The following is a 57671-nucleotide window of genomic DNA, read 5'->3' on the forward strand; positions in this document are numbered from 1 at the left end:
GGGGGAAATTTAAATGATCAACCAATTAAAACAAACCTTTTTCCAAGTATTCACGATTACATCACTATGGGTGACCTTGCTTATGACTCTCTTTCTGAAGGACCAGACAATCAGCATGCTGTATCTGTGGAATGTTGCAGGTATCTCTGTGATATCGGCCGGAATATTTGGAGTAATGTATAGTGCGCTTTGGAACTACTACTCTCTTAAGCCGGTGTGGAACATTCTTATCTCTTCTGTTCTTAATATGCTGGGTGGACTTGCCGCTGTCTGGTTGTTCTCCAACGAGATGTTTGAGCTGATCCTGCCTTGGGTGCCGGGAATGGTTGTATTATCTGTAGTTCTACATACAATTGCATTTTATTACTACGCCAAAATGGAAAGCAGGAAGACGGCGGAAGAATTGAACAAGATTCTGAAGTAGAATTCATTGTAGTACGTTGAAGTGGCTGCCTCCCAGAGGCAGTCCCTTTTTGTTTGAGAGGAAGCTCGCCGAAAGAAAATATATAAGGGATGTGATAGGTTTATGCCTTTTCACTCGTATTAGATAATAGGTACCGGGAACAAAGTGAGGGAGGGCAGCTTTTCTTGAATACAATATCTGAGGACGACCTTGTAGAGCGAATCAAGAACCGCGATGAGAGAGCGATTGCTTCTATTATACAAACTTATGGAGGGCTGCTATCGGCCATTATCAGGCGCTATGTCCACTACAATCAGCAGGAGTACGAGGAATGCCTGGACGATGTGCTGCTGGCGGCGTGGCAGAATATTAGCTCTTTTGACCCTGAGAAGAATACGTTCAAGCAGTGGATTGCGGCGATTGCCAAATACCGTGCTATAGATTATCAGCGCAAAATAATAAGAAACCAGAGCCAAATCACCCATACTGAAATAACGGATGATTTATTTAAAGCAGAGCCGGTGATGCCTCATCAGGATGTGGATGAAGTGCTGCGTCACCTATCTCAAGTAGAACGGGAGATTTTCGTGAAATATTACTTGGAGGGCGTACCTTCCCGCGAAATGGCAACCGAGATGAAAGTACAAGAATCCTGGATCCATAACAAGCTTTCGCGCGGACGGAAGAAGCTGAGACAGCTGTTCATTCCAAATAAAGAGGTGTAGTAGATGTCCTTATATGATGAGTTAAATAATGTACGGATCGATGTATCGGCGTATGAGGAAGAGATGCTGACCGAGATGGAGCGGAAAAGATGGGAAAAGCGCGTGCTCCGCAAGCTTCCTAAGCGTAAGTCTCATTCTATGATCAAGTGGGCCGGACTGGCAGGCGCCATTGTCTTAACAGCAAGTCTAGTAATCCCGATTGGTGGTACAGCGCTGGCCAAAATGCCACTAATCTACCGATTAATCGAGAGCTTCATCCAAGTGGATAACCCGCCCGATTTATCCAATTACAAGACCGCCGTCGGTGAGACGGCCGAGAATGCCTATGGCAGGATGACCTTGAACGAGGTGTTGGTCGATACGGATCGCGTATTGATTAGTGCCACATTGGAGCCTGCTAAAAGTTTGAACATGGATGAGGTGTCAACCTTGTCTCCCAGCATCTTGGTTAACGGAGAGGAGGCTCCCCATCCTTTTTCTAGCCAATCATTTGGAGAAGAGAACAATGGGACCTACACAATAACCGGGGATGTTCCACTAAATACCTTGCCTCATACTCCCAAGGGTAATCAACTTCAGATTAAGATTTCCTATACAATAGACAACAAAAGGGTTGTTCTAGATAAACCCTGGGTGTTCGATGTCCGTGTCTCCACCAAGCAGATGCAGAAGGATACGGTTATCTATGAAATCAATAAGCCTCTTCCTCTCAAGCATGGAGGGACGGTTACAATTACTAAGGTCGTGAGTTCCCCTGTCTCGACCATACTCTATTACGATGTGAGCCAAGCTCAGCTCGGAACCTTTTGGATCAGACTAGTATCCAAGGGAGGAAAGATAAAATTAATTCAAGGTTACGAATCCATATTTAGCGGAGAACGCACGTATCAGCGTTATGGCCCCCTGGATTTTAAGAAAGACACCTATTGGATCGTGGCCGAAGACAAGAACGGCAAGGAAATCAGTCCGCGTGTTCCAATTAAATAAGATCAAAGTGAACCCGCTCATGCCCAAAGTGATCGTTAACATAATATTGATTGAACGATCAATTGATGAGGTTTTATAGTATAAAGATCCACAATCCAGGTGATTGTGGATCTTTATACTTTCTACCACCCAGCTGGGTGGACTTTCTCAAGGGCTCCTTTTTAGAATGATCAACTTATGTTATTATGTACTTACGTAATAAAGTTATAACTTTATATAAGTTGTATTACTTGTTATTTCCAGAACATACTATTGGAGGAGATAATCAATGAATGGTGTGATTAAAATGAATGAGAATAATCCGAAAAGGGTTCGCATTGCTCGAAAAGTCGGAAAAATGGGAAATAGCCTCGGAATCAGCCTACCTAAGAAGCTAGCAGACAAATTGAATATTGTGCATGGGGACGAGATCGAATTCATTGAGAATGATCAAGGGGATATTTTAATTAAAAAGGTTCGACAAATAAAGCTCCCCGAGAATGTTAGACCCGAAGTGCTTGAAGCTTTTTACGATGTTTTCGAAGAGGATCAAGGGATACTTACTGATCTGAGGGATCGCTGGCTATGATAACTTTTCTGTCGATAGAAGAGGTGGTCTCCGCACATCACTTTATGATGAAGAGAATGAATGACGAAGCGCAAGCAGGGGTGAAGGATTATTCATTACTCGCCTCTGCGGTACATAGACCCCAGCAAAGTCTGTTTGGAGAAGATGCGTATCCCTCCTTGTTCGATAAGGGGGCAGCCTTATTGGAATTTCTAGTCAAAAATCATTGTTTTCACAATGGGAATAAACGAACAGCTTATTTGGTAACCAAGTCATTTTTAATGGTGAACGGCTGGCATTTACGCCTCGAACGTACGTATGCGGTAGAGTTTGTTGTCGATATTGCAAAAGGGATGTACTCATTGAATGCTATAAGCGAAATTTTAAAAGAACATTCTGAGAAAAAGGATAATTAGATATCTCACTTAGTGAATACATACCTTCAAATCCTGGAACAAGATTACTTTAAGGAGAACTAATATGGCCAAACGCCTCATGATCTCTATTGCAGCAGCGTTTATACTTTTACTCGTGCTGGACTATTCCAATAGGGTGTTATTTCGTTCCAGCTCCTTAAGCCGCAATTGAATGAACTTCATATGACGATCTCACCCGCTACAAATCATCAGCAAGCGTTCAATGAGTTGAAGAATCAGGTCAAAGATCCACCACCCCATGAGCTTATTGTGCTGCAGGACGCCAGAGAGCTCGGTGATTCTTCAGGATACACCTATGTAACCCTGACCCTGACAGTAAGAAATACGGATTATATTACGATGAAGAATCTGTATCTCGATCTTGAGCCGGTCGCAGCTAATAAAGATCAGATCATTCTGTATTTCAGAGATCCGCAATATATTGAAATACCTCCCTTTCAGGCATCCTCGGTCGCCCTCACAGCGCTGGTTAAGACAAATAATTCAAGTAACAATGAGATCAATCGAATATTGAATCACAGCCATGTACATATCAAGTGGGGCAGCGATAACAACACAACAATAGACTTGCCCTGGTCAAGCTAGCACCTGCGATTATGAAAGGAGTAAGGTTATGGAGATTCTAAGCTGGGCTATTGGCGTGATTCTATTTATATTAAGCGCGCTTCATATCTATTGGATATTTGGAGGGCGGTGGGGAACGACCGCCGCGATTCCCAGCAGTGGAGGGAAGCCGCTGTTTCGTCCATCCGCAATGAGTACGGGCGTGGTAGCCCTCCTGCTGGCTCTGGCGGCCTGGCTGGTGCTGGAGCTAGGGGCGATTAAGCCTGTCTTGTTCTCCGGGGCTTTGCTGCGGATCGGAGGATGGCTGCTGGGAGCGGTGTTCATCCTGCGGTCCATCGGGGATTTCCGCTGGGTCGGCTTCTTCAAGAAGACGAAAGGGACTGTCTTTGCCCGCATGGATAGCCTTTTCTTTTCCCCGCTGTGCTTGATTCTGGGTGTGTCTATTCTATTGATTGCGGTATGGCGGTAACCGGTGTTCTTCTGAGTAAAATCCGCTTACAAGCGACCTTACCAGGCAGCACAGTCCGCACTATATTTGGTACGTATAGTCCTCTGGCAGCACTCTCCTCAGGAACTGACGGGTACGCTCTTCCTTAGGCTGCGTGAAGATTTCTTTAGGCGTTCCTTGCTCCACGACGGTCCCGCCATCCATGAAGATCACACGGCTCGCGACATCTCTGGCAAAAGACATCTCGTGCGTCACCACGAGCATCGTCGTCCCTTCAGAGGCAATTTGCTTCATTACCGTCAACACTTCCCCGACCCATTCAGGGTCCAGGGCGGAAGTCGGCTCATCGAACAGAATGATGTCTGGATTCAGGGCAACCGCTCTTGCAATCCCCACCCGCTGCTGCTGTCCGCCGGACAGCTGGCTGGGGTAAGCGTTGTATTTGTCCGACAGGCCGACTTTGTCCAGTGCAGCCCTGCCGATCTCGCTCGCCTGCGCCTTCGGGATCTTCCTGCCTGTAATCAGCCCCTCCGTTACATTCTCAAGAGCCGTCTTGTTATTGAACAAATTATAGTTCTGGAACACGAAGGCCACTCTCTGCCTGATGCCATGGATCTGTCTCTTGGTCGCGGTCTTCAGATTGACATCTGTATCCCCGAACAAGGCATGGCCCTTGTCGGCCCGCTCCAGGAAATTAATGCACCGGAGCAGGGTCGTCTTACCCGACCCGCTGGGACCCAGGATGACGACAACGTCACCCTTGTCGATGGTCAGGTCGATGCCCTTCAATATTTCAAGATTGCCAAATGATTTGTGAATATCTCTAATCTCCAACATGAACCCATGCCCCCTCGCTTATTGTTAGGCAGATGCTATTTTGTAGGTGCGAAGCCTCTTCTCATACCACTTAAATCCGTATTCTACGAGACTGCAAATGATCAGATACACCAGGAAGATATCGATATACGCCTCCACGTAATTGTAGCCAACATTGGCGGCCACTTTGGCCTTGAGCGTAATCTCCGGCAGCGACATCGCATAACCAAGCGAGGTGGCCTTGATCAGGTTGGTGGTCGCTGTGCATATATTAGGCAGTGCCGCAACCAACGCCTGCGGAATAATAATTCTGCGGTAGGCCTGAGCGCCGGTTAACCCAGCCGACAGGGCCGCCTCCAGCTGCCCCTTGGATACCGTGCCCAGCGCGGACCGGAACACTTCGATCAGCGTGGCTGTGGTATATAAGGAGAAGACGATGAAGGCGTACCAGATCGGATTGATCTCATAGACATTGGCCTGGATATGGAATTTCTCGAATAGAGCGGTTAGCAGCAAGGGGACGCTGCTGTATACAATGAAGATTTGAACAATGATCGGCGTTCCCCTTATGAATGAGACATAGACCTGGGCGATCCGCCTCAACACTCTAATTTGATAGATTCGCGTCAAAGCCCCGAAGAAACCTAGTGGGATTGCGACGAGTAAAGCCACGAGCGTAATGATGAAGGCGACCGGTGCGCCGGATAATGCCACGAAAAAGGTTTTGAACAAAAATTCATAATTAAAGCTTTCCGACATGCTGCCGCCCCCTTATGCGGTGTTTAAGGCTTGCTTTCCTTTGCTGAATGCCTTCTCTAATCGTAAAAAGACCTGTTCGATCACAATCGATAATACCCAGTAGATGATGGATAATGCCAGATAGGTCTCCAGCGCATGGGCGTTATAGTTGCCCGCAATGATCAGACTGGCTTTGCCGATGATGTCAATCAGTCCAATCGTATAGGCGAGCGCGCCCTCTTTGATGAGGGCGATTAAGCTGTTGCCGAAGTTAGGCAGGGCCACGACGAAGGACTGGGGAACGATGATTCTCCAAAGGGCCTGCACGGGACTTAGTCCCACGCTCACGGCGGCCTCGAACTGCCCCCGGTCGATGGCCTCATACGAGGTCCGAATGACCTCCGACATTGCTGCCGCGAATTGCAGCGAGAAGGTGATCACCACGAACACGGATTTATCAATGTCGTTCAGATCGATGCCAAATGAACCGGCAAGTGCCGGAATCCCATAGTAAGTCAGGAACAGCAGCACGATGGAAGGCGTGCATCTGAGCGTGGTCGTATAGACGCTGGCGGCTCTGCGTGCAATTCCGCTCCTGCTCATCTTGGCCGCCGCAATGATCATCCCGAGCAGGGTCCCGAACAGGACAGACAGACTGGTAACGATAAAGGTTACTTTCAGAAAAGGAATCAGCATCGGTATCGCGTCCAGCATGTATTTCACATCAAAATATTTGTCCATGGGCCACCTCTATTTATCTCTTAACCGTATCCAGCACCTCAAATAAATCGCGTCCATAGAACTGCTTGCTCAGTTCGTTCGGTTTCTTCGCTTCCTTCAGCTTCTTGATGGCTTGATCATAAGCGTCCGCGAACGCCTGCTCTTTCTTATTGAAGAGAGGCCACGTCTTGATGACGGCGAATTCGTTATAGACGACATCGTTCGCAAATTTATGATAAGGACCATCCTCGGCAATAACCTGCTTCTGGAAAGGACCTTCAATCATAACGCCTCCGTCAACGCGGCCTTCATTGACCCATTGAACCACATCGACGCCGAACGTATCGCCCGCTTTCAGCTTGATTTTATTATTCGGATTAGCCTGATTGTATTCATCAATAATGGTGTACTGGGCATTGTTCGCGGCAATAGGGGCCAACGTGAGTCCCGCGGTAGCGAAGTCCGCCAGGGTCTTCACCTGCTCATTCTTCTTCTTGAGGACAAGACCAGCGCTGCTGAGGCCAAGGAATTCTTTAGGGAAAATAAACTTCTTCGTTCTCTCCTGGGTCCAGAACGCATTCTTGACTCCAACCTGGTACTTCCCTTGCTCAACGCCGAGCAGCAGGTCATCGCTTGTGGTTCCGATGAACTCGAATTTGTAATCAGGAAGCAGTTCATCTACTGCTTTCATCAATTCGACATCGTAGCCTGTCGGATTCCCTTGATCATCCAACCAGGAGATGGGCTTGGAAGCCTGGTCATAGGCGACCTTGATAGTTCTTACTTTCCCCCCGCCGCTGCCATCCACGGCTGCGGTTGTGGCACTTGAACCGCATCCGGACAACACCAGGATGAATACCAAACTGAGAATGAGAACACTAACTATTTTTTTATTGTGTACCATATGAATCCCCCTCACCAAATTCTGGATCTAAAATTATTCAAATATTAACGCCATTATTCCTACCTGTAAAGTATGTATTTAAATTTACAGGTGCTTAATGGCATGGCATAATAACTCCTTGACAATGCTGCTCAAGAGAAATAACATCTAATTCATAAAATCTATCGGATTTATCGGCTAATAGACAAAGTTAATAAGGGGGGCGAACCTATGTTGAATTTATTCATAAGAACAGACTCTCAGCGTGAATGGCTAGAGAAGCTGCATCAGAAGGAAGCCGCGTTTAAGGAGAGAGCGGACCGGATTGACAAGCTGGGTATTTTCCCTGAGGACAATATTCAAGAACTAATCGAGCTGGGTTATACACGATCCACCCTTCCCGCTTCCTATGGGGGTTACGGGCTGCGGGTATATGATATGATTCTTCTCCAGGAGACGCTGGCGAGCTTCGATGCCTCCACCGCGTTATCTCTTGGTTGGCACCTGTCGGTTGTGGGGGAATTATTCGAGAAGGGGCTCTGGACACAGGATAAGCTGGAATTTATCGCGAAGGAAGTTCAGAAGGGGGCCTTGCTTAACCGCGCAGCCAGTGAGGCACAGACAGGAAGTCCGACAAGAGGCGGCCGCCCGGGAACAACCGCGGTGAAGGAAGGCGACAGCTGGGTGATCTCAGGACGTAAAATTTTCACGACCTTGTCGCCGGTTCTATCTTATTTCATCGTATCTGCCTGGATCGAGGAGGAGCAGACGATCGGACAGTTCCTGCTGCACAGAGATCTGGAAGGGCTGCGTATTGAGGAGACCTGGGATACGATCTCGCTCCGGGGAACGGGGAGTCATGATCTTGTTCTTGAGCGGGTCACCGTTGGCGCGGATCAGCTTGTCGAACTTGGCAGCAAGCCTGCAGGCCCGGGAGGGCAGCTGAATGCTTGGCTGCTTCATATTCCGGCGTGCTATCTGGGCATTGCCCAGGCGGCCCGGGACTATGCTCTGAATTTCGCTAACGAGTATACGCCGAACAGCATCAGCGGACCGATCAGCCAGCTTCCGAACGTTCAGCATCTGCTTGGAGAGATTGAGCTGGAGTTAATGAAAGCAAGGCATTTCTTATATAGCGTGGCCGCGGCTTATGACGATGAATCGCGTAGAGGTTATCTGAGTACGGAGCTTGGCGCGGCCAAGCATATCGTTACCAATTCGGCGATCTCCATCGTGGATAAGGCGATGCGGGTTGTTGGTATTCGCAGCCTGCAGAATGATAATCCTCTCCAGCGCTACTACCGGGATGTAAGAGCCGGGCTGCATAACCCGCCTATGGACGATGCCACGCTGAACAAAATCGCATTATCCGCCATCGAGCAGGCGAAGAGATAAGCTTGGGGGTTGGTATATTAAACGCAGTTAGAAAAATAACATGGGGGAGGCGTAATGGAGGGGAAGCTTGGAACTGTAGGAGCGAAAGCGCCCGCCTACAAGCTTTCTGAAAGAAAGCTACATCGGAAGCAGATGCTTTGTCTCCGGATTTGGACCACTGCGGAATAGATTTAGAAATCTGGAGGCGGGCAGCGGCCGAAAGTCCAAGCATTCCCCGTAGTTACGACCGTACCCATAATGTTATATATTTTAATTAAGATTAATGTAAGAGTGGGGACAGATGCAGGAAAGGGAGATTCCATATACTGATCATAAGAAGAGCAAGCTGACAACTTAGTGAGAACTTCTTTATTTTACCGAAGGGGGATCACTTGGCAATGAAATGGATTTGGCTTGGCATCCTGTTTATGGTCAGTGGCTTTATCGCTGATACGGTATTTCACAGCATCTACGGATTCCCGGAGCATCTGGGTATTCCGCTGGTGCATTACCCGATGCTGATTGGGGCTTGCATGGGAGGGATCGCCGCTTACCGTCTGTATAAGAGAGGGGAGACAACCCTTAACAAGCGATGGTTCATCCTGATGCTGATGCTCGCTGTGGTCAGCTGCGCCGGATGGCTGCTTGATAATCTTATCTACCACACCAGGGATATTTATGAAGGGGGACCGATTCAGGAAGTCTTTCATACTATGGAAAGCCTGGGCGCGCTGTTGTTTTTTGCGGTGAGTTTAGTCATCTCCCTTCTCTTGACGATCAGGAGAAAGACAGCGGGTGGCTTAAGAGAAAGCGAATCCCACTCTAGGCTTTGAACATCATAAGGGGTTCTGCAGGAACCCTCAAAGGGGCTGTCCCCAATGGGGTCGCAAGGATTTGGAAGCCTGGGGGTACCTCTAAACAGTATAAATGGCGTCACGGATCTCATATCTGTGGCGCCATTTCCCGTTGTTAATTCACTACAGCTCTCTTCAGCAGATTATGCCGGCGAAAGCCACCTTACCTCGCAGAACGAGCCTTCCCGCATTTGAGAGGATAACTCCTTCCGTAAGCTTCCCCGTAAGCGACAATCCGCTTGATCAACGACTGGTCAGGCAGCAGGGTGAAGGGGCAAGGGTCAGGCCGGGTGTTGACTTCGAGAATCCACGGTTTCAGCTTGGAATCCACCGCAATATCCAGTCCCAGCTCGTTCATGAAAGGATACCGTTTGGCCATCTTCGCCGAAGTTAGCAGGGCCATGCGATCCATCCGCCGGAGCAGTCTCTTTGCCTTACGCTTGCCCGCCGGGCGGCGCAGCAGATCTAAAGGGTCATAGATCGTGCCTCCTTGGCTGCCGTTCGTCACGGCTTTGCGGGGATGGGCGAGCCTTGCGGCTATTCCGGTGGGCTCCCAGATGCGGTCAGGTCTGCGCTGAATCATTACGCGGAAGTCATAAGGCCTTCCCTTATGGCGAAGCGCATGAATCCCCTTCTGAATCAGGTACCGTCTATGCCGGGTAATCGTCCGAAGACGAGCGGCGAGTGTTCTGAATGAACGGCATTTTACAGGCCGGATACCTTGATGATAGGTGTAATAGCCTTTGTGGGCTTCAACCCGGATCACACCCCTGCCCATGGAACCGTTGTCCGGCTTCACATAGACCATTCCATAGCGGTGAAGCATGTACAGCAGTGCCCTCTGTGAATAACGGCGGACCGCCGGAAGATGACGAGCAAGCCTGCGGCTGGAGAGTAGAATATGGTGCTTAAGCAGCTTACTCTTTACACGTCTTTTTGATTTGCTCAATATTGTCAGATCCTTTCCTGATCATAACTAGATGGACTGGATTTCTGGTCATTGTTCATCTTATGGGGGCGGCAGCTCGTATGTGTTAGACCAGAACCTAGCGCGTAGGACCTGCATACGCTACAAAGTGAACGAAAGTGAGTCGTAAGGAGTGTGCAGGAATGAATATGCCCGCCTGGGTGGTGGAGACATGGAACAGGATGAACAAGTTGTTCCCCTGGATTCAGGCGCGTTCGGGGAACTCTGATCCGGAATCCAGTCCATTTAGTGAATGTAATCAGCCGCTTCTGGTGACGGCGGAAGATCTGGAGATGTACTATTATGGCCCGGAATTTCCATTCCCGGAGCAGAAGCAGCTGCACATGTACCAGACGTCCGGCACTAGCTCCGGACGGCGTAAGCGGATTTATTATTCCGAAGCTGATGAAGCGGCCTATCTATCCATCAAGGAGGAGGTATTCCGGGCTATTTTGCGGGAAACAGGATTTCGAAGCGCCCTGTCGGATATGGGGACAGGTCATGCCGAAGCCACGGCCCTCGCTGTCTTCAGGGGACTTGGCATGGAGGCCGATTCGATCTCCTTCCGGCTGCCTGTAGAACAGCATCTTGAGAAGCTCTCGGCTATGAAGCCTGAGGTCCTGTACACGATGCCGTCCATTCTTGACCGCATTCTGGGGGCATCAGGGGACCCCGGCTCCTATGGAATTCGCCAGGTTATCCTGGTCGGGGAGATTGCCTCGCCGGGCTGGATTCGAAGAACCGCGCAGCAGCTCCGAATTCCGGAAGGCCGCATCATCGATACGTACGGCTCCATTGAAGTCGGGACCATCGCTTATTACTCCTATGCCCATAATCGTTACATCGTGACAGAGGGGCTATGGGCGGAGGGAATCGGTACGGAAGAGCTGGGTGAAGATCTTGACCCACTGCCAGACGGCGAACAGGTACTGGTCCTGACTTCTTCGGTGCGGGAGGCCTTCCCCGCTGTGCGGTATGTAACCTATGATGTGGTCCGGGATCTGCGTCCTATTCTGGTGGACGGGCGCCTTAGGCAGAGCTTTAAGAGCCTGGTCCGGCGAATTGGTCCGGATCTGAAGCATGGGGAGAAGATCAGCATCTACGATATTGAGAACGTCGTGTTCGCGCATGCGGATAAAGCGGGGCTAGTCGTGGAGGTCGCGGGAAATTCCCTCCGCCTTCACATCGATAGTGATGAGCTTAGCCCGGCGCTTATGGAGCAAATCCGACTTGAAATTGAAGGCCGTATTCCGGAGCTTGGACAGATGATCAGATCGGGTATTTTAGGCGAAATTGAGGTCCTTCGCGGCAAGGGACCAAGCGACAGCGGCAACAGTGCGGTGAAAAGCAAGCGAATCTGGTACAGCTAAAAGGGGGCTTTGCATCATGAAGCTAAGTGGAGGGATTGCCGATATCATTGGCGGCACACCACTGATTCATATGGATAGGCTGTTCAAAAATGAGCCTTACACGGTTTTTGGCAAGCTGGAGTGGATGAATCCGGGCGGAAGTGCCAAGGATCGCCCTGCTCTGTTCATGCTGAGAGAGGCTATTCTCCGCGGGGACATCACCAAGGAGAGCGTAGTTGTTGAATCGAGCTCGGGTAATCTTGCCATTAGTCTGGCCCAGCTGTGTGGTTACCTGGGGATTAGGTTCATCTGTGTGGTGGACCCGAGAACGACGGAGCAGCATAAGAAGATTATTCGCGCGCTGGGCGGTGAGATTGATCTTGTTACTCAGCCCGACCCGGCTACGGGGGAATATCTGCCGGCAAGACTCCAGCGGGTACAGGAGCTGCTTACACAGATTCCCCATGCGTACTGGACCAATCAATATGCGAACCCGGACAACGCGCTGGCCCACAACAGGACCACAATGAAGGAGATTGCGGATCGGGTTGGACCTATCGATTATCTCTTCTGCGGAGTGAGCTCCTGTGGGACACTTCATGGATGTGCCGACTACATCCGTGAACAGGGATGGTCGACCAAGATTATAGGGGTGGACACGCTGGGCAGTATCATTTTTGGCGGGGACAAAGCTCCCCGGAAATTCCCGGGCCTTGGATCGGGCATTGTACCGGGTCTGTACCGTAGTGATCTGGCGGACGAAGTCGTGTACGTGTCGGATCAGGACTGTGTTCAAGGCTGCCGGGAGCTGGTGAGCTCGGAGGCCATATTGGCCGGGGCTTCATCAGGGGGCGTAATCTCTGCTGTCCGGAAGCTGAGGGCATCGATTCCTGCCGGCGCAATCTGTGTGTGCATTCTCCCTGACCGGGGAGAGCGTTATTTGGATACCGTATTCAATGAGGAGTGGGTACAGCAGGAGCTTGGTATGCCTCCGGCTGACCCCGGGAGGCATACGGCTCATGCTGTATCTGAATGATGAACATATTCGGGAGATTGGATGGGATTGGTTCCGGTTAACAGATATTATTCGTCAGGTGATTGCCATACAGGATAAAGGGGAGACCGTTCATCCCCTGAAGCCGTACCTTCGGTTCGGCGATCCGAGTAACCGTATTATCGCCATGCCAGCTTATGTCGGGGGAGATCTTCAGCTAGCCGGGATCAAATGGATCGCCAGCTTCCCTAAGAATCGCAAGGCTGGCCTGCCTCGTGCCCATAATACGATCATCCTGAACGATACAGGTACCGGCAAGCCGAAGGGGTTCTTGAGAAGCAGTCTGCTGAACGGGACCCGCACCGCCGCCGTCAGTGGGGTGATGCTTCAGAGTTATCTGGAAGCGCGGGATCCCTCAAGTGTCAGCGTCGGGATTGTAGGATGGGGGCCCGTGGGACGGCTTCATCTGGAGATGAGCGCGGCCCTGCTTGGCAGCCGATTGAAGCAGGTCTATCTGTATGATCTGGAGCGGGTCCAGCTGGACACGGTACCTGAGGCCTTGCGTTCAAGAGTGGTGATTGAACAAGATTGGCGCCAGGTCTACCGGCAGTCCGATGTGTTCATCACATGTACCGTGTCTGAGCAGCGCTATATTGATGAGCGGCCGAGGGAAGGTGCGCTGCTGCTTCATGTATCACTCAGAGACTACCTGACAGAGAGTATTCAGCATCTTAAGGCTCTGGTTGTGGACGATTGGCAGGAGGTGTGCCGGGAGAATACCGATATAGAGCAGCTTCATCTGCACTGCGGTCTGCGGCAGCAGGACACGGTGACCCTGGCAGATGTGATCCTTCGTCAAGGCCTCAGCAGTTACAGCGCAAGTGAGCCGATATTATTCAGCCCTATGGGGCTTGGGATATTCGATATCGGAGTAGCGGGCTATTATTTGGAGCAGGCAAGGCATTTGAGGCTCGGCACCGTGCTTGAAGAGTAGCTCAGTTATGGATTGATGAAATTGCTATAAAAAACGGGATAATAGGATGGCATTGCAAAGAATGAGACTCCAAAGGGCTCATTCTTATTTTTTTTTAAAAAGTATGAAAAATGTCGAAACGTGTAATATATTGTAATATAATAGCTTGATATTGAATAAGAATATAAGACGCGGTTAAAATGTTCACATTTGTGGGTACAGTCGTAACAACGGTGAATGTTTGGACTTTCGGCCGCTGCCCGCCTCCAGATTTCTTGATGTATACCGAAGTAGGGATCATGTCATCTTTTAACTGCGTCTTATCTAGATTCTTTTGGTATAAACACTTTCTATTAAACTAGGAAATCAGATCGGGGGGATGATAGGCAGATGCGCTTGAAGAGAAAGGCACGGAAAGACCGTCGTCCAAGAAGGTATATTTCCGTACAAAAGAAGTTTTATTTCAGTCATATTCTGGCCCTGGTGTGGATGGTGATCTCCATTGTGCTATCTATTCCTTGGGTGCAGGATCTGGGATGGTTATTCACTCTGCCCGTTGCCTTATTCATCGTAATTGGTATCTCCTACATTCCCGGATATATGAATGCCTTTATGATATCAAGCCTCTTGTTTGACAAGCAGCCGAAAATGAAAGATATGAATCCCGCGGAGCCCATCACTATTCTGGTGGCTTGCTATAACGAGGAGGCGGGTGTCGGTGATACCCTGCGCTACATTGCGGCCCAGGATTATCAAGGTGAGCTTCTTGTCATTGTCATTGACAATAACTCTTCCGACCATACCGCGGCGGTTGCCGAGGAGACGGGCGAGAGCTTGGGGCTTCGCCTGAGGGTAATCCATGAAAGCACGCCTGGGAAGAATCATGCTCTTAATTCGGCATTAGCTCACGTTCATACTGAACTGATGATTACGCTCGATGCGGATACTCTGCTGCATAAATCAGCCATCAGGTATCTGGTTGCCAGGTACGTATCGTCTCCAAGCGATGTCTGCGCGGTTGCAGGGGCTGTTCTTGTCCGTAACAGCAGGGGTAAGTTTCTGGCAAGAATTCAGGAATGGGACTACTTCCTCGGGATCGCCAGCATTAAACGCCTGCAGGGATTGTTTCAAGGGACTCTTGTTGCACAAGGAGCCTTCTCGCTATATAGAACCCAAAGCGTTATTGAAGTGGAGGGCTGGCCGGATGCGATTGGAGAAGATATTGTACTGACCTGGCGCTTTCTGGGCAGGGGCTGGAAGGTGTACTTTGAACCTCTCGCCGTAGCCTTCACGGATGTACCGGAGAGTCTGCATCACTTCTTCAGGCAGCGAAGCCGCTGGGCCAGGGGGATGATTGAGGCTCTAAAAGTGGTCAAGCCTTGGCAGCAGCCATCTCCTTATACCCGGTATTTGACCTTTTGCAATCTATTCATGCCTTATCTGGATGTGGTCTATACTCTGATATGGCTGCCGGGTCTGATCCTGGCGTTCTGCGGGTACTATTGGATTGTCGGGATTGCGACCCTGCTTGTGCTTCCCCTTACCTTCTGCGTGAACTTCATCCTCTATGTGTACCAGCGGCGTGTGTTCAAGAGGCTGAATTTGAGGATACGTAAAAATGCGCTCGGCTTCTTCGCCTACGTGCTTCTGTACCAGGTCATCATGAGCCCTGTCTCGGTGTGGGGATATCTGCAGGAAGCGTTCAAATTGAACCGGGTATGGAAGTGAACACGTTATACATGTTTAACAGCCAAGCGAGGCACCTGAGAAGGTGTCTTTTTGTTATGTCTGTTATGTTTTCCGAACATTTCCTGATTGATTCTTTCCAATTTCGGTTATTCTCTTCTTAATACTGTGTTAACATTTGTAACAGATGAGATAAGTAGACAGGGGGAAAGATTGAGTTGGAGTTAAAGAAGTGGATTGAGCAGGGGGTGCTGGGTGTATTATGCCTGGCTCTTATGTGCGGGGCATTTGTGGGGGTGGGTACGAAGCCGGCCCTTGCAGCAGACCCATATAGTACGTTCAAGAACTCAGCGGTAAAAGGACCGCCGATCCCGGGGCTTGAAGCTGGGAGTACATGGGTGCCGCAGGGCCTTGCTCTGGTACCGTCGAAGGACTGGGTGATCACCTCCCACTACCGCGGTCAAGAGAACAGCTGGCAGGTCTCTGGTATTGTGATTACGAATACCAAGACGAATAAGCGGATTAAGACGCTGTACCTCTATGACAATCTCATTATTCCCCATATGGGGAATGTTGGTGGCCTCGCCGTAAGCCAGAACTATTTGTGGATTGCCTCAGGTTACACTATATATAAGATTCCACTCAGTACGCTTTCAGAGAAACAGGACATGAGCCGTGTAATTATGACCGGCTACCAAGTGAACCATAAAGCTTCTTATGCCGCCTTTTCGGACGGGGTATTGTGGGTAGGCGAGTATATGGATGGCAAGGATAGCGGGAAAACAACGTGTGACGCCGGACCGAACGGCAGAGTATACGGTTACAAGCTGAATTCCGCCGATGACCTTCCAGTTGACCTCAAGGCTGCGTACTCCCGGACCACCCCGGATCGAATTCAAGGCCTTGCCATATCGAAGGATTACACCGTCTACAGCCAATCCTGCGGCAGGGATGTATCCAGCAAGCTGCTGTTCTACTCGGGGAAAGTTCCCACTAAGAAACTCCGCTCCGTAACATTGCCTCCCATGGCCGAGGGAATCGCGTTCTCGGGCAGCGAGCTCTATACTCTATTTGAATCAGGGTCATCCAAGTATATAGGAAGCCCGTATCCGCTCAAAAACATATATTTGATCAAAATGAAGAAGTTAAAAATATAGACTTAAGCTTGTGTTCAGAAAGGTGTTCCAAGAGCCATGTCATGGCTCTTGGGGCACCTCTTTTCTTTTTTAGAAGGGGGAGACTTTGGGCTTGTTGTGAAGGGATTTTCGTATTATCCAGGCGATTGAACCTTTCACGCTTTCAGATAATCGATCATCATGTTCTTCAGAATTGCAAGCTGACGGGATGATTCCAGGTCGGAATCCAGAAGGAGGAAGCTGGCTTTGAGTGAGAGCTTCTTAGAGAACAAGCCGAAGGCGTTAATAACGGTAAGAAGGGTCTCCTCGATTGAAAGATCGGAACGGATAGAGCCGTCTTCCATTCCAGCTTGAATTATCGTAGAGAATTGATCCGCAATTCTTTGGTGAAGCGCCTTGAATTCATCCATACCTTCAAGCGGATCGCTGGTGTGGGCGGCATAGTTTTCAAAATCACTCATCAATTTCGTGCTGGGATTATGGTGATCTTCGATAAAGTAATCGAATAAATGGCTTAGCTTGTCCAGGCAAGACAAGGGCAGGTCGGCAATCTCTGTGAAACGTTGAAGAGTCGGTTCAAGCAGCTTGGTGGCCACGGCGACAATAAGCTTCTCTTTTTTGGGGAAATACCGGAACAGGGTGGCAATCCCGATATTCGCTTCCATAGCGATGTCCTGCATGGTAGTCTTGTCGATTCCTTTGAGGGTAAAAACCCGCTCGGCAGTCTCCAAAATAACGGCAGTGCGGTTCTGCCTGCTGATCGTGCGTTCCTTCGCATATCTGGCTTTGGGATCCATTTCGTTGGCGCCTCCGTTCATTCTTATAGACCCCTTATTATATCGATCCATTAATTCACATACAAGAGCAAATTGAGTTTCAAATCGATTAGTGATATGATGTGTATCATATTGATAGTAATACTATCATTATAATAAATTTCCATCAAAGGGGATATGAATATGGGTCGTCTTACGAATAAAGTAACGATTGTAACTGGAGCTGGAAGCGGAATGGGCCGCGAGGAGGCCCTGCTCCTTGCTACGGAGGGAGCCACAGTTGTTGCTACAGATATCAATGAAGCCGCGGTGCAGGCTGTTGTGAAGGAAATTAGGGAGAACGGCGGGAAGGCTGCCGCTTATGCCCACAATGTTACACTTGAAGAGGACTGGAGACATGTAGTAGAAGATGCAATCAAGTCTTTTGGGAAGGTGGATGTTCTTGTAAATAATGCGGGGGTGTCCCTTGCTGTGGGTCTGCTCGATACGACCATGGAGCAGTGGAACAAAGTTATTAGCATTAACCTTACGAGCACCTTCCTCGGCATGAAATATGTGGTCCCTCACATGATTGAGAACAACGGGGGATCGATTATCAACATTTCCTCGATTGCAGGCCTTACGGGCAGCAGTGGAGCCGGGGCTTATACAGCTTCTAAGGGCGGCGTCCGGATGCTTAGCAAAGCGGCGGCTGTTGACTTTGGTAAGCACAATATCCGGGTTAACTCCGTTCATCCGGGCTTTATCGAGACGCCTATGAGCTCTGACTTCGTTCATAACGAACAGATGCTGAAATGGTTTCTGTCACAGACTGCGCTGCCTCGCGTGGGCCAAGCCTCGGAAGTAGCTCAGGCGGTACTGTTCCTGGCCTCCGATGAATCGGCTTATATTACAGGCATTGAACTTCCTGTTGATGGCGGTGTAACTGCGAAGTAATTCTCGGCCGGGCCGGGGCCCTCTAGAGCTGGCAGAACAAAGAATATAGACAAGCCCGGTATTTGGCAGGTGACCAAGTACCGGGCTTGTCTCGTCTTACTGTATATTAGATTACATAAGGAGTAGCTTCCATCATCTCGGCCTTGGCCACAGCTTCCTCAAGAGTCATGCCGGTAAAATTCTGCGCGTGCAGGAATCGCCCGCTCTTCTTGTCATCGACAAAGGCGCCTACAGCGATACCGGGGATAACGGTATCCACGGAGTTCGGGGCCTGCGGCCCTCCGAGATCGGTTCTGCACCAGCCTGGATCAGTCAGGCTGATAACGATATCGGTTTCGTCAAGACGCGAAGCCAGATCCTTCGTGAATTTATCCAGCGCCGCCTTGCTTGCTGCATAACCGGCCTGCTCAGGCTCATTCTTGATTCCGCTGGTCGTAATAAGATTACAGCCCTGCTTGGCCATGAATAGGGCGGTCTGATAACCTACACCCCTGCTTGCACCTGTAATTAGAGCCCATTTACCCGATACATTTACCATCATTAAGATCTCCTTTGATATGGACTGAACAAGTAATTCTTAAGTTCATTCCAATTGTTAGTATGGTTCCTGGCAGTCTAGATCTTTTTAGATATTAGAGCAGAAAGTAAGCACTTACATTTCAATGGTATTGTAGCATACCTAAGCATGGCTAACCATGTCATGAGTATTGATTACAACAGGCATACATGAGAAAAGGGACGTCATCATGACGTCCCTTTGATTGTTCTGCATCAGATGCCAGAACGGTCTGGCTTATGGAAGCCGCTAGCTGGCTGAGCTTGAGTTATTCCTTAAGCCTCGCCCCAGGTCCGGTCTCCCGTAAGATATTTCTCGGTCAATACAGACAGCAGCTGAATGCCGACTTCGTTCTCCCCGCCTTCAGGGATGATCAGATCGGCGTATTTCTTGGAAGGCTCGATAAAAGCCTCATGCATGGGCTTGACCGTAGCCAGATACTGCTGGTGGATCGATTGAATCGTTCTGCCGCGCTCCTCGATATCCCGCAGGACCCGGCGCAGAATGCGCACATCGGGATCGGTATCGACGAAGACTTTAATATCAAGCTGCTCGCGGAGCTTCTCATCAGACAGCACATGAAGGCCCTCAAGAATGATGATATGATTCGGCTTGAGTTCCACAGATTCCACAGTGGAGCGGGCATGAATGGTGAAGTCATATACCGGAGCCTGAGCGGCCTGGCCTTCCTTCAGAAGAAGGAGATGCTGGATAAGCAGCTCATTATCGAAGGCGAAAGGGTGATCATAATTGATCGCTTCCCGTTCGCTCATACTGAGGTGAGAATGGTCCTTATAGTAGTTATCCTGAGATATAAACGTGACTTTATCTGAGCCAAGACGGTCAATGACAGAGCGGGCAACGGTTGATTTGCCAGAGCCGGTGCCGCCGGCGATACCAATGATAAGCATGGTGTTGGATTACCCTCCCTAAGATGTTGCAATTTCAGTATTGTAGCACACCGCTAAACTTTTTTCATCTCGTTAGGGGAGGGGGCGCGTGGCAGTTTTTTGAAAATTGTAAGGCCCTGCAAAACTATCGTAGGAGGCCGTGCCAATTTGACCACCGTTTTGCTTATCGGCATAAGGTGATTTACGATGGATAATGAAGAAAAGGCACGAGAGTAATGGATATATTCGAGAGGGGCTATTAATCATGAGCAGCATAACCTTAGCAGAAGCCTTTGCGAGAACGCCCTATCCGGTGCCCGGGCATGGGCTGCGTAACGTTGACGTGCTGAAAGAGGCACTCGCCCATATGGATGGAGACCTGGACAGCGATGTGTATGGTACAGGTGCAATTATAGAAGATTTTCAGAACAAAATAGCGTCTTATCTTGGCAAAGATACCGCCGTATTCTTTCCAAGCGGAACCATGGCCCAGCAGATTGCCCTGCGGATCTGGTGCGATCAGAAGGGGCTGCGGCGTGTGGCCTATCATCCGCTTTGTCACCTCGAGATTCACGAGCAGGATGGTATGAGGGAGCTTCACCATATTGAACCGGTGCTGCTGGCAGATAAGGACAGACTGATTAAGCTCGAAGATCTCCGGAATATGCAGGAGGACATTGCCTGCCTCCTGCTTGAGCTGCCTCAGCGTGAGATTGGCGGGGAGCTGCCGGAGTATGAGGAGTTAGAAGCGATCGCTGCTTACTGCAAGGAGAAAGGGATCAAGCTGCATCTGGACGGAGCAAGGCTGTTCGAAATCGTGCCTTACTATCAGCGGTCCGCGGCCGAGATCTGCTCGCTGTTCGACAGTGTGTATGTGTCTTTCTACAAAGGCATTGGCGGCATCGCCGGAGCTATCTTAGCGGGAGATCAAGCATTCACAGAGCGATCCAAGGTATGGAAAAGACGCCACGGCGGCGATCTGATCAGCCTGTATCCGTATATCCTCAGCTCCGAATATTACTTCGACCAGCGCATTGACCGCATGCAGCAGTATTATGAGGAGGCCAAGGAACTTGCAGCCCTGTATAACCAGTGCCGCGGCGTCAAAACCCGTCCCTTAATGCCTGTCTCGAATATGTTCCATGTTCATGTTGAGCTGGAGAAGGAACAGCTTGAGCCTCTGCTGATTAGCCTTTATGAGGAGACCGGGATCGGACTGACGGCGAATCTCCGGACTCTAGGTGAGAAGAGCTGTTACTTTGAGATCAGTCTCGGTGAACGGTACGCGGGGATGCCGAGGGACAGGCTGCGGGAAGCTTTTCAGCTGTTGGATGAGAAGCTAAAGGAGCTTGCACAGGCTCAGTAGCCCGATTATCGCTTGTGCTGAGCGACAGCTCAGGTTTTTTGCAATTCCCCTATTATCCTGACTATACTATTTATACCAAGTCTTAACAGACTTGGGCTTTAGTAAATAAATCGTGTGCGGGAGGGGAATGAGCGTTGAGTTCAAAAGAATCCGTAACCAGTTCTCTATTTGCGAAAGAATTTACGAAGAATCCTTATCCGGTCTATGCCCAGCTGAGGGAGATGGACCCTATTTACAAATGTGTTTTTCCACAAGGCAGTGAAGGCTGGATGATCACGAGATACGAGGATGCCGTAGAGGCCTTCAAGGACCCGAGACTCAGCAAGGATGTGGTCAAGCACGGTGGGCAGAATGGAGAGCAAAGTGTCTTCTCCCGAAGTATGCTGTTCTCTGATCCTCCGGATCATAAGAGGCTGCGGGGGCTTGTGCAGCAATCCTTCACCCCCGTCTTGATCGAGGGTATGAGAGGGCGGATACAGGAGATTACGGATGAGCTTCTGGATGGGTTTAGGGGTAGAGATGAGATCCATCTCATTGATGAATTTGCCTTCCCTCTCCCGATTATTGTGATATGTGAAATGCTGGGGATTCCAGCCGAGGACCGCGACAAATTCCGCCTCTGGTCCAATACCTTGATCGAAGGCTACACGGAAGAGAATGCCGGCAAGATGAAACTGCACACAGAGGAGTTTGTTCAGTATTTGAGGCAGATGTTCGATCGGCTGAGGGCAGAACCGGGGCAGGATATGGTCAGTCAGCTTATTGCAGCCGAAGAGGAAGGCGACAAGCTGACTGAGCAAGAGCTGTACGGCGTTGTCGCACTGCTCATTATTGCTGGACACGAGACGACGGTGAATCTGATCGGCAACAGCATCCTCTCCTTGCTTCAGTACCCGGATCAGCTTGAGCTTCTTATACGTCAGCCCGAGCTTATTCATACCGCAATTGAAGAATCCCTTAGATTCAATGGTCCGGTTGAATTTAGCACAGGGCGATGGGCAAGGGAGGACTTTAATTTCAACGGGAAGGAATTCAAGAAAGGTGACCTCGTTATCCTTGCGCTGAATTCAGCCAATCATGACCCAAGTCAGTTTGAATCCCCGGAAGTATTTGATATCACCAGGGAGAAGAGTCCTCATCTGGCGTTTGGGAAAGGGATCCACCTCTGTCTTGGAGCCCCGCTGGCCCGGCTTGAGGGAGAAATTGCGATTAACAGCCTATTGAAGCGCTATCCTAATATTAAGCTGAATGCCGAGCCTGGTGAACTGGAGTGGAGACCGGGTATGATCGTAAGAGGGGTAAAAGAAATCCCGCTGTCATTATAATTCTGACACACTTGTCTATTCCCGCCATAATAACTTTAAGCTCCTGCTGAAGTGAAACTTCCTTAATTATGGGATGTTGCCATGGTTTTTCCCCTCGGTTTCAATGTAGAATGGTAATGGTGTTGGGATAGCAAAACTGGTAATGCCATGCATGCGGGCCACTATCTCAGCCGGGGGATACCTGGATGTAGGGGAGGACGTTCGCGCGTCCTCCTTATAATTATTTTGCAGGATCAAACGGGAAATAAGGAGCGTTTTAATAACAAGTTAATCATCTAAGTCGACAACGAATACAGCAGCCAAACCTTGTTGTTGAAACTCATTTACCAATATCTTGTATATCTGATGCCCGCCGACCATGTTACAGCTTTGCTCGTTCCAGATGATCGGATCCACATAGTGAAAACGATCTCTTCTTATGTTGAGTTGGTTTCACTTATGTACATAAAAATAGAGCCGTACAACGAAGCTACGGCTCTTCAAGCATTTTATGTTAGTATAATTACCGTCCGAAATCAGCTGTATTATCTGTTGCAAAACCTTTATACGATGCATTTACTGGTTTGGTTCCGTCACCGCCACCTCTAAAGGTCACTTCATATTGCCCAGCTCGCACACCTTGAGGATTATCATCAGTACTATACCAAGTGTACGATCCTCCTCCGGAAATTTTTTTATTTACATATACTTTTTTAGTGTCATAATGTGTTACAACTACTGATACAGGAGAACTAGAATTGTTTTTAAAATATATTTTAACATATCCATATCCACCAGGCACTACAAAGTTAGAAGTAGCAGTACCATCAGGATCGGTTTCTGTTTCCCCGAAATTCCCACCAATAGCTTGAGGGGTAATAATACCATTATCGTTGTTACCCTCATTTGAGCTTCCATTTAATGATGTAATTAATGATGGACTAGGGGAAACTCCATTGTTTACTTCTGTTGACGGGGCCGCGGCCGATACTTGCGTTGCTATTGCTAAGAACAATGCTGTAAATAGTAATGCTTTTGCTTTCACCAGTCATTCCCTCTTTCCTATTGTATATTTTTTACAGCACAATTCTAACAACAAGCGATACTATTTTCAAGATTTTATTCAATAATTTTACAAAAAATATAATAAACGGACGATTTTATTGCCATTAATACATACTATTCTTCCACAAAACTGCTTTGCCCCTGTCTAGTCGCCCTGCTATCTCTTCTTATTCGGGCGTAGCATTGGTAAACGTAACTTTGGATTTCATAGAGATAACTGACGGGGCTGGCTTCTCTTAAATTGATTTATTGAATAAACTTGGGGACGGAAGCGCCGTAACAAGGTTTCCGTCCCTATTTAGTTCCTTTTGGTCTGTTTAAATTTTCCTCTTTCGTATTAAATATAATAGGAAAGGGGAGAGGATTGTTGACAACTAAGAAATGGGTAAGACAACAACTGGCCGCTCTGCTGTGCATCGCCTTGATCCTGGGGGCATTCAGCGCTTGGCCGAACACTCAGGCGGAAGCTGCGAGCAAATACAGCACCTTCGATAAGGTGTCAGTGAAGGGCCCGGCGATTCCCGGATTATCAGGGGATAAGGAATGGGTGCCGCAAGGGCTTGCCGTGGTACCGAGCAAGAACTGGGTGATTACGTCTCATTACTGGGGTGGCAGTGGAAGTACAGCTACTGCGATTGCGATTACCAGTACTACAACCAAGAAGCGGATCAAGACTTTGTACCTCTACGAGTCCAGCACCAAGAAGCATACCGGACATGCCGGCGGGCTTGCAGTGAGCAAGAGCAATCTGTGGATCGCATCCGGCAAGACGGTATATAAAATTCCGCTAAGTACCTTGTCCAGCAAGAAGGATTACAGCAATGTGGTCATGAAGGGATATCCGCTGGGACACAAAGCCTCCTATGCGACCTATGCGGAAGGTGTTCTATGGGTGGGTGAATACATGGACGGCGAGGATGTCGGCAAAAAAATGTGTGATCCCGGCCCCAAAGGCCATGCTTATGCTTATAAGCTGAACAGCAAGGACGATCTGCCTTCGAAACCGAAGGCCGCCTATTCGTGGGTCACGCCTGACCGTGTACAGGGCATGGCAATCACGAAGAGCCGTGCACTTTACAGCCAATCCTGCGGACGCAATAACTCAAGTAAGCTGCTCATCTACACGCGGGGAGCATGGGGCAAGCAGGTCAGTTCTCTGACCATGCCGCCGATGTCCGAAGGGATCGCCCTTTACGGAAGCCAGTTGTACACGAACTTTGAGTCAGGCGCTCGCAAATATTCGAATGGAAGCATGCCGCTCAAAAATATGTACATCATCAACACAACCAAGTTAAAGATGTGAGCAGAAGCATTATTATCTTTAACAATGAGTATTTTTAAGTAAAATATACAGTTCGAAGAAGAAGCTCCAGACCTGAATGTCTTGGGCTTCTTTCTATTAATGAATATACGCCGATCCAATCCCTTAAATAGGGCAAATGAGCAGGCGATTCCCGAATTAACCCCGGGATCGCCTGCTCATTTGGTTACAATTTAACAATTTTCCCTGTTGCTTGAGACTCGAATGCTGCCAGAATAACCTTGAGTGAACGAAGGCCCTCTTCTCCTGAAATGCTGGGAGGAGTCTGGCTTTGGATCGATTCGACGAAAGCGTCGATGACTCCGCTAGGGACCTGCTTCTCGTTGGTCGCCATGGCGCCAACTTTGTAAGTCTCCACCGTGCCATTGGTCAGCTCCACGATCACCTCGTCCCCATCCACGGTGCCGATCTTCATAACCCCGTTCTCACACCAGAGCACGGTACTGTTATCCCCGCCCCGATATTGTGTCCAGCTGGCTACCAGCGTACCGATCGCGCCGCTCTTCATGCGAAGAAGGCAGGCCGCATTGTCATCCACCTCGGTACCTTCATTATCCAGGGTACTGATGAACGAAGCTACTTCCGCTACCTCGTCACCGAGCAGGTAGCGGATAAAGTCGGACTTATGGACGCCGAGGTCACCCATAGCCCCAAGGATCGCTTGATCCTTCTCAAAGAACCAGCTGTCCCGGCCGTCTACGCTCCACGCGTCCGGGCCTGGGTGGCCGAACGCCGTGCGGAAAGTCAGCACTCTACCCAGTCTGCCTGAATCCAGAATTTCCTTGGCTTTCACGTGCGGGGGCATAAGACGCTGATTGTGTCCAACCATCAGGTAGACCCCGTTCCTCCGTGCGGCTTCAATCATCTGCTGTCCTTCTTCTTCCGATACAGCCATAGGCTTCTCTACCAGTACATGCACCCCGGCGTTCGCAAAAGCAATCGTCATTGGGGCATGCAGGTAATTGGGTGTACAAATACTGACAGCATCGATCTTCTCGTTAGCGAGAATTTCTTCATAGCTTGCGTAGGCTGTGCCACCATGCTTTGCAGCCATTTCCTGCGCCCGCTCAATCTTGGGATCCGCGAAGGCGATAAGCTCTACCTGCTCATTGTTCGCATATTCGGGTACATGACGCCGCTGGGCGATGGCTCCGCAGCCGATAACGGCTACTTTAATTTTGCTCATATTCAGAAGTCTCCTTTGCCCTTGATTAGAATTGATTAAGATAATTATGCTTCAGCCAATTTAAGCTGTTCTCTATGCTCTGAAGCGGTGAAATCTGGCAGAAGTCCTGCTCGACGATCAACCATTTCACTCCCGCATCCGTGGCTGTGTCAATGACGGCTGGAAGATCTACTGAGCCTTTGCTAAGCTCCAGAGTAACCATTTGGCCCTGTTCATCCTTGCTGAAGTCCTTCAAATGAAGCAGCGGCAGGCGGCCTGCGTATTTACGGATATAGGCAATTGGATCATGTCCTGCAAATTGAACCCAGCATACATCGAGCTCCACTTGAACAGCTTCCGGGGTAGTCCCTTCGAACATCGCATCAAATGCAGTCAGACCGCCAACTTGATCCTGGAATTCGAAATCATGATTATGATAGCCGAAGATCAGTCCCTGCTTGCGGGCCTCAGTCCCTGCCTCCTGAAGGAAGGAGAACAGTTCCTTCCAGCCCTCTCCTTGCGGACGGTCTTCAGGTGCCAGGTAAGGACAAATCATATATTCGGCGCCGATGGTTTTGAGATAGTCAATTTCCTTCTGAAGGTCTGTGCGCATCGCTTGAAGCGGGACATGGCTGCTAATTGCCTTGAGTCCAAGTTCATCTAAAAGCGCTTTCATTTCATTGGCAGGAATGTCGCCGTAACCCGCAAATTCCACCCCTTCATAACCAAGCTCAGCTACCTTGCGGAGAGTGCCTCGGAAATCCTCAGCGGTCTCATCGCGAAGCGTATACAGCTGCAAGCCAATACCTAATTTTCTCATTTAACACACCTCATTCTATGGAAATATAATAAGTGCCCTATCTGATTCCAGAATAAATGAAATTAAGCTAAAATGAACATACACAATCTTCGCACAACCTGAACTATTTGATTACATTTTATTTAGCAGTTCATTTTATAGGGGGACCGGGGCCATATGGAGACAAGCCTGCTCATCTGCGATTATTCTTATCATTCAAAGCCTTTTGTCCAGAACTACCGGAGTGGATTAACCAACTATTTGTTCAGACTGCAGACGGAAGGCTCCTGCAAGGTATATTTACGCGGACAGGAGTATAATGTGCAAGCAGGTGATCTGATTCTGCTCAAGCCCGGTGAGGATTATGCCCTTGAGGTGAACGACTCGGATCATAGCGGCCGTGTGTCCAGCGGGGATTATTATATTTTTTGTGAGGGGACATGGATAGATGAGTGGTGGAATCGGACCGCAAGACCGGTGATGCACCATATCGGAGTCGATGAGAAGCTGCTTCGGCTGTGGCAGAATCTGCTGATTGAGAAACGCCGGGGGCCGCTGGAGGAGAATGCCGAAATCATGGGTTATCTGCTGAAGGGACTATGTCTGTATATTGACCGGGCGATTGCAGAGAATACGCATTCCAACCGGACGGTATTCGCTGCCTTAAGGCTGAAAAGGTTCATCGAAGAGCACGCGACAGTGACCTTCAAGCTGGAAGAGGCGGCTAAATATGCCGGACTGAGTCTGTCCAGATCCGTCCGACTGTTCAAGGACTCCTACGGAATGACCATGATTGGATATGCGACCCAGATTAGGCTCAATGCGGCTCTGGAACGGATGAAATACAGCTCAATGACACTGGAGCACATTGCGGAGACCTGTGGTTTCTCCAGCTATTCGTATTTCCACCGCGTATTTCGTGCAAATTTCGGGGTGTCCCCCAATGTGTACCGATCGAAGGAAGGGGAAAGTTAGGGGCTGGCTTTGGAGCGGCGACCCTGAAGAACAATTATTACGGCTGCACAACCGCAATAGAATGGAAGCTCCTTTTCGTATTGACAAAATCAACCATTAATATTATCATTATCGATAATGATAATAAAATAAAGGAGGTTCTGATATGGCGAACTCAAAAATGGACCTGATCATGCATCCGATCCGGATGCGGATCATCCAGGCTCTCATAGCCGGCAAGCCTATGACGACCCAGCAGCTGTCCGAAATGCTGAAGGACGTGCCGCAGGCGACTATGTATCGGCATCTTAATAAGCTGAGTCAGGCCAAGCTGATTCACGTGGTAGAGGAGAAGCAGGTTCGGGGAACCACCGAGAAGGTATATGCTCTGGCGGCGGACGGTGCGGATGCGACCCCTCAGGATGTAACGAAGATGTCCGCTGACGAACATAGGCAGCTGTTCATGAAATTCGTGATGGGTCTGGTCGGAGACTTTGACGAATATTTGCAGCAGGATCATTATGATCTCGTCAAGGATGGGATAACGTTTCGTCAGACTCAGTTCTATCTGACCGATGAGGAGTACAAGCAGATGCTGGTTGACGTACGCGAGCAAATGGCCCGGTATATGGGGAACAAGCCGGGCCATGGGCGGCGCAGACGCATGATGTCAACCATCGTTATCCCTGAAAAGAACAATGCAGACAGTAATAAATTGGAGGGATGAGAATCATGACAACCCAAATTAATCCGGCGAAAGAACCTATGGAGAAGTTAATGAAGAAAGGAATACCCTTGCTGCCGGTGTATGTGCTGATTCCGGTATTGTTCTGGCTTGGATTCAGCAGCTTTGGCACGGAGATGATCTGGAAGGCTTTTGGCCTGGGGGCATTAGGCTGGGTAATTGCTTTATTTCTACGCGGGCCAATTAGCGTGTTAGGGCTTAAGCTGCCGAAGGAACGGGCACAAAATATTATCGTTGGCTCATCGGGTCCTCTGGAGGAAGGCGTTCGCCTTGGCTTGCTTCTTCTAACTAGCAGTGGCTTCTCCTGGGCGCTCTCTCTGGGACAGGGCTGGGCCGCTGTTGAAGTGCTGTATACCATGATTCAGGTTATAGCGATTGCGTCATTGGCCCATCGTACGGATGACAAGGCTATGCAAGCTAAGGCGATGCTGGAAGCACAAGGAACGGTTACGGCAAGCCCGTTATGGGGCATAGTCGAAAGAGTATTTGCCAGTGCCCTTCATATCGGCTTCACCCTGCTTGTTGCAAGGTATCACTGGCTGGTGATTGCTTTGATTCCTTTGCACAGTGCGGTCAATCTGTTCGCGATCCGGCTGGCCAAGAATTCCATTGCGCTCTTTGAGCTAAGTATGGCTGTGGTTGGCACCGCGGCACTTGTGGCGGGCATTCTTGTGTTTCAGCTTTAAAGTCATGGCGGACAGAAGGCGGCTGCTAACTTTAGGTTTGAGCGAAGACACCTTTCAGGGTGTCTTTTTGCTTTATGATAAGATATAGGAAGTAACGGGGACAATTCTGGTCCTAGCCAAGAGGGACCCTTGGATGTGTAACTCCAATAACAATATGAAATGGACTAAAGAAGCAAAATCTATGTAGGAGGGGTCGACATGTCTTTTAATCCAACAATGCCTTTGGAGACGGCGACACTTGGCATGGGCTGTTTCTGGAGCCCGGATGCGTTATTCGGCAGCTTGCCAGGCGTTATTAGAACCCAAACCGGGTATGCCGGGGGAACAACAGACCAGCCTTCTTACCGGGAGATGGGCGATCATTCCGAGATGGTTCAATTGGATTTTGACCCGGAGATCCTCAGCTTTGAAGACATCCTGCGCATCTTTTGGAACAATCATAATCCGGTCAATATTAACGATTATAAAGGGCGGCAATACAGATCTATGGTGCTGTATCACAATGAGCTGCAGAAGGATAAGGCCGAGCGGGTAATTCGGCAATGTGAAGGAGAGGGAAAAGCGAAGCCTGAAACGGAGTTTTCACCCTGTGCCTTATTCTACCCAGCTGAGGAACGGCACCAGAAATACTACCTTCACCGATATCCGAATGCGGTGGAGAAGCTCAGCTCCATCTACCCGTCCCATCAGGAGCTGGTGAACTCGACCCTTGCAGCCCGCTTGAATGGATTGGCGAAGGGGTACACGAATCTATCTCAAATTAAGCAGGAAATTGCCGGGTGGAAGGCGGATAAGGAACAGAAAAAAAGGTTGATTGATCTGATCTCAGGAATCAGATGGTAAGAAAAAATGTGATTTCAATCATATTGTGAAATAAATCACAATATAGAGATGGGAGGTGTGATATATTTAACTCGTAAAGAAGATAAGGAGTGATTAAGATGAGAACAGTCAACCAGGAAGACGTAACCAGAAACCTTTTGCAGTTCTGTTATACCTGTGAGGACGCGCATTTGTGTACGACCGAAGCTGCTTGTCAGGAATGTTGGGCAGACAAAGGAATGCTTAACTTCGAAGAAGGGGACGGCGCCGAAGAGACTCTCGCACTGCTTCAAGAATACTATGCTTGATCCGTTATCATCCTCACAGTCCACGAACAGACAAACCTGATCCTATCCCGGTAGAGGGAGAGATCGGGTTTGTTTTTTTTATGTCGCATGGGGACTTCGAGAGGCATTTTTTACAAAAATTTAAGAGAATTTTGTGCATTGCATGAATATTCTACCGCCTTATTTTGTGGTAAACTGAAGTAACTTGAGGCTAATTACCTATTTGCCTGTATTGAAGGGGATATTTTAGATGAAAAAGCGTGATGTTGTCGGCCCGATAATGGCTGTGATTGTGCCGTTTGTACTATTTGAACTTCTCAAGGCACACCCTTCATGGGATGTCTCATTTGTTGCACTCAAGGGGCATTTCTATGTTGTCAGCTCGGTCGCTATGCTGTCCATGATGGTAGCCATCGCCGTAGGCATCGCGGGGCATCGCGTAAGAAATATAAAGGTAAGCTTCCTGGCACTGGCATTTATCTCATTAGGTGAAACGTTTACGGTTCATGGGCTGTCCACACCTAATCTTATGATGCATGCTTCACACCTGCCCGCAGTTGCGGCTCAGGCGAGCACGCTGCTTGCGACTTTCTGGTTGTGGCTGTCTTCGATGTCTTCCGACTCGGCGCTTATTGTGAGGCTGTCCGGACTTCGGGGGAGGTTGATTCCGATATGGTTGATTATTATTGTATTTCTCAGTATCGTTAGCTTCGTGAATCCTCACCTGATGAATTTAATCCCGCTGGATCGGAACCCTTTGAAGTGGCCGGTTACCTGCCTTGTGGCGGTTATGAACCTGATTACAATATATCGCTATTTTCAATCTTACCGTTATTCCCGGTTCCCGCTCCAGAAAGCGATCATCTACAGCTGCTGCTGGCTAATGGCGGCTCAGTATATTATGGCTGCAGGAGAATTATGGCGCGTTAGCTGGTGGATGTACCACTTCCTGCTGCTGGCTTCGATGATTGTGATGATTACGGGTCTAATTAGACAGTATGCATCCACTCCGTCATGGAATATGACCTTTAAGGGACTCTATTCCACAAATCCGATGGAGCGGATTACCAGCTGCCTGTCTCCCAGTGTGAGGAACTTGATTCAAGCAACCGAGGAGAAGGACCTGTATACGGCTGGACATAACTTCAGAGTTACGATGTATGCGATGAAGCTTGGCGAGGAGATGAAGCTGTCACCCGAGGAGCTCCGGGCGATCTCTCAAGGGACTATTATTCATGATGTCGGCAAGATTCATGTTCCAAATGAGGTCCTGAACAAGCCGGGGCGCTTGACGCCTGAGGAAAGAGATATTATTGAGCTTCATCCCGTCAAAGGTTATGAGATGTGCCGAACGCTTGGATTCATGAAGGATGAGCTGGATATTATCCGATCTCATCATGAGAAGTGGGATGGCACTGGATATCCGGACCAGTTAAAGGGGGAGCAGATTCCCTTGCTGGCCAGAATCGTGGCTGTCGCGGATGTGTATGATGCGCTAACTTCAACCCGAGCTTACCGGAAGGCCTGGACCCACGAAGAAGCGATGAAGCTGATTACCGAGAATCAGGGGACTCATTTCGATGCGGAATGTGTTAAGGCTTGGATTCGGGTATGCGAGCAGAACCCTGAGGTCTATGAGTATCCGGCGCATGTGATGGAAGAGTGGGATCAAAGACGAATGCTCCACCCTGGGGGAGAGCCCAAGGGGGCTGGGGTCATCGGCTAGAGTTAGAACGTAGGGGCACATGAAGTGCCTCTTTTTTATTTGCTATTATTGATCAATTTACAGATGCAGATGCTATTATGCGACATCACTATTATATTAGTAATAAGGTGGGAGTTACGGAAGGAGGAACGAGGGGATGGAAGTTAGAGATCAGGAAGTAGTCTTGATCCACGCACAGGCTAATTACTATAAGAGTGCGCAAGAACAATTAATTGGAGACCTGATCGTGACAAGCCAGAGGACGATTTTCGAATCAAAGAAAGTGAGTATATTTGCGGAAGACATGGAGATCTCTCACGATCAGATTAAATATATTGAGAAGTTCAACTTTTTATCTTTAATCCCTAGTGGACTAAAGATTGTAACTGTTACAGGAGAGCAATTTAAGTTTAGAACGGCAAATCGGGATGGGCTTATTAAGGCGTACATACAGACACAAGTTACAGTACTTTGAATCATTCCGCTTGTGGAGCGGCCGTGAAATAAAAGGGGGAAGTCCCGCTAGCCATAATGGCTGATGCGGCTTCCCCTTTTTTGAGTTTACTTTGTTAAATGATAAGGAACCGTTGTAACAATAACTTTTCTCCGGTACAGCAGCTTGGTACGAATCACAAGACCCGACTGATTATGGAGGATGTTATGCCAGCCCTTCTTGGGAATGAACTGGGGAATCACCACGGTGACCTGATAATTCGATTCACTTGCCTTGCGCTGGACGGTATCTACGAATTTGAGAAGCGGCTGGATGATGCTGCGGTAAGGCGAGTGCAAGGTGACCAGTCTGACATCAGGCTGCCACTTCATCCATTTGGCCTCAAATTCGTTCTCATCCTGCTTTTCAAAAGACACATACACCGCAATGACCTGATGCGCGTTAAGCGACTTGGCATAGTTCAGTGAATTCTCAACCACATGAGTAATCCCCGCAACAGGAACAATGATCACGTTCCCTTCGATTGGTATGGAGGGCTCACAGGTCGTAAGCCGCAGCTGATCCCCGACCGCCAGATAGTGCTTCTTGATCCGGTAAAAGATATAGATGATAATCGGCAAGAAAATCAATACGGGCCATACCTGCGCGAATTTGGTTAAGAAGAACATAATCGTAACGATCAAGCTGATCAGGGCACCGATGCTGTTAATAATGAGTTTGGACATCCAGCCGCTCGGCTTCTCCCGAACCCATTTGAAGATCATGCCTGTTTGGGACAGGGTAAACGGGATGAACACGCCCACAGCATACAGCGGAATCAGGTGCTCAGTCTGTCCTTTGAACATAAGGATCAACAGAATGGAGCAGACTCCGAGAATAATAATACCGTTAGAGTACCCTAATCGGTCTCCGCGAACCGTGAACATTCTGGGAATGAACTTATCCTTAGCCAGATTGACGGCCAGTAGCGGGAATGCGGAATACCCCGTGTTGGCAGCGAGAATCAAGATTAAAGCGGTCGTCCCTTGAATAAAGTAGTACATGAAATTCCGTCCAAAGGTCTGTTCAGCAATTTGTGAGACGACAGTGACCTCAGCTCTCGGCGCAACTCCGTAATAGTAAGCCAGGAACACGATGCCAGTGAACAGTAAGGCCAAGAGTGTTCCCATCGCCATTAAGGTTTTGGAGGCATTATTGGGAGCCGGGTCTTTGAAGTTAGGAATCGCATTTGAGATAGCTTCTACACCGGTTAGCGCCGAACTGCCGGAAGCGAACGCCTTGAGAAGCAGGAACAAGCTTATACCCGCTACGGGAGTGCCCACCGGAGTATGGAGCTCAGGGGATACGTGCCCGGTCAGAATATTGTAAATGCCCACCGCGATAAGGATGAACAGAGCCAGAACGAACAAATACACAGGATAAGCGAGAATGGAAGCGGACTCCGTTACCCCTCTCAGATTCAAGGTGGTAATGAAGAGTACGAATACGATCGCAATAATCACTGTAAAAGGGTGCAGACTCGGAAACGCAGAGGTTATTGCATCCGTACCGGCCGATACACTCACCGCAACTGTGAGAATGTAATCGACCAGCAAGGAGCCTCCGGCCACCAAGCCGTAATTCATTCCAAGGTTCTCCTTGGATACAACATAAGCCCCGCCGCCATGCGGATAAGCAAAAATAATCTGCCGATAAGATAAAATAAGAGCCGCGAGCAATACCAGCACACCTACCGCAATCGGGATGGAATACCAGAAGGCTGCCGCACTAAGAGTAAATAGTACAATCAGGATTTGTTCAGGACCATAAGCTACGGATGATAGCGCATCGGATGAAAGGATTGCTAAGGCTTTGGTTTTGTTGAGCTTTTGCTCACCCAGTTCATTTGACTTGAGTGGGCGCCCAATTAGGATTCTCTTTAGAGCTGACAATCTTTTCACCACCATTTAAGTCAATAAATTTAACAACTTCAGTTACGCCTACGAAGTGTAAAATGCCCACTAGTCTAATCTAAAATACTGTGGACACGGATATTTTACTTAAACGAGCTCCACCTTCCTTCTCAAATAACGCTTACGGAGTTAGCTGTCGGATTCGGGCCCTTGAGTAGCCCTACCTTGAAAGGATTCACCCCTGGATTGCTGCGGCAATCCGTTTGAACGGTTCCCCCGTACTCATACGAGTTTCAGCGATATGGAAATCGAAACCGATGCTTATGATACTCTCCTCCACCATCCTTGTAAACACTTTTTCATCCACATTAAACGGCTCGTCCAAATGTAGAATAAGCACTTATTTAAAGGAAGCGATTACATTTAGACAAAGAGGTATTCCTTTGTCCCATGAGCTTCTTAACGTCGGTTTCCCAGCGTTCTATCGCCTTTTCGAGCGATCAGGAAAAGCCCCCTCCGAAGGCTGGAGAGGGCTCGCTTATAAATATAAAATTAGTTTCTTATCCTTGCTCTGTCTTTTCCTTGTCACCGCCGAATTGAACGCCCAGGTGGCCGTTATGACTACCCAAGTTTCCTCCTATGTCAAAGCCCACACCTTTGCCGCCGCCCAAATGGGCGTCGCTGTGGATGCCTACGCCATGCTTGCCGCCCACTTTGCCGCCCACGTCATAGCCGACACCCTTGCCGATGCCAAGGTGTCCGCCGGCGTGTGCGCCGATTCCGTGCTTGCCGCCCACATTGGCTCCGGCATCAAAGGCTAAGCCCTGCTTCAGGTTCAAGTCCGCGCCGGCATGGGCGCTGGCGCCATAGGTGCTTCCGCCGAGCTGTCCGGCAGCAGAGGCGCCGATTCCTTGAAGGCCGAGATGGCCTTCGCCCTGAAGACCGAGCCCGTGCTTGCCGCCGATTTTGGCTCCGGTATCGACTTGAAGTCCCTTCCCGCCGCCGAGGCTGGCATCGGCATGAGCACCTACCCCATAACCGCTGCCGCCCAAGTGGCCGCCAGCCTGGAACCCTGCTCCTTGCCCGCCGCCGAGATGCCCGGCGGTCTGTATTCCTACGCCATGCTCACCGCCAAGGCTTCCGGCCGCATCGAAGGCAAGCCCTTGCCCGCCACCGATCTGGGCATCAGCATGGGCATCAAGCCCGTACTTTCCGCCATACTGGGCTTTGGATTGAAGGTTCAGCTCGAAATCCCTTGGTTTGGTCTCCTGATCTTCATTTCTGCCGTAGTACTGTCCGTCCCTATGATGGTGATGGTGCTCACCTCCGTGATCATGTCCAAATCCGCCTTCATGGTGATAACCGGGGTATCCTCCGCCTGGGAAATACCCGGGATATGGATAGACGTAATAGGGAGGATACGAATAAGGGTAGGGATATACATATGGGTAATGATAAAGGTAAGGATACAGATAAGGAGTAGGGTAGGAATAGGAATTCGGATAAATGGAGCGGTAATTCGGATATCTATTAGGGAAGTACGGCGGATACGTCATCTGAGCATTTAGGTCGGTACTCACATTACTTGTCATACAGGAACCCTCCAATAATATTGATGATGTAGCCTATTCACAAATGAGCTGAAATGACACCCGCCCAGGAATTGAATGATGATCCCAAATCAGATACCATGCTGTATAGGACTAAATCAGTTAAGGAGCTGGAGAAGCGAGTGGAAGTCACAGAGCAGCAGGTTGCACAGTGGATGGTCCAGGAGATCAGACACAGGGGCATCCTGCACCAGGAAGAAGCGATCCAATACGTCAGAAGCCATTTCGGAGAACAGTATGTATTTATAAATGAGAACGGTAATGCCTCGCTGTCCAAGGAAGTGAAGAAGGCGTTCCGCAAGCTGCATGGCGGCCGGGTAGCCTGGGACCGGGACGGGTTCTTCTGGGCATGGACCTAAATCTTAAGGGACGGACAGCACCTAGTGAAGGAGAGAAAAGAAGCTATGGCAAGTCAGAAATATTATGTGGTGTGGGAAGGCAGCACCCCTGGGGTGTATGCAACGTGGGCGGAGTGTAAAGCTCAGGTTGATGCCTACAAGGATGCCAAGTACAAATCCTATCCTTCCAAGGCCGAAGCCGAGAAGGCTTACCAGGAAGGCTGGAAGAAGCATTGGGGCAAGTCCGCGGCGTCTGCGGGAGGAACACAAAGCCGGGGCACGCAGAAGGCTGAAGGTTCGGCAGGTGTGTCGGCAGCCCGGGGACACATTGACTATGACAGCATATCTGTCGATGTGGGAACCAAGGGGAATCCCGGGCCGATCGAGTATCGGGGCGTGAGCACACGAACAGGAGAAGTGATCTTTGAACGGGGTCCCATTCCAAATGGGACGAACAATCTGGGAGAGTTTCTTGCGATAGTTCATTCCCTGGCCTATTTGAAGCAGAAGGGCAGCAAGATGACAGTGTATAGCGACTCGAGAACGGCTCTCAAATGGGTCCGCGAGAAGCAAGTGGCTACGACACTTGCGCGAAACGAATCCACCCGCGAAGTCTGGGATCTTGTGGACCGCGCGGTGGCTTGGCTGAAATCGAACAGCTATGACAACAAGCTGCTCAAGTGGGAGACCCAGGAGTGGGGCGAGATTAAAGCGGATTACGGGCGCAAATAAGGCTTGGCGGGGCTTGAAGGGGAGCATATCTGAACCGGTAGCCTATTCCAACAGCGAGGTTACGAACTTCACCTCCGGAAAGCGGCTATCCGGTCCTTTCATCAAGATTCCGCCTTGATTTTTCAGATACTTATCGAAGAAATCCAGCATGTAGGCATTGATAACGGTGTTCGCTCTTTCGGGCGCGATTTTTCCTGTAATGCCCAACAATTTGAAAATCGGAGAGATGAACTGCACGTCGGCAAAATTTAAATGCTCCGTTTTGTCGATATAGAGGAATTGTCCCCCTGCGGCAACCGTGTCGCGCATCCGTTCAAGCTCTAACTTCTTGTCTTCCGTTACTTGATCCTCCCACTCTCTTGTTGAGCCCATCCGCTTAAGCTCTGCCTCCGTGTAGGTGTGGTTATCCATCACCATCTTTAAATTTTCGAATTCGCTTTCCGAGTTGATGAACAAGAACGGCTTTCGCAGACCCTCTCTGTCACGCAGTCGATATAGTCCTCCATCAAGGTCGATCCCGGCCGCGATTCGCGGATCATAAGAAGCGTCATAGGCCGTCGCGCCGCCGATGGAATGACCGAATATCCCGACATGACCAAGATCAATCCTCCCTTTTAGATGACTTGGAATCTGCCCCGATTGGATGAGCTCAAATTGGTCCAGCACGAAAGACACATCGTCAGTCAAAACTTTTCCCAACTTGTCGCGATTTCCTCTACTTGTCCTGTAATCATCGCCCGGCGAGAATAAGTCGTCAGTTGTGCTGGTCGTAATCAGGCCGTCCGGAAATTCGGTTGCAAATGTATTGTAGGTATGGTCGATCACCGCCACGATATATCCGTGACTCGCGAGGTTTTCGGCTTGCGACGTATGGAGGAACCTGGAAGAGCCATTGCCGGGATTCGCAAGAATCAGAGGGTATGAAGCCTGTGCCGAGGAGACTTCGGACCCCGAATAAGTATGACTGGATACGTACTTCAAGTGTTGAAAAGTAAACCCGGGAAGCCCATATTGCGCAGCCATATAAGGCAAAATCTGAATATCGGGAATAAAGGCTTCATAATTACCGGTGCCAGCTTGAGCCGGATACCATACCTGGACCATGAAGTCTCTCTTTCCATCTGCTCCTGCGCCAAAAATCTCTTTCCTATTTGAATCTACGAGATGTAGAGTTTGCGTACCTACCTTAAATTTGCCAGTCGGTTCAGGTAGTTGAAAAACAGGAAAAGCATACATAAGACCTGCCGTTACGACTAGCATGATCGCTATAGCGGCATAGGCTGAGCCCAACATAAATCGTGGGAGTTTTTTTTGGCAAGTTTTTTTGAAATAGCAATAACCTGAAATGGCTAAAAAAATGATTGTTATGCAATAAGGGAAAATCATTTGAATTCGGTATCCTTCCACCGTCCAATGCATGACCAGGAACAATGTGGCGATCCCGCTTGCGGCGAATACTGGATTTCTACGCCGTCCTTTTTGTAATAGAACTGTTAAAGCAAACAAGCCGATGTCTGACAAAAAAAGCAACAGTTCAAACAGCCTCATCTCGATTCTCCTTTTAAAAAATCTCGATTTCCTTTCGTTCCAATCTTATCCCGCCAGGCTGGTCTGAGCTATCGATTTGCCTTTCATCTACCTTACAATGTTGTAACTCGGGTCTTGCAGCATTGGAGGACTCGTAAAACTAGGCATATAATTTTGGGTATACAAAAAGCTGTCCCTTGTGGGACAGCTCTTTCCTTAGATTCTACTTAAATTTATTCACATAAGTTGAGAACTCTGTGCTGAACTGGGAGATTAACTTGCGTCCCGAGGCCAGCTTGTCATTAGCCTGCTTGATCAGCTTGGAGTCGACTTTGGTAGAATAGAGGGCCTTCTTCACAATGGTCATTCCTTCGAGTTGAAGGGATGCGCCTTTAATGTAAAGTCCATTCAGTCTTGCCAGTTCCTTGTTCGGCGTCTTGATGGCTTTAAGTCCGGAGATGAACTTTGTATAGTTTGGAATAACCGTATTGGCAAAGGCTAGATAAGCCTCCTTGCGGTTCTTGCTTGTGAAGTAGCTGTATTTGTTAGACGTATTAATGGCTTTGTCCTCATATTGAACAAGCTTCTCCAGGGCAGCGGCATAATCTTTGATTTGCTGGATAGCCGGGTCGACTGGAGGCTCTGTCACATTGAATGGAATACTAATTGGCTCATATCCATATACAGTGATAATTACATTAGCAGTGCCTGGACCTTCCGCATATACATCAATAATACCGAACCCGTCCTCGGTGCTTACTACCGACGGGTTATCTGAGGTAGAGTCAACATCAATGGATAGAATGCCGTCTGCGCATTTGTAACGGATGGTTGTGCCCACTTTATAAGGATCATTGGATACAACCAGGTCATGGGTATCTACCTGGAACGTGCACACATCGTCAGTCAGCGGCTTAACTTCAGCAGCAGCACTTACCGACGGGAACGCCAGCACGGCAATCAGAATGGTGGCGAACAGCCACTTGGTGAATCGATAGGTCTTCATTTTAATAAAATCCTCCATACCTTGTAATGATTTTTTATGTACATTGTTATTATCGGGAAATTAGTCAGGCCTTTCCAGGCAAAAATTTACTTTAATCTACATAAAGTATTCTATAATTTAAAGAGCGGCAAAAAATTTCCCTTCAGAGGAAACTTTTAACATGGATGCTGCGTCCAATATATGCAAACAAGCAATTATAGGTTTGATAGAGGAGGATACTATGAAAAGAGTCATTTCCCTGCTTACGATAATCACTTTAGTTGCTTCATTATCGTGGCAGACGCAGGCTAGTGCCGCTTCACCCATCCGCATCTATATGAATGGGATCAAATTAGCCGCAGACCAGGCGCCCATTGAGAAACAGGGACGCGTTCTGCTTCCGCTCCGGGCTATTTTTGAGGCGCTCGATGCGACAGTGGACTGGAATGCCAAGACGAGCATGATCACAGCCAAGAAAGGGGGCACAACGGTTACCCTCAAGATGGGCTCCAATTCGGCAACCATTAATAACCAGAGGGTCACCTTGGATGTTCCAGCCCAGGAGATAAAGGGACGCACGCTGGTACCGGTAAGGTTTGTCAGCACGGCACTGGGAGCCGATGTGAATTGGAATGCCTCTACCCGCAGCGTGTATATTAACAATTCGGATACCACACCTGAGCCTGAACCGTCCGGTCTGAGTTCGGTATCTTACGTCACTCCGCGGATTATAAGTCAATATGGGGATGGCCGGGATTTGAACGTCAGCTTCTCCAAATCGGCCAATGAAGCTTTGGTGAATCAGTATCGTGTTCTCGTTGTCAAAACAAGCAGAACAAGTGGATTCAGCGAAACTGCGGCAGGGCAAGTATCTTCAGCGAACTATACAGTTGTAGGGCTTCAAGGATCAGAACGCTCTGTGAATCTATCCTCGCAGACCCGGGATACGGACGGAGAACTGCTTCGCTCGGGTATATCTTATAACGTGTATGTTCTAACGGTCGGCAGAAATGGCCAAATCGCTCTCTCTAACGCATCTACGGCTGTAACGTTAGGGTCTAGTGCAGCGGCGACCTCTGTTAAGGGTACGGACATTGCCGATTACGGGGATGGCCGGGATTTGTCTGTCAGCTTCACCAAAGCACAGAATGAGTCCTACATTGCGAATTACCGGATCTTTGTCGTGAAGACCAAGGACGCAAGCAACTTCAGTCTGTCCGCGGCAAGCAGCGCGGCGGCATCGAATTATACAACCGTGTACAAGACGGGGGCTTCGACTCTTAGCGCGACGCTAGGCTCCTCGGCCAGAGATACCTCCGGCGAGTATATCAAGAATGACGTCTCTTATACGATCTATGTATTATCGGTAAGCAGCAACTTAAATATCGCATCCAATCAGTTATCTGTGGGCTCGTCAGCGATCACTTTAAACGGCAGCACAGTTACAGCCCCGTATATTACAGCTGTTAGTGACGTCAGTGACTATAGCGATGGGCGTGACGTGAAGATCAGTTTCAACAAGGTCTCCGATGAATCCCGTATTAGTGGATACCGGGTATTTGCGGTTAGGGAGCAGAACGCTTCCAACTTCACATTATCCTCTGCAAATGCGCTGTCCAGCAGCTATTACACTACAATTAACAAGAATGGATACAATATCAGCCAACAGCTGAATTCAAATTCCAGAGATGTGAATGGGTCCCTTCTCACGACGGGAATAGCCTACCGTTTCTTCGTTATGGCCGTAGGCACTGGCAGTTACTCGGGTACGAATACTCTGTCTTCGATGTCCTCATCTCTGACCTTGTGGAACAACACTAACGTGAACGCCGTGACCAATGTGGGTGTTAGTGATGTAACGGATTATAATGATGGCCGTGATCTGAGAGTAACCTTTACCCGGGCGAGCAATGAATCTAATATCAGCCATTATCGTATCTTTGTCGTCAGAACGGGTAGTGCAGGCAGCTTCGGTCTTTCCACGGCGAATAATTTGTCCAGCAGCTATTACACGTATGTAAGCAAGACCGGCTATAACATCAGCCAGGTGCTGCCATATGATGCTAGAGATACTGACGGGTATCCGATTCGTAACGGCGTAAGCTACCGCGTCTTTGTCCTTTCAGTGGGAAGCGGCGGGTATGCGGGCAGTAACGCTCTATCCGGTTATTCTTCTGCCATTACCTTGAATGACAATACTAATGTCAGCGCCGTCACAGGTGTCAGCGCAGCAGATGTGAATAATAACAATAACGGCACGGATTTAAAGGTGAGCTTTAATAGAATCAGTGATGAATCTACAATTTCACAGTATCGTGTCTTTGTCGTGAACAATGCCAATGCAGGCAGCTTTAACCTGTCTAGTGCACTGTCCAGCAGCTACTACACATTGGTGAACAAGACAGGGTCTAACCTTAGCCAGGTTCTGGCTTCCGGGGCCCGTGATACGAACGGGAATTTGATTCAAAATGGTGTGGCTTACCGGATATTTGTACTTTCGGTGGGCGGAGGCTACTATGCTGGCAGTAACGCTCTGTCCTCGGCTTCAGCTGTAATTACGCTGGTTAACACAAGCAGTGTTGGGGCGGCAATAGACGTTACCGCAACGGATATCAAGGATTACGGGGATGCTCGTGATCTAAGGGTTACTTTCAACAGAGCACCGGATGAGACAGCAATCACGGAATACCGCATTTTTGTGGTTAAGAGCCAGTATGCCGGGAACTTTACGAAAGCGGAGGCGAATTCGAATGGTAACTACACTTCTGTGAGCAAGACAGGAGCAGCTATTACCAAGGATCTTGCTTCCGGTGCCAAGGACACGGACGGGAATACGATTCGCAGCGGTGTAAGCTACAAAGTATTCGTCCTTTCAGTTGGAAATGGATCGAGCGCGCTCTCTGCCAGCTCCCCGTCTGTCACACTTACGGATACCTCCAAGGTTGAACCAGCAACCAACGTCATGGCTGCCGTGAACAAAGACGGAGCGGGTAAGGCCACGGGGATTGGGGTAACCTTCGATCTCTCTGCGACGCCATCGAATGTCAAGGAGTACAGGGTATTTGTAGTTCCTTCTGGATCAGGGACGTTCGACTTGGCAAAAGCGGGTGACAATATAAACTTTACGAAGAGCAGCAGCGGGCAATTAACGATTCCGGTCTCTTCTAGTGATACTTCAGACCAACCTATCTCTAGCGGGAAATATAAGGTGTATGTTCTGGCTGTTTCCTCAATTAAAGGTATTCCTAATGCCTTATCGGCATCATCAAATGAGATAACCATTGAGGATCCTCCGACTGCGGCGCCAGTATCCGTTAAGGCCGTAACCAGCGTCACGGCTGTCTTGGACTCGGCGAATCCCAAGCAGATTGATGTGTCCTATGCGGAGCCTAACGATAATAATATTGCATCGTATACAGTTGCCCTTGTCCCTGATAGCGAGACTAATGTGACGGCAGCCAACGTGGCATCAAAATCCATAGTCAGCCAGAGCGTGAACAAGGGAGCCGAAGCTGTTCTGGATACGACTACAGTCTCGGCAGGAACCTACAAAGTGTATGTCCTATCCAAGGCGAATGGGACGACGGCTACAGTAGACACCCTCGCAGCGCCTTCTTCCAGCATTTCGATTGGACAGTAATTCATTAACAGGCTGCCTTAGCATTCGTGCTGGGCAGCCTTTTGTATTTGCTGTGTCTATGCGTGATCTGAGGCCGGAGTCTAGCTAGACGAGCGGCCCTCAGGTGTTACTTGCTTTCGAGACCTAGACTTTGGTCTAGGAACAATCTTCCCTTCAGATGGAGGTTAAAAATTTCCAATCGTGTTATCCTGATAACAGATTATAACGGTTAGAGGAGTGTTACATACATGAATACAAAGTCGATTTTCGGACCTGTCTTTATTCTTCTGGGAACGTACTTATTTCTAAATAAGACGGGTTCAATGGGGCCGGGAACTATTTTTGAATACTTTTGGCCTACCCTGTTTGTCATTCCACTTGGCCTCTTGATGCACTGGCTGTACTTCTCCATGACGGGCCGCAAAGGCGTAGGCCTGCTCGTTCCTGGAGGTGTTCTGTTCACGGTGGGACTGGTGTGCCAGATAGCTACGCTGTTTGACAGCTGGGGGACGATGTGGCCGGGCTTCATTCTGGCTCCCGCGGTGGGCTTGTTCGAGCTATACTGGTTCGGCAGCCGCAACAAATGGCTGCTCATTCCGATTAACATTCTTACCGTAATTTCGATTCTGTTCTTCGCAGTATTCTCTATCGGCTCTATGCTGAGCCATATGGTGCTCGGGCAGCCGCTGATGGCTTTTGTGCTTATCTTGGCTGGAGCTGTTCTGATGCTGTCTCCGAAGAGGAGGAAGGATTTTTAAATCAAGGTTAATAACGCCCGGATCTCAATCGAGACCCGGGCGTTATTTTTGTGAGGAGAGCGGTATCGGATTATCTTAGAGTTTCCTAGCAGAGAGGCTACGCCACTTATATAGGGCATTCGGATTAGGTGAACCATGTGCTTGCTGCTATCGGACTATACTCATAAGGCAGTGAATCAGGTATGCTGAATACAAATTGCCAAAATTGGCATATTTCCTCAAAAAGGAGTGTTCCCATGAAGAAGAAGTGGATTACAGCCGGTGCCGCTGCTGCATTATTAATGAGCACCTCGGCCGGTGTATATGCGGGCGCCAATCTGCAGCAGATCAAAGCTTTCCTCGATCCATCCATCAAATTTCAGGTGAATGGAAAGCCATTTCAACCTCAGAACGATAAAGGTGCGGCTTTGGCACCCATCACGTATAACGGAAGTACATACCTGCCTGTACGTGCTATTTCTAATGCACTGGGCGTAGCGATTGATTATAATGGCCAGTCCAATACGATCTTCCTGGGCGAGAAGCTGGAAGGTGTGCCGATTGCCGATAGTGCTGGCGGAGATTTCCGGACGAAGGATCCCCAGTTAACAACGTATAACGGCAAGGATTATAAATATGTTTACTTCGATAACGCACCAAGCCGGCGTGCCAGCGGATTTATGCTGTATCCAAAAGGAAAATACCAGAAGCTGTACCTGCAGACCGCGGCAGTCGGCAAGGATATTGAGGAGTTCTTTGTTAGTGACAGCGATACAGATGCAAAGCTGAAGATCGATAAGATTAATGTCGCTGATGGGCTCAAGACGTACGAGATCGATATCAGCGGGGTTCAAAGCCTATTTGTGCACGCAGACCTGGAGGAAGGCGGGAACTGGTTCGTTCCGCTGACAACCTCCTACTATAAGTAAGCAGAACACCAAACAAGCTGAGGCCGGAATTTGCGGGCTTCAGCTTGTTTTAGTAGGGGCGGTAGAATGCTATATACTGAATCTAGGAATTAGCTATATGTATCCATAGGCAGAATTATAGTGCAAACGATTCTTCGTATCTTTTTCTACCTAAATCCAAAAAAAACAAACCTTTTTTCTTTAAATTCCTAACTTGTTGGAAACGCTGTTATCCCTAATAATGAACGTATACTCTCCAAATAACAGGGGGCGGCAAACGTGCAAGGACTGTTAAGAAGGACGCTTTCTGTTCTTATGGCTGGCGTGCTGATGCTCAGCCTGGCCTCATGCGGAGGCGGGACGGAGTCTGGCACAGGTATAGATCGTAACGATATATCCTCAGGCAAAGGCAAGCCGAGCGACAAAAAGATCACGATCACCTTTCAGAACATTTACCCAGACCCGACAACTCCAACATATAAGACGGTCCATACTCTCGCAGAACAATACGAGAAGGTGAACCCGAACGTTCATATCGAGCTCGATACCTTGAACACAGACCAGCAGAAGATGAAGCTGAAGACACAAGCGGCCTCCAAGGAAATCCCGGACATTACGATTGTTAACCCGTCCGCCCAGATGAAGCCGTTCGTGGACGCCAAGCTGCTGGCCCCGCTGAATGATGTGATTGACAAGAATGGGCTCAAGGCTACCTACCTGCCAGAACTCCTGGACAATTACAGCTTCGGCGGCAAACTGTACGCGCTGCCTGACGGATACAATATTGAGGTGGTGTTCTATAACAAGGAGCTGTTCAGGCAAGCAGGCATCGAGAGCGTTCCTACCTCATTTAAGGAGCTCCTGGCTGACGTGAAAGCGCTGAGGGCCAAAGGAATTACACCGATCGCAATCGGAGAAAAGGACTCCTGGACCGGGTCCTTCCTGTTCATGAATATGCTGCTTCGCACAAATGAAGGCCCCGGCTTCCTGAAGGATGTCGTGGCTGGCAAGAGGAAGTTTGATGATCCAGCCTTTATTGAGGCGGTGGACCGTTTCCAGGATCTGGTCGAGGCCGGTGCGTTCCCGGAGGGGGCTACCTCCATTGATGCGAACGCCAGCGGGAATATTTTCAAATCCGGCAAAGCTGCAATGTGGGTGATCGGTACATGGGAGACGGGCGCGGTGGACGCCTCCTCTGTAGCCGGCCATGCAGGAGCGTTCCGGTTCCCGACGGTTGATGGCAAAGGGGACCTCAATGATTTCATGGTTGCACCAGGCAGCGGCTTTGCCATCTCTGCGAACAGCGAGCATTTGCAGGAGACCAAGGATTTCCTGAATTACTTCGCGCTTAACTTCCCCAAGAAGCAGTTTGAATACAAGAATGCCGTAGGTCTGGGGCAGACGATAGACGGGAACCTGAAGACGGCAGGCTACTCCGATCTTGCGATAGAAGTGGCGGGGCTGTTCAGGAACATTAAGGGCGGCGATCTGTCTTTTGACAACACGATGAATCCAGCCACCGCCCAGGCCCATCTTAGCAGCATCCAGAACCTGTTCGTTCAAAGGGCGGATTCCAAGCTGGTCGCGCAGCAGCACCAGGCTGCATTTGAGGCGAACCGATAATATGCAGATGACTTTACAATTGCTGGGTCCTCTTCCGGGGCGCTATAATAGAGTAAGACGAACAGCAGGACTACGGGATGGGAGGGGGATAATCCTTTGAGAAGAGGTTTTCATTCCATTAACCACCGGTTATTCCTGCTGTTCCTTGTGTGTATGTCGGGAATTGTACTGGTGGTAAGCCTGCTCTATTACAACCGCAACACGGAGCAGTTCCATGACAAAATTAGTGACCTGGCGCAGAAAAACGTATCACAGACGGTCGGGCTCTTCGATCTGCTGTACAAAGGCTATGACAGCTTGTCGAAGACACTCAGCAACAATTTCGATATGGTCCGTAAGCTGAATGAGACCTATACTGAACCGGCTATGGCTTATAACACGGAACAATCGATCACCAATATGATTGGAGCGATCTTTTTCTCCCGGGACGACCTGGTTGGGATTCACGTCATTACAGATAAAGGCAAGATTTATAACTATGGCAACTATATCAATGTGATAGATCCCCATTATAGAGAGCGGGAATGGTACCGCCAAATTCAGCAAGCCTCGGGAAAAATGGCCTGGCTCGGCGTATTTCCACACTCACTGATCGATCAGAATCAGAGACAGCCGGTATTCGCTTTTGGACGTCAGATTTTTGATCTGGATGAGCATAAGCCGATTGGTATGGTACTGTATGAGACCAATCCCAAACCGATTATTGAAGCTTTGGATAATCTCAAGCTGGGCCAGCACTCCAGCGTGTACGTCGTCTCCAAGGGAGGGCGGATGGTCTCTACGTCAGTTACCGCGCAGCCTGATCCCGAGGTGCCGATACCGGAATATGGCGATGAGGAGAATGTGGTGGTGCGGCAGGATAACGGTCACCTGCTGATTGCCTCCCGGCTTCCTTTTACCGATTGGTCTGTCGTGAGTATTACACCGGATAAGGATCTGAATGTCGAGCTTGTTCAGATGAAGCGGTATCTGCTGATTGTGGTCTCGATTCTGATTATCGTGTCGGCCTTGATTGCTTCCATCGTCTCCAAGACGTTCTCATCCCCGCTAAAGCGGCTGATCCGCGAAATGAAGCAGGTCGAGAGAGGGAATTTCCGGGGTGAGCTTAATGTAACCTCCTATCAGGAGATTAACATTCTGGTGGCCTCTTTTAACCGGATGGTGAGACGGATTGAAGAGCTCATTGAGCGGGTGAAGATCTCGTCAGTCAGCGAGAAGAATGCGGAGCTGCATGCCCTGCAGTCTCAGGTTAACCCGCACTTCCTCTACAATACGCTCGATATGATCTACTGGATGCTGGATGAGAAGGGTGACGGGGATGAGCAGCTGGGCGAGATCATTCTGTCGCTTTCCCATATGTTCCGCTACAGCAGTCATTGGAAGGAAGGGGCCGATGTCACCCTGCGGGAGGAGTTCGAGCAGATTAACCATTACCTGAACATTATTCTGTTCCGGCTGGATGGAAGGCTGAAGGTGGAGACCGAGACCGATGAGCAGTGGATGAATATTCGGATCCCGAAGATGACGCTTCAGCCGGTCATCGAGAATGCGGTGAAGCATGGGCTGGAGTCGCTTGGCGGCAGGCAGGGTGTGCTCCGGATAACCGCCAGGGAAGACGGTCAGAATCTGAAGATTATGATTGCTGATAATGGCTGCGGGATGGAGCCCGCTGTCCTGGAGAGACTTGTGGCCTCATTGGATGAGCGAAAGCCCTCAGGCAAGGGACCAGGTGGAATCGGGCTGCAGAATCTTCATCTGCGGCTGAAGATCATGTTCGGCGAGGCGTACGGTCTGGGAATTTACAGTATACCGGGCGAAGGAACCACGGTGACCCTTGTGATTCGACTGCCGCAGAACCAAGGAGGAGAAGAGTATGAACAACCTGAATATCCTGATCGCGGATGACGAGCGTGCCATTCGGGAGGGGATCAGACGGACGATCGAGCAGATCTGCCCCGATTATACGGTTCATTTAGCCGCCTCAACCGCAGAGGCTGTTCAGATTATGGGGGGCCACCGGATTGATATTGTGCTTACCGATATCCTGATGCCTGGAATGAATGGACTTGAATTCATGAAGATCTCGAAGCACCGATATCCGCTTGTGAAGTGGGTTGTCATCTCTGCTCACTCCGAGTTCTCCTATGCCCAAGAGGCGGTAAGATTAGGTGCCCGGGATTATCTGCTTAAGCCCATAGGCAAGAAACGGCTCGTTGAATTGATAGAGAATCTGCAGACTGAAATCCGTCAGGATAGTGAGCGGCTGAGAGAAGAAGAGAAGCTTCGGAGGAATCTCAAATTTCTGCATGAAGGGATTCTTCGCCGAATGGCGTCGAGCCTGGATACGGGGAATCTGGATGTGCAGTCGTTTAAGCTGGAGTATCCGGAATTCTATTTGGTAATGGTACAGCTCCAAGGGGCAGAGAGCCATCACGCCCTGGAACATTTCATCGTCGAGAATGTGCTGTCTGAGCTGATTGATACCAGCGGCAAAGGGTTCGTCATCAGCCTGGATTCCAACTGCCTGCTGGGCCTTGTCGTACTTAACGAGGACCTTGATGTATTCAATGGTCTAATCAAGGGACACTTAACCCATTATTTGAAGATCCCTTTTCATATCGCGGTCTCTGGTCTGAATAAGGAATTCGGTACGATTCCGCAAATGATAGTGCAGATGAAACAAGCATCGGCCGTACAATCGATTAAGCCTGTCAAGGGCAGCGGGGAAAAGTCGATAGACGAGGCGCTTGAATATATTCGGGAGCATTATAACGAAGAGCTCTCGCTTGAGCGCGTGGCTTCCGTCGTCTACCTGAATCCCGCCTACTTCAGTCAGCTGTTCAAGCTGAAGACGGGACAGGGCTACAAGGACTACGTCATCTCCCTGCGCCTTGAGCAGGCGAAGAAGCTGCTGCTGAACCCGAATCTGCGGCTGGCCGAGATTGCCCAGCGGATTGGATACCAGGACATGCGGCATTTCACCCAGGTATTCCGCCGGAAATTCGGCCTAACTCCAACCGAGTTCCGGCATAAGCAGAATGTGAATGTAATCTAGCTGGATCAGGAAAACACCACCCTCTAAGTTATCGAGAGTGGTGTTTTTGCGTTCAATATAGGATTTCAGTTATTCTGACCAGCATGGCCTGACAAGCTGCGCAACCGGACCGATGAGGTCGATCAGGTCGATGAGACGATTAACAGTCTGATCTCCATGCTGTAGAGTACACTTGGATCCACGGAGGATCTTGTATCGGTAGAGCAGGAGATTGAGACGCTGAAGCACTATGTGTATGTTAAGCAGATCCGGTATGGCGATCAGATCAGTGTCCATTATGAAATCGAAGAGAACTGCTTACAGCTGCTGGTTCCGAAGCTCATCCTTCAGCCTTTCGTGGAGAACGCCTTCTTCCATGCATTTCCGGGATATCCAAGCGGCAATATTCAAATCTTCATCCGCAGGCAGGAAGACCACGTCATCATTGAAGTGATTGATGATGGAGTCGGCATGTCTCATATTGAGGATCAGGTAAATGAACGTAAACAACAGCACTTATCGGGAATTGGCATCAAAAATGTTCATGGCCGTATCCAATTATTATTCGGCGCTCCCTACGGCGTTCGCATCGAAAGCGAGCCAGGTTATGGTACAGCCATTCGGATTACGCTGCCGATTATGGAGAAGCAGCAGGAGAGTTAAACAGCTAAATGTTACTTTGCAGGAATCTGGGCTTTCGCCTTGGCAATGATTCCGCTGATCTTCAGCTCCAAAGTGTGAATGCCCTTCTTCTGGTCTATAGCCTGGCGGGTTAGCGAGACTAGGGCAGACAGGGAATCTGCGGTTCGTTTGGCTTCCTTCTTCTTCAGCAGCTGCTTGAAGTCACTCCATTCAGCGGAGTAGCGCTTCTTGGGGATATCTGCGGAACTCTTGGCAGCTTTGATCTGTACTTTGACAGAATCTATGCCGGAGAGAATAGCGCGGATATCCTTGATCTTCTTGGCCTTCTCATCTTTGGCTGCTTTCAGCTGCCTCTCCTTAAGCTTGATATCCTCTCTGGCCAGCTGTACTGCAAGCCGTATCTCGGCTGTTGCAGATTTGGTGCCGCTGACGGAGCTGTAGAGGACGAACAACGGCTTGTATTTGTCCTTGGTCTGCTGAAGCTTCTTCTCCAGCTGAGCGACTTTGTCCGCATCAATCGTTGTGATCCGCTTGCGAACGGCGCTCGCCGCTTCTTCGTTCCCATAATGTACGTTCTTGATAGTTCCATCGAGTGCGGATTCCTGTGCAAGGAGTGAGGATAATTCACTGAAAGACGCTGTAATCTGGCTCTTGAGCGGCGCATCTGCTAAGGACGCGGCCTTCTCCACAGATAGCTTAAGCGAATCGGTAAGCTGGCTGGTTGATCCCATTACAGATGAGGGTACGGAAGCGGCAAGTACAGCAGCCAGGACAATGGCAGCCATTGATTTGTTCAGGTTCATAAGTGAGTCCTCCTTTAGATTGATGTACCTAAGCGGCGGGGCATGATGGAGGGCCTCTGTTCTGCGGTGGGAAGTGCTGCCTCCTGATGCAGAGCTGCGGCTCTGGGGTACAAAGCCGTTGTTGCACAGAGCCTGATCACGCCAAAAAGCACCCGTAAGAAAAGGCATATCGCCTCATCCTACGGGTGCTTCCACGTAAGTACATATGTTTGCATTGAATATACAAGAGACCTTAATTGGTGTCAAGTAGAAATTAACAGTTTAATATTGTGCTGCCTCGCTATATTCGCCTGCTGTACTGTAAATCTTCCAGCCATCCTGGGTTTTGCGCAGATAGTACGTATCATCCCCGGCCGTGGATGTAGTATAAGAAGTTGATCCCTGTGAAAGTTTGACTTCGATCGTACCGCCAGTCATTTTGACAACCGCGTACCGGTCCGATTTGAAGATGACTTGTCCGTTCATTTCACCATTCATGGTAACTTCCATAGTCAGCCCCATGTCTTTATAACCTCTCAACTGTTCCACAGATAGCAGCTCGAGATCTTTGGCGAAGCCGACTTCATTTCTCTCAATGCTGCTCTGCATCTGGTCGAATGACCCGTTCTTGAAGGTATCATATTGTTCCTGAGTGTACTGTTTCACCAGGTCGATTAAGACACTATCCTCCGGGGTATTCATGGACTCCAGATGAAGGGAACGATTCAGAAATGTAGCAGCTTCTGCCCGGGTAGCTGTAGCCTTCGGGTGGAACCCGCCGTCCTTATAGCCGCTAGCAATTCCGGCCTTACTCAGCTTCTCAATATCCCCCTGTGCCCAGTATCCGGAAATATCATTAAAAGCGGCCGCAGATCCATTAAATTGAACCGTAGCATCGAAGAATCTGGACAGGATAGCACTGATTTCGGCTCTGGTGATCTTTCCATTCGGTGCAAAGTGAGCTGCATCTACCCCGTTTACAATGCCAAGCGAGTTCGCTTGGGTCACGGCGGAGTAGTACCAGTCACTCTTTTTTACATCCGTAAAGGAATTGTCCTTAGTTGTCTCAGGTGCGGCAGGATCAACCGCTCTCAGTAAAATAGTAACGAACTCCCCGCGTGTTACCGCATCATTCGGCTTCAAATACACCTCACCATAAACATCGTAACCTTTTAGCACACCTGCTTGAACGAAGTCATTTAGCACATCAGAAGCCCAATGTCCCTCTACGTCAACAGGAAAGTACTGGTCTATGGTGCTGCCCTCTGCAGATTCCTCAGCAAATGCAGATGGAATAGCCGCCGTCATAAGAATAACGATCAGACAAATAGATAGCCATTTTTTCAAAATAAGTTCCCCCTTAAGAAGTATGTAGTATGCAGCTGAATGGCCTTTACTAATATAAGTCCTTATAAAAGAAGGAACAACTGGTAATGAAAGGCAGATTAAAGAAAAAGAATAGCCGTCCCCACGTGAGTTACATGGGTGACGGCTGTCCTGTTAAGCTGCTATTGAGCTAGTTCTTGCTGAATTATCTTAGCTGTTATGGGTAATATTGCGGTTCTGCTCGGCGATAATTTCGTTATCTTCGCTGTTATCTCTGGTTACTTTCTGAGTCAGAATAGCACCAACGGCTACCAGAATCATAACTGCGATATAATATCCCTTTTCGTTCAGCTGCATATCGGCATTGTAAATCCCGATCAAGAATAAAGCGACACCTGCGAATAATGTGAAATAAGCTAAAAACGTGAATGCAGGTGTATTTCTCCTTCTGTACTTTTGCACCATGACTACCCCTCTGTTTTTAAATTTGATTTATATCCTAATGCTGTAGTTACTCTATGGTGTAAGTCAGATATGGATATATTTTACTATGAGGAGCGGTGCTTTTCTACTAGTTTTTTAATGAACAGGGTAACACCAGGTAGGGGTGCCCATCAGACTCTATAAGTGGTTCGGTATGAAATCAATTGTTGTCCTTCATCAGCTTGCTGAGCTTGGTCTCCGTGTTGGAATCCTGGACCGGCGTATAGACGCTGCATCTTAGATCGGTGGCGCCCTGAACCTGAAGGGAGGTCAGGTTGAACAACATTTTACCGGCACGGGCATGCCGGAACTCAATCATAACCTCGGGTGCGGAGCTGACATCACTATCATTCCAGAGCTCCAGGAAGTCCGGGTACTGATGGGTCATTTTATCAATAAATTCAGAATACCAGGGATCGGCTACATACTGTCCGTAGTATGCGCGGAAGATGGACAGGAATCCCCGGACAAAGTGCTCCCAGTTCACGGCCAGACTGCGGAGCTCTTTCTTATTGAACAACAGCTCGATCATATTCCGCTCGGGTGTGGGGATTAAGTCGAAATTCAGGAATACGTGCGAGGCCGCTGCATTCCAGCCTACAATTTGGCATTTACGGTCAGAAATAATGGTCGGACAGTATTTAAGCTCCTCCAGAATTCTGCGCAGCGAAGGGCTGATGACCGTGCCAGCTTCCCTCTCAGCAGGCTTCGTATGAGAGCCGGATTCCAGGGCTAGTGCATATAGATATTTCCGCTCATCGGTGTTCAGCTGAAGTGCTCCGGCAATGGCATCCAGGACGGAGGGTGACACCTTGATATCCCGGCCCTGCTCCAGCCACGTATACCAGGTCGTGCTAACCCCGGCGAGAGCGGCCACTTCTTCCCGGCGGAGTCCGGGAGTTCTTCGCCGGGTGCCGGGGGGAAGGCCTACAGTATGAGGATGAAGCTTCGAGCGCTGGGCTTTGAGGAATTCGGACAGGGCTTCAAGTCTTGCTTCCGGTTTCATGGCAATCGTCCTTTACGAATTTATTATAGTGTTAATTATACTAGGATAAATACAAACTTGTAATAGGATAATGGGCGGTTAAAATATAGACAAGATAAAATTAGATCGCAAGGGAGAGTTGTCAAGATGGAAAGAGTAGTGATTACAGGAATGGGGATTATGTCGCCCCTTGGAAATGAGCTGGATACATTCTGGAACGGGCTCAAGGAAGGAAAGTCAGGCATTAGCACCATAGATACCTTTGATGTGTCGGGATATAAGACCCGGATTGCGGGTCTGGTTAGAGGACTTGACCCCGAAGGCAGATGGGGACGCAAGGAAGCCCGGAAGATGGACAGGTTCAGCCAGCTCGGGCTGGCGGCAGCAGAGCAGGCGCTTGAGCATTCCGGATTGAAGCTGGATCAGATCGACCGTGAGCGTCTCGGGGTATATGTAGGCTCAGGTATTGGCGGGATTGAGACCCTGGTGAACAATGTGGATCTGCTGCGGGATCGCGGCCCGGGCAGAGTCAGCCCCAGCTTGGTCCCGATGATGATCTCCAATATGGCTGCCGCGCTCATCAGCATTCGCTTCGGCGCGATGGGGCCAACGCTATCGCCGGTCACCGCTTGTTCGATCGGAAATACGGCGATTGGCGAGGCTTGGCGTGTGATTCGCAGCGGGGAAGCAGATGTGATTTTTGCCGGGGGAACCGAGGCTGCCGCGCATCCGATTGCCTTAGCCGGATTCGGGAATGCAACAGCACTTTCAGTCCGAAATGATGAGCCTACCAAGGCCAGCCGGCCGTTCGATGCGGACCGGGATGGGTTCGTGATGGGAGAGGGTGCAGGCATCCTTGTGCTGGAATCCCTGACCCATGCTCTGAAGCGCGGCGCGCAAATCTATGGGGAAGTGATCGGCTACGGAGCAAGCTCGGATGCCTACCACATGGTGGCTTCTCACCCGGAGGGCATTGGCGGTTATCTGGCGATGAAGAGTGCCGTCAAGTCGGCGGGTCTTACCCCGCAGGATATCGATGTAATCAGCGCCCATGCGACCAGCACGGAGGTGGGCGACATCGCGGAGACGATGGCAATCAAGAAGCTGCTGGGCGAGGCAGCTTACCAGGTTCCGGTCACGGCCAACAAATCGATGCTGGGCCACATGTTCGGAGCTGCGGGCGGAGCCGAAGCGGTCGCTCTAGTACAGACCCTGCGCGAAGGCATTGTACCGCCGACGATCAACCTGGACCAGCCGGGTGAAGGCTGCGATCTTGATTATGTGCCGAACACGGCCCGGACGGGCAGGTTCGAGGTTGGATTGTCGAATTCCTTTGGCTTCGGCGGGCATAATGCGGTGATTGTGCTGAGGAAGTATGTGGGGTGACATGGAGGAAAAAGTAAAGTTCTGAACCAAGCAGTTCATATGTAGCAAACAGGAGCAGGATGCCGCTGGCATTCTGCTCCTGATTCGTTTGGCTACTCCCCCCAGTTCATAACCCTACTTGGGACTATGAATTCCCCTTCGCTATTTGAAGAGCATGCAGTCCATTATCGTAAGCGTTCATTAACTTTGATCAATATTTCCTTTAGGATTTGCTCTTCTTCCTCAGTAAGGACCTGCACGATTTCTTCCTCCACCTTTTGGAACGAGTCTTGAAAGTCCTCGATCAGTTCAATTGCTTTTGGCAAAGCATATATATTTTTTTGCCGTTCATTATTGGGCGGGATTTTGCGCTCGATGAACCCTTTCTGTTCTAGACCTTGAAGCATGCTTGTAATGCTGGCTCCACGTAAGTGAAATCGATCTGCAATATCCTTTTGAATAATATGATTATCTTGGTTCTGGTAAATATATTCGATTACTTTTCCTTGTTGAGCGTTTAAACCCAGCTCTTTTATACTCTGGTCCGCTCTTTTCTTTAACTTAAGACCGATAAGCTGAAACAGATCCAGATAAGGCGTACTCTTTCGGGATTGCATAACTATTCCTCCTGTGATTGTTAGGAATCTAACTGTAAGCAACAAAACTATACAGTGATCTTAGCAGCTTGTCAAACGATTGTTAGTTTGTTGACAGTTAGGGAACTAACGATTATACTTCGGATTGTTGGTCCACACACACTTAGGAGGAATTCAAATGGAAAAGGCATCTCAAAACACGGCTCTAGAACAAGTTACGGCGATTACAAATGTACGTATCTTCGATGGAGATCAGATTATTGCATCTAGACATGTTGTCATACAAGGGGAATCCATTATTTCAGTGGGCGGAGAAATTCCGGCAGATGCAACGATTATCGATGGAGGAAATGCCACTCTTATGCCTGGTCTGATTGATGCGCATGTCCACACCTCAATCGGCGGATTACGAGATGCCTTGAAATTCGGGGTTACAACAGAACTTGAAATGAACGGCGATTTTACTAAAAGAGGGCGCGAGATTCAGTTGAAAAATGTGAATGACGCCGCCGACGTCCGTTCTGCTGGCACAGCGATCACTGCTCCAGGTGGACACCCGGATGAATTACTGCCGGATGGAGATGAAATACCGGAATTCGTATTAAAGGAACTAGAGAAGTTATCGGAAGAAGACCGGGAAGCGATGCTGGCTGCATATGCGCACGATCACGAGGAAATACCGCAAGTGACAACGGTGGAAGAAGCGATTAAACATGTGCATACTCAAGTGGAGAATGGAGCCGACTATATTAAGATCATGATTGAAGAAGGAACGGTTATGGGTGCACCTGGCCTGCCTTTACTTAGCGACGAGATTTTAAAAACAGCCGTGACAGAAGCACACAAGTTCGATAAGCTGGTCATCGCCCATGTTCTGACAGCTCTTTCATCGCAAGAAGCCATCGAATTTGGAGTCGACGGTTTGGGGCACTTGTTTATCGACAGACCTGAGAACACGCCCGAATTAGTGAAGTCCATAGCAGAATCAGGTGCCTTTGTTACACCGTGCTTGGTGTTGAATTCATCGATTATTGGAAATCCGGCATCGGAATTGGCAAATGATCCACGTGTTCATTCCAAGTTAAGTCCGGAGTGGATCGATATTTTGAACTCAAGCTTCAATACGTTCCCGCAAGGCAATATGGAGAACAGCTTTAAGAATGTGATGGACCTTCACCGTGCCGGGGTTGATATTCTGGTAGGAACCGATGTTGCGCCGGTTCCCGTTCCGAACCTTGGCGGTCTTGCTCATGGTGCCAGCGTACATCATGAATTGCAATTGCTGGTTACAGCCGGGTTCACTCCGATTGAGGCGCTTCAGTCGGCTACCTCGAAACCGGCTCGTCGGTTCGGTCTACATGATCGTGGCCGTATTACCGAAGGTACGCGTGCTGACCTTGTACTGGTCCATGGCGATCCGACAACCCATATCTCGGATACCCTGTCCATTAAAGCCGTATGGTTCAAAGGTGTACAAAAACTGAACTAATCAATTTACTCTTGTAATAATATGTTATTTGCAAAAAAGATCCACTTTTGTGGCAGGTACTTTACTTCTTGAACTAATCTGCTGTTCGTCTTTGTAATGAAACTGCCCTATAGTTGAACAGGATGCGTGTATAGGTAACAGCCCTCTAAGTATGGACATCATTCATGTCCGTACTTAGAGAGCTGCTCGGTCTACTATGTTAGTCTGTCTACGAAGTGGCCGGAAGCGGCGTAGCCTTCCGGCAAGGCAAGCGTGGACGTGCCGCGGTCAGACCGGCACGTCCTTGCGTCCCCTGTGCATGGGCTTCCCGCACAGGGGGCAGGCCTTCGCGGCGAGGCCATGGTCCCTCGCCGCAACCCGGGTCCAGGCGATACAGCCTGGACCTTGGCACAGCCAGGCGGCGACGCTCTCCGTTCGCTTCGCCGCCGCTGAACTGCCGCTTCGGGCGTGCGAAGCGCCCGAAGATCGGCTCCCGCTGCGGGCGTAGCCCGAGCCCGCAGCCACTTCACTTCGAGCCCGCGAAGCGCTCGAAGTGGTGACCGTGCCTTCGGCTGCCTCTCCGCCGA

The 57671-nt window shown here is 49.3% G+C and carries 58 protein-coding genes and 1 riboswitch (2 of these 59 only partly in view); of the genes, 37 read left to right on the forward strand and 21 right to left on the reverse strand.

The annotated features are described in order from the left end of the window. The 8 genes from ACRRNK_RS01510 to ACRRNK_RS01545 form a co-directional block, all read left to right on the forward strand. Positions 1-17, forward strand: partial view of a LytTR family DNA-binding domain-containing protein gene (locus ACRRNK_RS01510; protein WP_433945069.1) — the 3' end only. Its footprint begins 430 nt before the window's first position; 17 of the gene's 447 nt are visible here — the last part of the coding sequence; its start codon lies beyond the left edge, outside the window; its stop codon occupies positions 15-17. Beyond that, positions 14-424 carry a hypothetical protein gene (locus ACRRNK_RS01515; RefSeq protein WP_433945070.1) on the forward strand — a complete coding sequence of 137 codons (411 nt, stop codon included), beginning with the start codon at positions 14-16 and terminating at the stop codon, positions 422-424. Before ACRRNK_RS01510 ends, ACRRNK_RS01515 begins: the two co-directional genes overlap by 4 nt. 164 nt (positions 425-588) lie before the next feature. Then, positions 589-1128: a sigma-70 family RNA polymerase sigma factor gene (locus tag ACRRNK_RS01520; RefSeq protein ID WP_433945071.1), complete on the forward strand. Its 540-nt coding sequence runs from the start codon at positions 589-591 to the stop codon at positions 1126-1128. 3 nt (positions 1129-1131) lie between these two features. Beyond that, complete coding sequence (locus ACRRNK_RS01525; protein WP_433945072.1) at positions 1132-2115, forward strand: DUF4179 domain-containing protein; 984 nt, start codon at positions 1132-1134, stop codon at positions 2113-2115. A gap of 268 nt (positions 2116-2383) precedes the next feature. Beyond that, on the forward strand, positions 2384-2683 hold the full coding sequence (locus ACRRNK_RS01530) for an AbrB/MazE/SpoVT family DNA-binding domain-containing protein (protein WP_433945073.1): 300 nt from the start codon (positions 2384-2386) through the stop codon (positions 2681-2683). Then, the gene (locus tag ACRRNK_RS01535; RefSeq protein WP_433945074.1) at positions 2680-3078 is read left to right on the forward strand and encodes a type II toxin-antitoxin system death-on-curing family toxin; all 399 of its coding nucleotides are present in this window, start codon (positions 2680-2682) and stop codon (positions 3076-3078) included. Before ACRRNK_RS01530 ends, ACRRNK_RS01535 begins: the two co-directional genes overlap by 4 nt. Before the next feature lie 183 nt (positions 3079-3261). After that, positions 3262-3684: a hypothetical protein gene (locus tag ACRRNK_RS01540; RefSeq protein WP_433945075.1), complete on the forward strand. Its 423-nt coding sequence runs from the start codon at positions 3262-3264 to the stop codon at positions 3682-3684. 28 nt (positions 3685-3712) lie between these two features. Further along, a complete protein-coding gene (locus ACRRNK_RS01545) occupies positions 3713-4132 on the forward strand; it encodes a DUF3995 domain-containing protein (protein WP_433945076.1) in 420 nt (139 codons plus the stop codon). Between the two features lie 60 nt (positions 4133-4192). On the opposite strand, the gene ACRRNK_RS01550 is transcribed toward ACRRNK_RS01545, so the two are convergent. The 4 genes from ACRRNK_RS01550 to ACRRNK_RS01565 are packed head-to-tail and all read right to left on the reverse strand — an operon-like array spanning position 4193 to position 7289. Beyond that, positions 4193-4948 (reverse strand): amino acid ABC transporter ATP-binding protein, encoded by a 756-nt coding sequence (locus tag ACRRNK_RS01550; RefSeq protein ID WP_433945077.1) that lies wholly within the window; start codon positions 4946-4948, stop codon positions 4193-4195. A gap of 24 nt (positions 4949-4972) precedes the next feature. After that, on the reverse strand, positions 4973-5686 hold the full coding sequence (locus ACRRNK_RS01555) for an amino acid ABC transporter permease (RefSeq protein WP_433945078.1): 714 nt from the start codon (positions 5684-5686) through the stop codon (positions 4973-4975). Between the two features lie 12 nt (positions 5687-5698). Then, complete coding sequence (locus ACRRNK_RS01560; RefSeq protein WP_433945079.1) at positions 5699-6406, reverse strand: amino acid ABC transporter permease; 708 nt, start codon at positions 6404-6406, stop codon at positions 5699-5701. A 13-nt stretch (positions 6407-6419) separates the two neighbouring features. Beyond that, positions 6420-7289, reverse strand: a complete 870-nt coding sequence (locus ACRRNK_RS01565) for a transporter substrate-binding domain-containing protein (RefSeq protein WP_433945080.1) — start codon at positions 7287-7289, stop codon at positions 6420-6422. 213 nt (positions 7290-7502) lie between these two features. Between ACRRNK_RS01565 and ACRRNK_RS01570 the strand changes: the two genes are divergently transcribed. Together ACRRNK_RS01570 and ACRRNK_RS01575 are read left to right on the forward strand one after the other, a co-directional pair. Then, positions 7503-8663 carry an acyl-CoA dehydrogenase family protein gene (locus tag ACRRNK_RS01570; protein ID WP_433946768.1) on the forward strand — a complete coding sequence of 387 codons (1161 nt, stop codon included), beginning with the start codon at positions 7503-7505 and terminating at the stop codon, positions 8661-8663. A gap of 377 nt (positions 8664-9040) precedes the next feature. Next, positions 9041-9475: a hypothetical protein gene (locus ACRRNK_RS01575; protein ID WP_433945081.1), complete on the forward strand. Its 435-nt coding sequence runs from the start codon at positions 9041-9043 to the stop codon at positions 9473-9475. Positions 9476-9659: 184 nt separating this feature from the next. Here ACRRNK_RS01575 and ACRRNK_RS01580 read toward each other — a convergent pair whose 3' ends face one another. Next, entirely contained in the window at positions 9660-10445 is a 786-nt protein-coding gene (locus tag ACRRNK_RS01580; RefSeq protein WP_433945082.1) for a YheC/YheD family protein, read from the reverse strand. A 161-nt stretch (positions 10446-10606) separates the two neighbouring features. Here ACRRNK_RS01580 and ACRRNK_RS01585 point away from each other — a divergent pair, with 161 nt between their 5' ends. From ACRRNK_RS01585 to ACRRNK_RS01605, 5 genes are all read left to right on the forward strand, one after another. Next, positions 10607-11833 carry an AMP-binding protein gene (locus ACRRNK_RS01585; protein ID WP_433945083.1) on the forward strand — a complete coding sequence of 409 codons (1227 nt, stop codon included), beginning with the start codon at positions 10607-10609 and terminating at the stop codon, positions 11831-11833. A gap of 16 nt (positions 11834-11849) precedes the next feature. After that, positions 11850-12848: a 2,3-diaminopropionate biosynthesis protein SbnA gene (sbnA, locus tag ACRRNK_RS01590; RefSeq protein WP_433945084.1), complete on the forward strand. Its 999-nt coding sequence runs from the start codon at positions 11850-11852 to the stop codon at positions 12846-12848. After that, the gene (locus tag ACRRNK_RS01595) at positions 12832-13800 is read left to right on the forward strand and encodes a 2,3-diaminopropionate biosynthesis protein SbnB (protein WP_433945085.1); all 969 of its coding nucleotides are present in this window, start codon (positions 12832-12834) and stop codon (positions 13798-13800) included. The genes sbnA and ACRRNK_RS01595 overlap by 17 nt, the downstream gene beginning before the upstream one ends. 369 nt (positions 13801-14169) lie before the next feature. Next, a complete protein-coding gene (locus ACRRNK_RS01600; RefSeq protein ID WP_433945086.1) occupies positions 14170-15507 on the forward strand; it encodes a glycosyltransferase family 2 protein in 1338 nt (445 codons plus the stop codon). Between the two features lie 176 nt (positions 15508-15683). Next, on the forward strand, positions 15684-16622 hold the full coding sequence (locus ACRRNK_RS01605; protein ID WP_433945087.1) for a hypothetical protein: 939 nt from the start codon (positions 15684-15686) through the stop codon (positions 16620-16622). Positions 16623-16756: 134 nt separating this feature from the next. Here the strand turns inward: ACRRNK_RS01605 and ACRRNK_RS01610 are convergent, their stop codons facing one another. Then, complete coding sequence (locus ACRRNK_RS01610) at positions 16757-17419, reverse strand: TetR/AcrR family transcriptional regulator (protein WP_433945088.1); 663 nt, start codon at positions 17417-17419, stop codon at positions 16757-16759. Positions 17420-17560: 141 nt separating this feature from the next. Here ACRRNK_RS01610 and ACRRNK_RS01615 point away from each other — a divergent pair, with 141 nt between their 5' ends. Then, entirely contained in the window at positions 17561-18313 is a 753-nt protein-coding gene (locus tag ACRRNK_RS01615) for an SDR family NAD(P)-dependent oxidoreductase (protein WP_433945089.1), read from the forward strand. A gap of 106 nt (positions 18314-18419) precedes the next feature. On the opposite strand, the gene ACRRNK_RS01620 is transcribed toward ACRRNK_RS01615, so the two are convergent. Further along, positions 18420-18854 carry an SDR family NAD(P)-dependent oxidoreductase gene (locus tag ACRRNK_RS01620; protein ID WP_433945090.1) on the reverse strand — a complete coding sequence of 145 codons (435 nt, stop codon included), beginning with the start codon at positions 18852-18854 and terminating at the stop codon, positions 18420-18422. 290 nt (positions 18855-19144) lie between these two features. After that, entirely contained in the window at positions 19145-19780 is a 636-nt protein-coding gene (udk, locus tag ACRRNK_RS01625) for a uridine kinase (RefSeq protein WP_433945091.1), read from the reverse strand. Between the two features lie 244 nt (positions 19781-20024). On the opposite strand from udk, the gene ACRRNK_RS01630 reads away from it, so the two are divergent. Next, positions 20025-21125: a threonine aldolase family protein gene (locus ACRRNK_RS01630; protein WP_433945092.1), complete on the forward strand. Its 1101-nt coding sequence runs from the start codon at positions 20025-20027 to the stop codon at positions 21123-21125. 134 nt (positions 21126-21259) lie between these two features. Continuing rightward, positions 21260-22450, forward strand: a complete 1191-nt coding sequence (locus ACRRNK_RS01635; protein WP_433945093.1) for a cytochrome P450 family protein — start codon at positions 21260-21262, stop codon at positions 22448-22450. A gap of 502 nt (positions 22451-22952) precedes the next feature. Here the strand turns inward: ACRRNK_RS01635 and ACRRNK_RS01640 are convergent. Beyond that, positions 22953-23474, reverse strand: coding sequence for a hypothetical protein (locus ACRRNK_RS01640; protein WP_433945094.1), 522 nt, complete (start codon positions 23472-23474; stop codon positions 22953-22955). Between the two features lie 387 nt (positions 23475-23861). Here ACRRNK_RS01640 and ACRRNK_RS01645 point away from each other — a divergent pair, with 387 nt between their 5' ends. Next, positions 23862-24797 carry a hypothetical protein gene (locus ACRRNK_RS01645; RefSeq protein ID WP_433945095.1) on the forward strand — a complete coding sequence of 312 codons (936 nt, stop codon included), beginning with the start codon at positions 23862-23864 and terminating at the stop codon, positions 24795-24797. Between the two features lie 184 nt (positions 24798-24981). Here the strand turns inward: ACRRNK_RS01645 and ACRRNK_RS01650 are convergent, their stop codons facing one another. Both ACRRNK_RS01650 and ACRRNK_RS01655 read right to left on the reverse strand, forming a co-directional pair. Next, complete coding sequence (locus ACRRNK_RS01650) at positions 24982-26001, reverse strand: Gfo/Idh/MocA family protein (protein WP_433945096.1); 1020 nt, start codon at positions 25999-26001, stop codon at positions 24982-24984. A 25-nt stretch (positions 26002-26026) separates the two neighbouring features. Beyond that, on the reverse strand, positions 26027-26800 hold the full coding sequence (locus ACRRNK_RS01655; RefSeq protein WP_433945097.1) for a sugar phosphate isomerase/epimerase family protein: 774 nt from the start codon (positions 26798-26800) through the stop codon (positions 26027-26029). A gap of 156 nt (positions 26801-26956) precedes the next feature. Here ACRRNK_RS01655 and ACRRNK_RS01660 point away from each other — a divergent pair, with 156 nt between their 5' ends. The 7 genes from ACRRNK_RS01660 (at position 26957) to ACRRNK_RS01690 (ending at position 32453) form a co-directional block, all read left to right on the forward strand. Continuing rightward, positions 26957-27754, forward strand: coding sequence for a helix-turn-helix domain-containing protein (locus ACRRNK_RS01660; RefSeq protein ID WP_433945098.1), 798 nt, complete (start codon positions 26957-26959; stop codon positions 27752-27754). A 145-nt stretch (positions 27755-27899) separates the two neighbouring features. Next, the gene (locus ACRRNK_RS01665; RefSeq protein WP_433945099.1) at positions 27900-28460 is read left to right on the forward strand and encodes a helix-turn-helix domain-containing protein; all 561 of its coding nucleotides are present in this window, start codon (positions 27900-27902) and stop codon (positions 28458-28460) included. A 5-nt stretch (positions 28461-28465) separates the two neighbouring features. Next, positions 28466-29164, forward strand: a complete 699-nt coding sequence (locus ACRRNK_RS01670; RefSeq protein WP_433945100.1) for a hypothetical protein — start codon at positions 28466-28468, stop codon at positions 29162-29164. Between the two features lie 198 nt (positions 29165-29362). Beyond that, positions 29363-30007 carry a peptide-methionine (S)-S-oxide reductase MsrA gene (gene msrA / locus ACRRNK_RS01675; protein ID WP_433945101.1) on the forward strand — a complete coding sequence of 215 codons (645 nt, stop codon included), beginning with the start codon at positions 29363-29365 and terminating at the stop codon, positions 30005-30007. 98 nt (positions 30008-30105) lie between these two features. Continuing rightward, the gene (locus ACRRNK_RS01680; protein WP_433945102.1) at positions 30106-30294 is read left to right on the forward strand and encodes a hypothetical protein; all 189 of its coding nucleotides are present in this window, start codon (positions 30106-30108) and stop codon (positions 30292-30294) included. 229 nt (positions 30295-30523) lie between these two features. Then, entirely contained in the window at positions 30524-31999 is a 1476-nt protein-coding gene (locus tag ACRRNK_RS01685) for an HD-GYP domain-containing protein (RefSeq protein WP_433945103.1), read from the forward strand. A gap of 136 nt (positions 32000-32135) precedes the next feature. Next, positions 32136-32453, forward strand: a complete 318-nt coding sequence (locus ACRRNK_RS01690; protein WP_433945104.1) for a GRAM domain-containing protein — start codon at positions 32136-32138, stop codon at positions 32451-32453. An 86-nt stretch (positions 32454-32539) separates the two neighbouring features. On the opposite strand, the gene ACRRNK_RS01695 is transcribed toward ACRRNK_RS01690, so the two are convergent. After that, a complete protein-coding gene (locus ACRRNK_RS01695; RefSeq protein WP_433945105.1) occupies positions 32540-34378 on the reverse strand; it encodes an APC family permease in 1839 nt (612 codons plus the stop codon). Between the two features lie 108 nt (positions 34379-34486). Further along, positions 34487-34633, reverse strand: a riboswitch (cyclic di-AMP (ydaO/yuaA leader). Between the two features lie 251 nt (positions 34634-34884). Continuing rightward, entirely contained in the window at positions 34885-35916 is a 1032-nt protein-coding gene (locus tag ACRRNK_RS01700) for a hypothetical protein (RefSeq protein ID WP_433945106.1), read from the reverse strand. A 140-nt stretch (positions 35917-36056) separates the two neighbouring features. Between ACRRNK_RS01700 and ACRRNK_RS01705 the strand changes: the two genes are divergently transcribed. Next, on the forward strand, positions 36057-36293 hold the full coding sequence (locus ACRRNK_RS01705) for a DUF6953 family protein (protein WP_433946769.1): 237 nt from the start codon (positions 36057-36059) through the stop codon (positions 36291-36293). A gap of 45 nt (positions 36294-36338) precedes the next feature. After that, positions 36339-37004, forward strand: a complete 666-nt coding sequence (gene rnhA / locus ACRRNK_RS01710; RefSeq protein ID WP_433945107.1) for a ribonuclease H — start codon at positions 36339-36341, stop codon at positions 37002-37004. A gap of 42 nt (positions 37005-37046) precedes the next feature. On the opposite strand, the gene ACRRNK_RS01715 is transcribed toward rnhA, so the two are convergent. Both ACRRNK_RS01715 and ACRRNK_RS01720 read right to left on the reverse strand, forming a co-directional pair. After that, positions 37047-38552, reverse strand: a complete 1506-nt coding sequence (locus ACRRNK_RS01715; RefSeq protein WP_433945108.1) for an alpha/beta hydrolase family protein — start codon at positions 38550-38552, stop codon at positions 37047-37049. Between the two features lie 202 nt (positions 38553-38754). Next, a complete protein-coding gene (locus tag ACRRNK_RS01720) occupies positions 38755-39537 on the reverse strand; it encodes a hypothetical protein (RefSeq protein ID WP_433945109.1) in 783 nt (260 codons plus the stop codon). A gap of 220 nt (positions 39538-39757) precedes the next feature. Here ACRRNK_RS01720 and ACRRNK_RS01725 point away from each other — a divergent pair, with 220 nt between their 5' ends. The 7 genes from ACRRNK_RS01725 to ACRRNK_RS01755 all read left to right on the forward strand — a co-directional run bounded on the left by ACRRNK_RS01725 (position 39758) and on the right by ACRRNK_RS01755 (position 50100). Next, positions 39758-43156 (forward strand): stalk domain-containing protein, encoded by a 3399-nt coding sequence (locus tag ACRRNK_RS01725; protein WP_433945110.1) that lies wholly within the window; start codon positions 39758-39760, stop codon positions 43154-43156. A 227-nt stretch (positions 43157-43383) separates the two neighbouring features. Next, positions 43384-43893 (forward strand): hypothetical protein, encoded by a 510-nt coding sequence (locus tag ACRRNK_RS01730; RefSeq protein WP_433945111.1) that lies wholly within the window; start codon positions 43384-43386, stop codon positions 43891-43893. 236 nt (positions 43894-44129) lie between these two features. Next, positions 44130-44801 carry a stalk domain-containing protein gene (locus ACRRNK_RS01735; RefSeq protein ID WP_433945112.1) on the forward strand — a complete coding sequence of 224 codons (672 nt, stop codon included), beginning with the start codon at positions 44130-44132 and terminating at the stop codon, positions 44799-44801. A 294-nt stretch (positions 44802-45095) separates the two neighbouring features. Further along, entirely contained in the window at positions 45096-46403 is a 1308-nt protein-coding gene (locus ACRRNK_RS01740; protein ID WP_433946770.1) for an extracellular solute-binding protein, read from the forward strand. Between the two features lie 96 nt (positions 46404-46499). After that, complete coding sequence (locus tag ACRRNK_RS01745; protein ID WP_433945113.1) at positions 46500-48308, forward strand: cache domain-containing sensor histidine kinase; 1809 nt, start codon at positions 46500-46502, stop codon at positions 48306-48308. After that, positions 48286-49458, forward strand: a complete 1173-nt coding sequence (locus ACRRNK_RS01750) for a response regulator transcription factor (RefSeq protein ID WP_433946771.1) — start codon at positions 48286-48288, stop codon at positions 49456-49458. Before ACRRNK_RS01745 ends, ACRRNK_RS01750 begins: the two co-directional genes overlap by 23 nt. Positions 49459-49689: 231 nt before the next feature. Further along, positions 49690-50100, forward strand: a complete 411-nt coding sequence (locus tag ACRRNK_RS01755; protein ID WP_433945114.1) for a sensor histidine kinase — start codon at positions 49690-49692, stop codon at positions 50098-50100. An 11-nt stretch (positions 50101-50111) separates the two neighbouring features. Here ACRRNK_RS01755 and ACRRNK_RS01760 read toward each other — a convergent pair whose 3' ends face one another. The 4 genes from ACRRNK_RS01760 to ACRRNK_RS01775 all read right to left on the reverse strand — a co-directional run bounded on the left by ACRRNK_RS01760 (position 50112) and on the right by ACRRNK_RS01775 (position 53676). Then, complete coding sequence (locus ACRRNK_RS01760) at positions 50112-51050, reverse strand: hypothetical protein (RefSeq protein WP_433945115.1); 939 nt, start codon at positions 51048-51050, stop codon at positions 50112-50114. 93 nt (positions 51051-51143) lie between these two features. Next, positions 51144-52208, reverse strand: coding sequence for an S-layer homology domain-containing protein (locus tag ACRRNK_RS01765; RefSeq protein ID WP_433945116.1), 1065 nt, complete (start codon positions 52206-52208; stop codon positions 51144-51146). A gap of 189 nt (positions 52209-52397) precedes the next feature. Next, the gene (locus ACRRNK_RS01770) at positions 52398-52649 is read right to left on the reverse strand and encodes a YiaA/YiaB family inner membrane protein (protein ID WP_433946772.1); all 252 of its coding nucleotides are present in this window, start codon (positions 52647-52649) and stop codon (positions 52398-52400) included. A 181-nt stretch (positions 52650-52830) separates the two neighbouring features. Then, entirely contained in the window at positions 52831-53676 is an 846-nt protein-coding gene (locus ACRRNK_RS01775) for a helix-turn-helix transcriptional regulator (protein WP_433945117.1), read from the reverse strand. Positions 53677-53802: 126 nt separating this feature from the next. Between ACRRNK_RS01775 and fabF the strand changes: the two genes are divergently transcribed. Continuing rightward, complete coding sequence (fabF, locus tag ACRRNK_RS01780) at positions 53803-55041, forward strand: beta-ketoacyl-ACP synthase II (RefSeq protein WP_433945118.1); 1239 nt, start codon at positions 53803-53805, stop codon at positions 55039-55041. A 164-nt stretch (positions 55042-55205) separates the two neighbouring features. Here fabF and ACRRNK_RS01785 read toward each other — a convergent pair whose 3' ends face one another. Further along, the gene (locus ACRRNK_RS01785) at positions 55206-55637 is read right to left on the reverse strand and encodes a MarR family winged helix-turn-helix transcriptional regulator (protein WP_433945119.1); all 432 of its coding nucleotides are present in this window, start codon (positions 55635-55637) and stop codon (positions 55206-55208) included. A gap of 157 nt (positions 55638-55794) precedes the next feature. On the opposite strand from ACRRNK_RS01785, the gene ACRRNK_RS01790 reads away from it, so the two are divergent. Then, positions 55795-57105 carry an amidohydrolase family protein gene (locus ACRRNK_RS01790; RefSeq protein WP_433945120.1) on the forward strand — a complete coding sequence of 437 codons (1311 nt, stop codon included), beginning with the start codon at positions 55795-55797 and terminating at the stop codon, positions 57103-57105. Between the two features lie 267 nt (positions 57106-57372). Here the strand turns inward: ACRRNK_RS01790 and ACRRNK_RS01795 are convergent, their stop codons facing one another. After that, positions 57373-57671: the 3' portion of a UvrD-helicase domain-containing protein gene (locus ACRRNK_RS01795; RefSeq protein ID WP_433945121.1), read on the reverse strand. 2050 nt of this gene lie beyond the right edge of the window; only the last 299 of its 2349 coding nucleotides appear in the window; the start codon falls outside the window, past its right edge; its stop codon occupies positions 57373-57375.

The organism is Paenibacillus sp. SN-8-1 (assembly GCF_050995535.1).
Classification (GTDB): domain Bacteria; phylum Bacillota; class Bacilli; order Paenibacillales; family Paenibacillaceae; genus Fontibacillus.

What these genes read in the sequence shown, in the direction of transcription:
- ACRRNK_RS01680 (WP_433945102.1), top strand. Translation starts at nt 30,106, where the DNA reads ATGAGAACAGTCAACCAGGAAGACGTAACCAGAAACCTTTTGCAGTTC.
- ACRRNK_RS01655 (WP_433945097.1), bottom strand. Translation starts at nt 26,800, where the DNA reads ATGAGAAAATTAGGTATTGGCTTGCAGCTGTATACGCTTCGCGATGAG.
- ACRRNK_RS01595 (WP_433945085.1), top strand. Translation starts at nt 12,832, where the DNA reads ATGCTGTATCTGAATGATGAACATATTCGGGAGATTGGATGGGATTGG.
- ACRRNK_RS01525 (WP_433945072.1), top strand. Translation starts at nt 1,132, where the DNA reads ATGTCCTTATATGATGAGTTAAATAATGTACGGATCGATGTATCGGCG.
- ACRRNK_RS01650 (WP_433945096.1), bottom strand. Translation starts at nt 26,001, where the DNA reads ATGAGCAAAATTAAAGTAGCCGTTATCGGCTGCGGAGCCATCGCCCAG.
- ACRRNK_RS01545 (WP_433945076.1), top strand. Translation starts at nt 3,713, where the DNA reads ATGGAGATTCTAAGCTGGGCTATTGGCGTGATTCTATTTATATTAAGC.
- ACRRNK_RS01585 (WP_433945083.1), top strand. Translation starts at nt 10,607, where the DNA reads ATGAATATGCCCGCCTGGGTGGTGGAGACATGGAACAGGATGAACAAG.
- ACRRNK_RS01785 (WP_433945119.1), bottom strand. Translation starts at nt 55,637, where the DNA reads ATGCAATCCCGAAAGAGTACGCCTTATCTGGATCTGTTTCAGCTTATC.
- ACRRNK_RS01515 (WP_433945070.1), top strand. Translation starts at nt 14, where the DNA reads ATGATCAACCAATTAAAACAAACCTTTTTCCAAGTATTCACGATTACA.
- ACRRNK_RS01730 (WP_433945111.1), top strand. Translation starts at nt 43,384, where the DNA reads ATGAATACAAAGTCGATTTTCGGACCTGTCTTTATTCTTCTGGGAACG.
- ACRRNK_RS01790 (WP_433945120.1), top strand. Translation starts at nt 55,795, where the DNA reads ATGGAAAAGGCATCTCAAAACACGGCTCTAGAACAAGTTACGGCGATT.
- rnhA (WP_433945107.1), top strand. Translation starts at nt 36,339, where the DNA reads ATGGCAAGTCAGAAATATTATGTGGTGTGGGAAGGCAGCACCCCTGGG.
- ACRRNK_RS01560 (WP_433945079.1), bottom strand. Translation starts at nt 6,406, where the DNA reads ATGGACAAATATTTTGATGTGAAATACATGCTGGACGCGATACCGATG.
- fabF (WP_433945118.1), top strand. Translation starts at nt 53,803, where the DNA reads ATGGAAAGAGTAGTGATTACAGGAATGGGGATTATGTCGCCCCTTGGA.
- udk (WP_433945091.1), bottom strand. Translation starts at nt 19,780, where the DNA reads ATGCTTATCATTGGTATCGCCGGCGGCACCGGCTCTGGCAAATCAACC.
- ACRRNK_RS01660 (WP_433945098.1), top strand. Translation starts at nt 26,957, where the DNA reads ATGGAGACAAGCCTGCTCATCTGCGATTATTCTTATCATTCAAAGCCT.
- ACRRNK_RS01735 (WP_433945112.1), top strand. Translation starts at nt 44,130, where the DNA reads ATGAAGAAGAAGTGGATTACAGCCGGTGCCGCTGCTGCATTATTAATG.
- ACRRNK_RS01530 (WP_433945073.1), top strand. Translation starts at nt 2,384, where the DNA reads ATGAATGGTGTGATTAAAATGAATGAGAATAATCCGAAAAGGGTTCGC.
- msrA (WP_433945101.1), top strand. Translation starts at nt 29,363, where the DNA reads ATGTCTTTTAATCCAACAATGCCTTTGGAGACGGCGACACTTGGCATG.
- ACRRNK_RS01715 (WP_433945108.1), bottom strand. Translation starts at nt 38,552, where the DNA reads ATGAGGCTGTTTGAACTGTTGCTTTTTTTGTCAGACATCGGCTTGTTT.
- ACRRNK_RS01760 (WP_433945115.1), bottom strand. Translation starts at nt 51,050, where the DNA reads ATGCCTTTTCTTACGGGTGCTTTTTGGCGTGATCAGGCTCTGTGCAAC.
- ACRRNK_RS01665 (WP_433945099.1), top strand. Translation starts at nt 27,900, where the DNA reads ATGGCGAACTCAAAAATGGACCTGATCATGCATCCGATCCGGATGCGG.
- ACRRNK_RS01725 (WP_433945110.1), top strand. Translation starts at nt 39,758, where the DNA reads ATGAAAAGAGTCATTTCCCTGCTTACGATAATCACTTTAGTTGCTTCA.
- ACRRNK_RS01555 (WP_433945078.1), bottom strand. Translation starts at nt 5,686, where the DNA reads ATGTCGGAAAGCTTTAATTATGAATTTTTGTTCAAAACCTTTTTCGTG.
- ACRRNK_RS01540 (WP_433945075.1), top strand. Translation starts at nt 3,262, where the DNA reads ATGACGATCTCACCCGCTACAAATCATCAGCAAGCGTTCAATGAGTTG.
- ACRRNK_RS01720 (WP_433945109.1), bottom strand. Translation starts at nt 39,537, where the DNA reads ATGAAGACCTATCGATTCACCAAGTGGCTGTTCGCCACCATTCTGATT.
- ACRRNK_RS01535 (WP_433945074.1), top strand. Translation starts at nt 2,680, where the DNA reads ATGATAACTTTTCTGTCGATAGAAGAGGTGGTCTCCGCACATCACTTT.
- ACRRNK_RS01610 (WP_433945088.1), bottom strand. Translation starts at nt 17,419, where the DNA reads ATGAACGGAGGCGCCAACGAAATGGATCCCAAAGCCAGATATGCGAAG.
- ACRRNK_RS01630 (WP_433945092.1), top strand. Translation starts at nt 20,025, where the DNA reads ATGAGCAGCATAACCTTAGCAGAAGCCTTTGCGAGAACGCCCTATCCG.
- ACRRNK_RS01615 (WP_433945089.1), top strand. Translation starts at nt 17,561, where the DNA reads ATGGGTCGTCTTACGAATAAAGTAACGATTGTAACTGGAGCTGGAAGC.
- ACRRNK_RS01575 (WP_433945081.1), top strand. Translation starts at nt 9,041, where the DNA reads ATGAAATGGATTTGGCTTGGCATCCTGTTTATGGTCAGTGGCTTTATC.
- ACRRNK_RS01600 (WP_433945086.1), top strand. Translation starts at nt 14,170, where the DNA reads ATGCGCTTGAAGAGAAAGGCACGGAAAGACCGTCGTCCAAGAAGGTAT.
- ACRRNK_RS01550 (WP_433945077.1), bottom strand. Translation starts at nt 4,948, where the DNA reads ATGTTGGAGATTAGAGATATTCACAAATCATTTGGCAATCTTGAAATA.
- ACRRNK_RS01670 (WP_433945100.1), top strand. Translation starts at nt 28,466, where the DNA reads ATGACAACCCAAATTAATCCGGCGAAAGAACCTATGGAGAAGTTAATG.
- ACRRNK_RS01685 (WP_433945103.1), top strand. Translation starts at nt 30,524, where the DNA reads ATGAAAAAGCGTGATGTTGTCGGCCCGATAATGGCTGTGATTGTGCCG.
- ACRRNK_RS01690 (WP_433945104.1), top strand. Translation starts at nt 32,136, where the DNA reads ATGGAAGTTAGAGATCAGGAAGTAGTCTTGATCCACGCACAGGCTAAT.
- sbnA (WP_433945084.1), top strand. Translation starts at nt 11,850, where the DNA reads ATGAAGCTAAGTGGAGGGATTGCCGATATCATTGGCGGCACACCACTG.
- ACRRNK_RS01565 (WP_433945080.1), bottom strand. Translation starts at nt 7,289, where the DNA reads ATGGTACACAATAAAAAAATAGTTAGTGTTCTCATTCTCAGTTTGGTA.
- ACRRNK_RS01775 (WP_433945117.1), bottom strand. Translation starts at nt 53,676, where the DNA reads ATGAAACCGGAAGCAAGACTTGAAGCCCTGTCCGAATTCCTCAAAGCC.
- ACRRNK_RS01695 (WP_433945105.1), bottom strand. Translation starts at nt 34,378, where the DNA reads ATGGTGGTGAAAAGATTGTCAGCTCTAAAGAGAATCCTAATTGGGCGC.
- ACRRNK_RS01700 (WP_433945106.1), bottom strand. Translation starts at nt 35,916, where the DNA reads ATGACAAGTAATGTGAGTACCGACCTAAATGCTCAGATGACGTATCCG.
- ACRRNK_RS01740 (WP_433946770.1), top strand. Translation starts at nt 45,096, where the DNA reads ATGGCTGGCGTGCTGATGCTCAGCCTGGCCTCATGCGGAGGCGGGACG.
- ACRRNK_RS01620 (WP_433945090.1), bottom strand. Translation starts at nt 18,854, where the DNA reads ATGATGGTAAATGTATCGGGTAAATGGGCTCTAATTACAGGTGCAAGC.